Origin of the sequence: Nocardiopsis sp. NPDC057823 (assembly GCF_042797335.1) — a bacterium.
Classification (GTDB): domain Bacteria; phylum Actinomycetota; class Actinomycetes; order Streptosporangiales; family Streptosporangiaceae; genus Nocardiopsis; species Nocardiopsis changdeensis.
Genome location: NZ_JBHVLR010000031.1, coordinates 1 through 46,428, shown reverse-complemented (window position 1 = coordinate 46,428; position 46,428 = coordinate 1). Strand labels below are relative to the sequence as shown.

At 73.4% G+C, this 46,428-nt stretch carries 47 protein-coding genes; 23 read left to right on the top strand and 24 right to left on the bottom strand.

The features are described 5' to 3' along the window. Positions 1 to 1,008 (bottom strand): LysR family transcriptional regulator (locus ACFVNO_RS30400; protein ID WP_378897819.1); only part of this gene is annotated, 1,008 nt, incomplete at its 3' end. 59 nt (positions 1,009 to 1,067) lie between these two features. Here ACFVNO_RS30400 and ACFVNO_RS30395 point away from each other — a divergent pair. Continuing rightward, a complete protein-coding gene (locus tag ACFVNO_RS30395; protein ID WP_378897816.1) occupies positions 1,068 to 1,856 on the top strand; it encodes an NAD(P)-dependent oxidoreductase in 789 nt (262 codons plus the stop codon). 7 nt (positions 1,857 to 1,863) lie between these two features. Here the strand turns inward: ACFVNO_RS30395 and ACFVNO_RS30390 are convergent, their stop codons facing one another. From ACFVNO_RS30390 to ACFVNO_RS30370, 5 genes are all read right to left on the bottom strand, one after another. Next, positions 1,864 to 2,898, bottom strand: a complete 1,035-nt coding sequence (locus tag ACFVNO_RS30390) for a LacI family DNA-binding transcriptional regulator (RefSeq protein WP_220561278.1) — start codon at positions 2,896 to 2,898, stop codon at positions 1,864 to 1,866. Positions 2,899 to 2,980: 82 nt separating this feature from the next. Further along, positions 2,981 to 3,874, bottom strand: coding sequence for an NAD(P)-dependent oxidoreductase (locus tag ACFVNO_RS30385; protein WP_355264566.1), 894 nt, complete (start codon positions 3,872 to 3,874; stop codon positions 2,981 to 2,983). A 52-nt stretch (positions 3,875 to 3,926) separates the two neighbouring features. Then, complete coding sequence (locus ACFVNO_RS30380; RefSeq protein ID WP_378897811.1) at positions 3,927 to 4,769, bottom strand: PmoA family protein; 843 nt, start codon at positions 4,767 to 4,769, stop codon at positions 3,927 to 3,929. Then, positions 4,766 to 5,926, bottom strand: a complete 1,161-nt coding sequence (locus ACFVNO_RS30375; protein WP_378897808.1) for a Gfo/Idh/MocA family protein — start codon at positions 5,924 to 5,926, stop codon at positions 4,766 to 4,768. The genes ACFVNO_RS30380 and ACFVNO_RS30375 overlap by 4 nt, the downstream gene beginning before the upstream one ends. Continuing rightward, complete coding sequence (locus tag ACFVNO_RS30370) at positions 5,923 to 7,236, bottom strand: Gfo/Idh/MocA family oxidoreductase (protein WP_355264560.1); 1,314 nt, start codon at positions 7,234 to 7,236, stop codon at positions 5,923 to 5,925. The genes ACFVNO_RS30375 and ACFVNO_RS30370 overlap by 4 nt, the downstream gene beginning before the upstream one ends. A gap of 422 nt (positions 7,237 to 7,658) precedes the next feature. Between ACFVNO_RS30370 and ACFVNO_RS30365 the strand changes: the two genes are divergently transcribed. The 3 genes from ACFVNO_RS30365 to ACFVNO_RS30355 are packed head-to-tail and all read left to right on the top strand — an operon-like array spanning position 7,659 to position 10,828. After that, positions 7,659 to 8,627, top strand: coding sequence for a sugar ABC transporter permease (locus ACFVNO_RS30365; RefSeq protein WP_355264557.1), 969 nt, complete (start codon positions 7,659 to 7,661; stop codon positions 8,625 to 8,627). Continuing rightward, positions 8,617 to 9,495 carry a carbohydrate ABC transporter permease gene (locus ACFVNO_RS30360; protein WP_220561282.1) on the top strand — a complete coding sequence of 293 codons (879 nt, stop codon included), beginning with the start codon at positions 8,617 to 8,619 and terminating at the stop codon, positions 9,493 to 9,495. Before ACFVNO_RS30365 ends, ACFVNO_RS30360 begins: the two co-directional genes overlap by 11 nt. Positions 9,496 to 9,517: 22 nt before the next feature. After that, the gene (locus ACFVNO_RS30355; protein ID WP_355264553.1) at positions 9,518 to 10,828 is read left to right on the top strand and encodes an extracellular solute-binding protein; all 1,311 of its coding nucleotides are present in this window, start codon (positions 9,518 to 9,520) and stop codon (positions 10,826 to 10,828) included. Between the two features lie 238 nt (positions 10,829 to 11,066). On the opposite strand, the gene ACFVNO_RS30350 is transcribed toward ACFVNO_RS30355, so the two are convergent. The 4 genes from ACFVNO_RS30350 to ACFVNO_RS30335 form a co-directional block, all read right to left on the bottom strand. Next, a complete protein-coding gene (locus ACFVNO_RS30350) occupies positions 11,067 to 11,708 on the bottom strand; it encodes a response regulator (RefSeq protein ID WP_378897801.1) in 642 nt (213 codons plus the stop codon). Between the two features lie 28 nt (positions 11,709 to 11,736). Continuing rightward, the gene (locus ACFVNO_RS30345; protein ID WP_378897798.1) at positions 11,737 to 12,906 is read right to left on the bottom strand and encodes a sensor histidine kinase; all 1,170 of its coding nucleotides are present in this window, start codon (positions 12,904 to 12,906) and stop codon (positions 11,737 to 11,739) included. A gap of 22 nt (positions 12,907 to 12,928) precedes the next feature. Next, entirely contained in the window at positions 12,929 to 13,696 is a 768-nt protein-coding gene (locus ACFVNO_RS30340) for an ABC transporter permease (protein ID WP_355264544.1), read from the bottom strand. A 65-nt stretch (positions 13,697 to 13,761) separates the two neighbouring features. Continuing rightward, positions 13,762 to 14,679, bottom strand: coding sequence for an ABC transporter ATP-binding protein (locus tag ACFVNO_RS30335; protein ID WP_378897794.1), 918 nt, complete (start codon positions 14,677 to 14,679; stop codon positions 13,762 to 13,764). Between the two features lie 272 nt (positions 14,680 to 14,951). Between ACFVNO_RS30335 and thrS the strand changes: the two genes are divergently transcribed. Together thrS and ACFVNO_RS30325 are read left to right on the top strand one after the other, a co-directional pair. Further along, complete coding sequence (gene thrS, locus ACFVNO_RS30330; RefSeq protein WP_378897791.1) at positions 14,952 to 16,175, top strand: threonine--tRNA ligase; 1,224 nt, start codon at positions 14,952 to 14,954, stop codon at positions 16,173 to 16,175. A gap of 99 nt (positions 16,176 to 16,274) precedes the next feature. Continuing rightward, positions 16,275 to 17,237, top strand: a complete 963-nt coding sequence (locus tag ACFVNO_RS30325; RefSeq protein ID WP_378897788.1) for an exonuclease domain-containing protein — start codon at positions 16,275 to 16,277, stop codon at positions 17,235 to 17,237. A 63-nt stretch (positions 17,238 to 17,300) separates the two neighbouring features. Here ACFVNO_RS30325 and ACFVNO_RS30320 read toward each other — a convergent pair whose 3' ends face one another. After that, entirely contained in the window at positions 17,301 to 18,446 is a 1,146-nt protein-coding gene (locus tag ACFVNO_RS30320) for a hypothetical protein (protein WP_355264532.1), read from the bottom strand. A gap of 250 nt (positions 18,447 to 18,696) precedes the next feature. Here ACFVNO_RS30320 and ACFVNO_RS30315 point away from each other — a divergent pair, with 250 nt between their 5' ends. Then, positions 18,697 to 19,563, top strand: coding sequence for an AraC family transcriptional regulator (locus ACFVNO_RS30315; protein WP_355264529.1), 867 nt, complete (start codon positions 18,697 to 18,699; stop codon positions 19,561 to 19,563). On the opposite strand, the gene ACFVNO_RS30310 is transcribed toward ACFVNO_RS30315, so the two are convergent. Beyond that, positions 19,503 to 20,822, bottom strand: coding sequence for an MFS transporter (locus tag ACFVNO_RS30310; protein WP_378897784.1), 1,320 nt, complete (start codon positions 20,820 to 20,822; stop codon positions 19,503 to 19,505). The two genes, ACFVNO_RS30315 and ACFVNO_RS30310, sit on opposite strands and share 61 nt — an antisense overlap. A gap of 149 nt (positions 20,823 to 20,971) precedes the next feature. On the opposite strand from ACFVNO_RS30310, the gene ACFVNO_RS30305 reads away from it, so the two are divergent. Both ACFVNO_RS30305 and ACFVNO_RS30300 read left to right on the top strand, forming a co-directional pair. Then, entirely contained in the window at positions 20,972 to 21,550 is a 579-nt protein-coding gene (locus tag ACFVNO_RS30305; protein WP_378897781.1) for a TetR/AcrR family transcriptional regulator, read from the top strand. Beyond that, a complete protein-coding gene (locus ACFVNO_RS30300; RefSeq protein WP_378897778.1) occupies positions 21,547 to 23,073 on the top strand; it encodes an MFS transporter in 1,527 nt (508 codons plus the stop codon). Before ACFVNO_RS30305 ends, ACFVNO_RS30300 begins: the two co-directional genes overlap by 4 nt. A gap of 52 nt (positions 23,074 to 23,125) precedes the next feature. Here ACFVNO_RS30300 and ACFVNO_RS30295 read toward each other — a convergent pair whose 3' ends face one another. Then, positions 23,126 to 23,932, bottom strand: coding sequence for an alpha/beta fold hydrolase (locus tag ACFVNO_RS30295; protein WP_355264518.1), 807 nt, complete (start codon positions 23,930 to 23,932; stop codon positions 23,126 to 23,128). A gap of 326 nt (positions 23,933 to 24,258) precedes the next feature. Then, a complete protein-coding gene (locus ACFVNO_RS30290) occupies positions 24,259 to 25,569 on the bottom strand; it encodes an MFS transporter (RefSeq protein WP_378897775.1) in 1,311 nt (436 codons plus the stop codon). 424 nt (positions 25,570 to 25,993) lie between these two features. On the opposite strand from ACFVNO_RS30290, the gene ACFVNO_RS30285 reads away from it, so the two are divergent. Next, on the top strand, positions 25,994 to 27,541 hold the full coding sequence (locus ACFVNO_RS30285) for an alkaline phosphatase D family protein (RefSeq protein WP_378897772.1): 1,548 nt from the start codon (positions 25,994 to 25,996) through the stop codon (positions 27,539 to 27,541). 46 nt (positions 27,542 to 27,587) lie between these two features. Here ACFVNO_RS30285 and ACFVNO_RS30280 read toward each other — a convergent pair whose 3' ends face one another. The 3 genes from ACFVNO_RS30280 to ACFVNO_RS30270 all read right to left on the bottom strand — a co-directional run bounded on the left by ACFVNO_RS30280 (position 27,588) and on the right by ACFVNO_RS30270 (position 29,110). Then, the gene (locus tag ACFVNO_RS30280; protein ID WP_220561295.1) at positions 27,588 to 28,286 is read right to left on the bottom strand and encodes a metal-dependent transcriptional regulator; all 699 of its coding nucleotides are present in this window, start codon (positions 28,284 to 28,286) and stop codon (positions 27,588 to 27,590) included. A 64-nt stretch (positions 28,287 to 28,350) separates the two neighbouring features. Next, a complete protein-coding gene (locus tag ACFVNO_RS30275; protein ID WP_378897769.1) occupies positions 28,351 to 28,572 on the bottom strand; it encodes a hypothetical protein in 222 nt (73 codons plus the stop codon). A gap of 331 nt (positions 28,573 to 28,903) precedes the next feature. Then, complete coding sequence (locus tag ACFVNO_RS30270; protein WP_355264506.1) at positions 28,904 to 29,110, bottom strand: hypothetical protein; 207 nt, start codon at positions 29,108 to 29,110, stop codon at positions 28,904 to 28,906. Between the two features lie 108 nt (positions 29,111 to 29,218). Here ACFVNO_RS30270 and ACFVNO_RS30265 point away from each other — a divergent pair, with 108 nt between their 5' ends. The 3 genes from ACFVNO_RS30265 (at position 29,219) to ACFVNO_RS30255 (ending at position 31,163) form a co-directional block, all read left to right on the top strand. Continuing rightward, entirely contained in the window at positions 29,219 to 30,136 is a 918-nt protein-coding gene (locus ACFVNO_RS30265) for a LysR family transcriptional regulator (protein ID WP_355264503.1), read from the top strand. A gap of 57 nt (positions 30,137 to 30,193) precedes the next feature. Continuing rightward, positions 30,194 to 30,649: a GNAT family N-acetyltransferase gene (locus ACFVNO_RS30260; RefSeq protein ID WP_378897822.1), complete on the top strand. Its 456-nt coding sequence runs from the start codon at positions 30,194 to 30,196 to the stop codon at positions 30,647 to 30,649. Positions 30,650 to 30,743: 94 nt separating this feature from the next. Continuing rightward, positions 30,744 to 31,163, top strand: coding sequence for an SgcJ/EcaC family oxidoreductase (locus tag ACFVNO_RS30255; protein ID WP_378897764.1), 420 nt, complete (start codon positions 30,744 to 30,746; stop codon positions 31,161 to 31,163). Between the two features lie 54 nt (positions 31,164 to 31,217). Here the strand turns inward: ACFVNO_RS30255 and ACFVNO_RS30250 are convergent, their stop codons facing one another. After that, positions 31,218 to 32,228 (bottom strand): alpha/beta hydrolase, encoded by a 1,011-nt coding sequence (locus ACFVNO_RS30250; RefSeq protein WP_355264497.1) that lies wholly within the window; start codon positions 32,226 to 32,228, stop codon positions 31,218 to 31,220. A gap of 230 nt (positions 32,229 to 32,458) precedes the next feature. Here ACFVNO_RS30250 and ACFVNO_RS30245 point away from each other — a divergent pair, with 230 nt between their 5' ends. The 4 genes from ACFVNO_RS30245 to ACFVNO_RS30230 all read left to right on the top strand — a co-directional run bounded on the left by ACFVNO_RS30245 (position 32,459) and on the right by ACFVNO_RS30230 (position 34,375). After that, positions 32,459 to 33,058: a molybdopterin-dependent oxidoreductase gene (locus tag ACFVNO_RS30245; protein WP_378897760.1), complete on the top strand. Its 600-nt coding sequence runs from the start codon at positions 32,459 to 32,461 to the stop codon at positions 33,056 to 33,058. Between the two features lie 3 nt (positions 33,059 to 33,061). Next, the gene (locus ACFVNO_RS30240; protein WP_355264491.1) at positions 33,062 to 33,787 is read left to right on the top strand and encodes a ferredoxin reductase; all 726 of its coding nucleotides are present in this window, start codon (positions 33,062 to 33,064) and stop codon (positions 33,785 to 33,787) included. Further along, on the top strand, positions 33,784 to 34,062 hold the full coding sequence (locus tag ACFVNO_RS30235; protein WP_378897756.1) for a DUF6510 family protein: 279 nt from the start codon (positions 33,784 to 33,786) through the stop codon (positions 34,060 to 34,062). Before ACFVNO_RS30240 ends, ACFVNO_RS30235 begins: the two co-directional genes overlap by 4 nt. Positions 34,063 to 34,183: 121 nt before the next feature. After that, complete coding sequence (locus ACFVNO_RS30230; protein WP_355264486.1) at positions 34,184 to 34,375, top strand: hypothetical protein; 192 nt, start codon at positions 34,184 to 34,186, stop codon at positions 34,373 to 34,375. A 56-nt stretch (positions 34,376 to 34,431) separates the two neighbouring features. Here the strand turns inward: ACFVNO_RS30230 and ACFVNO_RS30225 are convergent, their stop codons facing one another. Continuing rightward, positions 34,432 to 35,454: an acyltransferase domain-containing protein gene (locus ACFVNO_RS30225; protein ID WP_220561304.1), complete on the bottom strand. Its 1,023-nt coding sequence runs from the start codon at positions 35,452 to 35,454 to the stop codon at positions 34,432 to 34,434. Positions 35,455 to 35,664: 210 nt separating this feature from the next. Between ACFVNO_RS30225 and ACFVNO_RS30220 the strand changes: the two genes are divergently transcribed. Next, positions 35,665 to 37,272: an AMP-binding protein gene (locus tag ACFVNO_RS30220; RefSeq protein WP_378897751.1), complete on the top strand. Its 1,608-nt coding sequence runs from the start codon at positions 35,665 to 35,667 to the stop codon at positions 37,270 to 37,272. 58 nt (positions 37,273 to 37,330) lie between these two features. On the opposite strand, the gene ACFVNO_RS30215 is transcribed toward ACFVNO_RS30220, so the two are convergent. Further along, positions 37,331 to 37,621, bottom strand: a complete 291-nt coding sequence (locus tag ACFVNO_RS30215) for a 4a-hydroxytetrahydrobiopterin dehydratase (RefSeq protein ID WP_378897748.1) — start codon at positions 37,619 to 37,621, stop codon at positions 37,331 to 37,333. 346 nt (positions 37,622 to 37,967) lie between these two features. On the opposite strand from ACFVNO_RS30215, the gene ACFVNO_RS30210 reads away from it, so the two are divergent. Genes ACFVNO_RS30210 through ACFVNO_RS30195 form a run of 4 tightly spaced genes read left to right on the top strand, consistent with a single transcriptional unit; the run spans position 37,968 to position 41,550 of the window. Then, complete coding sequence (locus ACFVNO_RS30210) at positions 37,968 to 40,181, top strand: ATP-binding protein (protein ID WP_355264481.1); 2,214 nt, start codon at positions 37,968 to 37,970, stop codon at positions 40,179 to 40,181. Between the two features lie 5 nt (positions 40,182 to 40,186). Continuing rightward, on the top strand, positions 40,187 to 40,603 hold the full coding sequence (locus ACFVNO_RS30205; protein ID WP_255646597.1) for a roadblock/LC7 domain-containing protein: 417 nt from the start codon (positions 40,187 to 40,189) through the stop codon (positions 40,601 to 40,603). After that, the gene (locus ACFVNO_RS30200; RefSeq protein ID WP_355264477.1) at positions 40,600 to 40,947 is read left to right on the top strand and encodes a DUF742 domain-containing protein; all 348 of its coding nucleotides are present in this window, start codon (positions 40,600 to 40,602) and stop codon (positions 40,945 to 40,947) included. Before ACFVNO_RS30205 ends, ACFVNO_RS30200 begins: the two co-directional genes overlap by 4 nt. A 24-nt stretch (positions 40,948 to 40,971) precedes the next feature. Further along, a complete protein-coding gene (locus tag ACFVNO_RS30195) occupies positions 40,972 to 41,550 on the top strand; it encodes an ATP/GTP-binding protein (protein WP_220561309.1) in 579 nt (192 codons plus the stop codon). 88 nt (positions 41,551 to 41,638) lie between these two features. On the opposite strand, the gene ACFVNO_RS30190 is transcribed toward ACFVNO_RS30195, so the two are convergent. From ACFVNO_RS30190 to ACFVNO_RS30180, 3 genes are read right to left on the bottom strand one after another with little or no spacing between them, the layout of a single operon-like run. Beyond that, on the bottom strand, positions 41,639 to 42,448 hold the full coding sequence (locus ACFVNO_RS30190; protein ID WP_355264473.1) for an ABC transporter ATP-binding protein: 810 nt from the start codon (positions 42,446 to 42,448) through the stop codon (positions 41,639 to 41,641). A gap of 39 nt (positions 42,449 to 42,487) precedes the next feature. Continuing rightward, positions 42,488 to 43,573 (bottom strand): FecCD family ABC transporter permease, encoded by a 1,086-nt coding sequence (locus tag ACFVNO_RS30185; protein ID WP_378897743.1) that lies wholly within the window; start codon positions 43,571 to 43,573, stop codon positions 42,488 to 42,490. Beyond that, complete coding sequence (locus ACFVNO_RS30180; RefSeq protein ID WP_355264470.1) at positions 43,570 to 44,604, bottom strand: iron chelate uptake ABC transporter family permease subunit; 1,035 nt, start codon at positions 44,602 to 44,604, stop codon at positions 43,570 to 43,572. The genes ACFVNO_RS30185 and ACFVNO_RS30180 overlap by 4 nt, the downstream gene beginning before the upstream one ends. Positions 44,605 to 44,842: 238 nt before the next feature. Here ACFVNO_RS30180 and ACFVNO_RS30175 point away from each other — a divergent pair, with 238 nt between their 5' ends. After that, positions 44,843 to 45,784 carry an ABC transporter substrate-binding protein gene (locus tag ACFVNO_RS30175; protein WP_378897740.1) on the top strand — a complete coding sequence of 314 codons (942 nt, stop codon included), beginning with the start codon at positions 44,843 to 44,845 and terminating at the stop codon, positions 45,782 to 45,784. Between the two features lie 57 nt (positions 45,785 to 45,841). Here ACFVNO_RS30175 and ACFVNO_RS30170 read toward each other — a convergent pair whose 3' ends face one another. After that, the gene (locus ACFVNO_RS30170) at positions 45,842 to 46,105 is read right to left on the bottom strand and encodes a LapA family protein (RefSeq protein WP_220561314.1); all 264 of its coding nucleotides are present in this window, start codon (positions 46,103 to 46,105) and stop codon (positions 45,842 to 45,844) included. Positions 46,106 to 46,428: the final 323 nt, after the last annotated feature.

The window sequence follows — 46,428 nt, the reverse complement described above, 5'->3', positions numbered from 1 at the left end:
GGGTGGGGGCGGCCCCCCCGGGGCGGGCTGGGGGGGGGTTCGCCCCCCCACCCACCACCCCCCCCCCCAGCCCCGCGGGGGGGGTGGGGGGGCCGCCCCCCCCCCCCCCCCCCCGACACCCGGGACCAGGGCGACCGCCCGCCCCAACTGCTCCCCGAACACCCCCGCGGCCGCGGCCCGCGCCCGCCCCCGCGGCAGCGCCACGCACACCGGCCGCGGCGGCAGCTCCCCCGGGGCCAGGGCCGCCAGCGCCACATCGGGACGCAGCGACGCCGCCGCCAGCGCCGGCAGCACCGTCACCCCCAGCCCCGCCGCCACGAACCCCTGCTTGGCCGCCCACTCACGCACCACATGGGCGATCCGCGGACGAAAACCCCGCTCCACGGCCGGACCGAGCAGGGTCTCCCCCGCCCGCTCCCGCCCCGCGATCCACGCCTCCCCCGCCAACTCCTCCAGCCGCACCCCCGCACGCCCGGCCAGCCGGTGCCCCGCCGGCAACGCCACCAGCAACGGCTCCTCCAACAGCGGGAGCAGCTCCACCCGCACCGGACCGGCCGGGGCGACCACCACCGCCGCGTCCAGCGCCCCCTCCTCCACCCGCCCCACCAGATCCGCGGTCAACGCCTCCACATGCGTCACCTCCACCCCCGGGTGCAGGCGCCGCAACCCCGCCAGCGCCCGCGGCACCAGGGTCACCCCCGCACTGGAGAAGGAGCCCACCCGCAACCGCCCCCCGTCCAGGCGGCGCAGCGCCGCCAGCTCCGCCCGCGCCGCCGCCAGGTGCCCCACCGCGGCACGGGCGTGCGGCACCAGGGCCCGCCCGGCCCCGGTGAGCGCCACACCCCGCGGCAGGCGGTCGAACAGCACCGCCCCCAGCTCCTGCTCCAGGGCCTGCACCTGACGGGACACCGCCGACTGGGTGTACCCCAGCACCCGGGCCGCCGCCGTGAACGACCCCGTCTCGGCCACCGTCAGGAAGACCTCGTACAACCCATGACGTTCCAGCATGCCTCCCATGCTGGACATTCGCTTGTGGCATGTCCAGTCGCGGGCCTACCGTCGAGGCCATGCAAGAGATCACCTTCATCGGCCTGGGACACATGGGCCTGCCCATGGCCCGCCGACTGCTGGCCGCCGGACACCCGCTCACCGTCTGGAACCGCACCGCCGCCAAGGCCGACCCCCTGGTACGGGAAGGCGCCACCGCCGCCCCCTCGGCCGCCGCCGCGGCCGCCGCCTCCCCGGTCCTCATCACCATGCTCGCCGACCCCGACGCCCTGGACGCCGTCGCCGCACAGATCCTCCCCCACCTGGCCCCCGGCACCCTGTGGATGGAGATGTCCTCGGTCGGACCGCGCGCCATCGCCGACCTGGCCGCCCGCCTGCCCGCAGGGACCACCCTCGTGGACGCCCCCGTCCTGGGCAGCGTCGGCCCGGCCGCCGCCGGAGAACTCACCATCCTCGCCGGCGGCGACACCACCCCCGCGGCGAAGATCCTCGACGTCCTGGGCCGCACCGTGCCCTGCGGCCCCCTCGGCTCGGGCGCCGCCCTCAAACTCGTCCTCATCGACGCCCTCATCGGCGGCGTCGCCGTCATCTCCGAGGCGATGCGCCTGGCCGCCGCCCTGGGCGTCCCCGAACAGGCTGTCCGGGACGGACTGCTCGCCGGCCCCATGGCCGGCGCCGCCGCACGGGCCTTCGCCCAGGACGCCCTCTACCCCGTCCGGCTGGCCGCCAAGGACATCGCCCTGGCCACCACCACCGCCGACCTGCCCGTCCTCACCCGGGTGCACGCACTCCTGACCGCACACCCCGGCCTCGCCGACCGGGACCTGTCCGCCGTCCTCACCGGCTGACCACCCCTCAGGGGGCGGTGGGCGGCGCGGTGCTCTCCCGCGCCACCACCTCCCCCGGCACGGTCACCACCCGGAACTCCCCCTCATGGTCGGCGTCCAGGGCCAGCTCCGCGGCCTTCTCCCCCATCTCCTCCAACGGCAGCCGCACCGTGGTCAGCGCCGGCGTCAGATCACGCAGGGTCGGGATGTCGTCGAACCCCGCCACCGACAGGTCCTCGGGCACCTTCATCCCCAGATCCCGCAGAGCCGCCATCGCCCCCGTCGCCATCACGTCGTTCACCGCGAACAGACACGTCGCGTCCGTACCCAGCGTCATCAGCCGCCGCGTGGACTCATACCCCCCGTCCCGCGTGAACGCCCCGTGCATCACGTTGTTGTGGTCCAGCGCGATCCCCGCCGCCGACAACGCCCCGTGGAACCCGTCCAACCGCTCCCGCGCCGTACGCAGATCACTGGGCCCGGCCAGGATCGCGAACCGGCGGTGCCCCAACCCCACCAGGTGCCGGGCCAGGGCCGCGGCCCCCGACGCGTTGTCGGGACTGACCGTGTCCGCCGGCAGCCCCGGCTGGGACACGCACGCCACCCGCCCGCCCTGACGCCGGAACGCCTCGATCTCCCGGGCCAGCCGGGCGTTGCTCTCCTCATCGGTGGAACGCGACCCCACCAGGATCACCGCCTTGGCCCGGTGCGAACGCAGCGCCGCCAGCACCCGCCCCTCCTTCTGCACCGACCGGCCCGTGGTGCCCAGCACCAGCACCAGCCCCTGCTCCTCGGTGCACCGCGTCACCCCCGCCGCGATCGACGAGAAATAGGGGTCGGAGATGTCGTGCACCAGCAACCCCACCAGGGAACTGCTGTTGCGCGCCAACGTCTGGGCCGAGGCGTTGGCCAGGTACCCCAACTGCTGCGCACTGGCCGTGACACGGTCCCGCAGCCGCTGGCTGACCTGCCGGGTACTGCCGTTGATGACCCTGGAGGCGGTCGCCAGGGAGACCCCGGCGTGCTCGGCCACCTGCTCCAGCGTTACGTAACCCGAGTCCACGCCCCTGGCCCTTCTCGTCCCACGTCCTGGAAAACTCTTTCCCAGCGTAGCCGAGCGGGCGGCGCCCCGACGCTGCACCGCCTCACCCCGCCCGGTCGACGCGCAACCGGTCACGCCAGGTCGCACGGGGCTCCCACCCCAGGTCCCGGCGGGCCTTGTCACTGGAGAACACCGCACGCCCGTCCGCCAGCGCACCGGCCACCGGCGCCGACCCCGGGTGCAGACGCGCCATCAACCCGTCCACCGGCCCCTCCGCCAGCGGATCGGCCGCCACCGCGTTGTACACCCCGCCGTGCTCGACCCGCTCCGGGGCCTCCACCACACGCGCGAACAACTCCGCCGCATCGGCCGCGTCCACATAGTTGAACAGCGACACCCCCGCCAGCTCCGGATCCGCCACCCGCTCGGCCATCGTGTGCCCCAACTGGGTGGGCGCCCCCTCCCACTCCTGCGGCGCCACCACGTACCCCGGCCGCACCGCGCACAGCACACAGTCCCCCGAGGTCCGCGCCAGCGCCCGCACCGCCTCCTCCACGATGAGCTTGCTCAGCCCGTAGGCGTGCCAGGGCGCCACCGGGTGCTCCTCGTCCAACGGCAGGTACCGGGGCCGCCACCCCGGGGTGTTGTAGCCGTACACCGTCGGACTGGAGGCGGCCACCGCCACCCGGGCACCGTGCTCCACCGCCGCACCCAGCACCGCCCAGGCCAGACCCGTGTTGACCTGGAGCGTCTCCACGTCCGGACGCGCGAACGGCACCGCGATCCCGGCCAGGTGCACCACCGCCTCAGGACGCACCTCGGCGAACACCCCCGACCGCGCATCCGCGTCCAACAGGTCCGCCACCAGCCCCCGCACCCCCGGGGGCCCCTCGGCCGGCGCCACGTCCACCGAGGCCACCTCGTGGCCCCGGGCGGCCAGACCGGCCACGACACTGCGGCCCAGCCGCCCCGAACCTCCGGTGACGAGCACACGCATGCGGGTCTTCCCTCTCTCGTTCTTCGATTCCGCGTACATCCCGACGCACGGCTCAGGGCAGGGCGGCGACGGCCGCCGCCAGGGCGTCCAGATCCCCGGGGTGCCCGTCCACGACGGCCGTGCGCAGACACCTGGTCAGCTCCCGCCCCGCCGGGAGCGGCAACCGCTCCTCCCAGGCCAGCGCCGGACCCACCCCCGGATACTCCCGCGCACGCACGAACCAGGGATCGGTGTGCCCGCCCGGCTGGTGGAACAGCAGCGTCCACGGCCCGCCCGCGTCCCCCTCCAGGGCCAGCCACCGCGCACGCGACCCGTGCAGCCCCTCCTCGCCCCGCACACCGTCCGGCCCCAGGACCCGGGGCGCCGAAGGGCCGATCGGGGCCCGCCAGAACAGCCCCCCGTACCCCGCGCCGGGACGGCCGTTGGTGGCCGGGCTGCCGATCGACAGGTCACGGCCGCCGGTGTTGCGCAGCGTGCACTCCAGGTCCAGCACCCACGCCGACCCGTCCAGGCCGCGGGCCCGCCACCGGCGCTCCTCGCGCAGCAGCTCACCCCGCCCCGGACCGGTCCAGGACACCTCCTCCACCCACACGCCCCCCGGCCGGGCCACCGGGCCCCGCGAGCTCTGGCGCCCGTGGTTGTCCAACATCACCGACCCCCGGTCCGGGGTGAAGGTGCGCCCGCCCCAGAACGACGTACCCGACACGTCCGGCACCGCCACCCCCACACCCAGGTGGTGGCGGTGGTCCTCGGGCACCACCTCGGTCACCACCACCCCGGCCCGGGTGCGCACCGGGTGCAGGTACGGGCGCGGCGACAGCCGCGGCTCCACATCCGCCCCGCCGTTCCACACCGCCACCGCCGCACCGGCCCCGCCGGGCGCCATCCTCGTCATGAGACCGCCTCCGAATCCATCCGCGCCCAGGGAACATCCAGCTCGCGGAACAGGGACAGGGACTCCGCGGCACGCGACACCAGGTCGGTGACACCGTCCACGGTCCGGTGGACCACCCCGCCCTCCTCCCACACCCGCTGGTGCTCCGGGCCGATCGGCACCGGATCGGGCCCGGTCCGCACCGCCTCCAACACGTGCATGAACCCCCGCGTCGCCCCCGGCGGCACCAGCAGCGGCGTCCCGTGCCGCAGGTGGTCCACCAGGTCCGCCACCAGGTGGCGGCGCGGATGGGTCGCCGTCACCGGCGCCCGGCCCGGCCGGTGCACGCTCACCCGGTCCAGCGTGTACTCCAGCTCGATCCGCCCCCGCTCCCCGTGCACCAGCAGCCGCGGCGGGACCTCCGTCGGCGCGCACAGGCTCGTCGCCAGCACCACCGGCACCCCGCCGGCCGTGCGCAAACGCAGCGCCGAGGTGTCATCGCTCTCGATGGGATGCGCCCGGTACAGGTCCAGCTCGATGTCCGAGGGCGCGTGGGCGCCCTCGCCCACCAGCGCCAGCGCGGTGGCCGTCGCGTGCGCGAACGGGTTGGTGATCGCCCCGTCCACCACCTCGCGCCCGTCCAGGCGCCGCCGCCCCGCCCACGGCGCACGCCCGTAGTAGGCCGAGGTGCGCACCCACGCGGCCCAGCCGCCGATACCGCGCACCCGCCCCACCGCCCCCTCGGCGATCAGGGCCCGCACCGCGTCCACCGCCGCCGACCCCAGGCTCTGGAACCCCACCTGGCAGGCCAGCCCGGAGGCGTCGACCGCCTCCACCAACCGGTCCAGCTCGGCCAGGGTCGCCGTGGTGGGCTTCTCCAACAGCACGTGCGAGCCGTGCTCCAAAGCGGTCAGGGCCAACGGAAGGTGCGTGTGGATGGGGGTCACCAGCACGGTGACGCGCGCACCGGTCCGCTCCAGGGCGGTGGCCAGGTCGTCGAAGAAGGGCACCGCACCGTGCCCCTCCAGGTCGTCGCCCGCCGCCGGCGCGACCCGGTCGCACACCCCCGCCAGCCGCACCGTCCCGGCCTTGACCAGCGGCAGCAGCGAACGCAGGTGGGAGCGGCCGTGGCCGTGCAGGCCCACCAGCAGCAGCGGCACCGGGCCCGCGGCGCTCACGCGTCCTTCCCCGCGACCAGGTCGGCGACGCGCACCGGCGCCCCCGAGGCCATGGAGGCGTTGGCGGCCAGCCCCGTCAGCAGCGCGTTGCCGCCGTCGGCGTGGTCGGGGCGGATGCCGTCGTCCAGCCGGCCCAGCAGCGCGTCGAGCATCGCGGTGTCGCCGCCGCCGTGGCCGCCGGTCCCCACCTCCACCGGGACCTCCTCGGGCCCGCTCCAGTGGCGGCGCAGCACCAGCCGCGAGACCGTGTCCTCCTTGGGGGCGGGCATGCCCCGCACCGGGTTGTCCTCGGTACGGCCCGCCACCGTGCGGTCGAACTCCACCATGTCCAGCTCCAGGCGGCCGCGGCTGCCGGTCACGGCCAGCCGGTACCCCTCCCAGGGGGCGTACGCGGTGAGGTGGTAGGTCAGGCGGGCCCCGGTGTCGTAGCGCACCAGGACCGACATGTCGTCCTCGATGGTGATGCCGGGACCGAACACGTTGAGGTCGCGGCGGTAGCCGTCCTCGTGCTCGGCCTCCAGGTACAGGGCGCTCAGGTCGGGGCTGTCGGCCAGGTGCAGGGCGAAGGGGTCGGCGTCGGCGGCCGCCGAGCCGTGGCCGCGCTCGTAGTCGGCGGCCAGCCCGTGCCGGCGCCCGTTCTCCTCCCCGTAGAAGAACAGCCGCCCGGAGGCGAACACCTCCTCCGGACGCGCGGAGATCCACCAGTTCACCAGGTCGAAGTGGTGGCTGGCCTTGTGCACCAGCAGGCCCCCGGAGTTGGCCTTGTCGCGGTGCCAGCGGCGGAAGTAGTCGGCGCCGTGGCGCAGGTCCAGCATCCACTCGAAGTGGACCGAGCCGACCTCGCCGATCGCGCCCTGGGCGATGAGCTCGCGGACACGGCGGTGCACGGGGTTGTAGCGGTAGTTGAAGCCGACCGTGACCCGGCCGCCGGTGCGCTCGCGCGCCTCCTCGATGCGGCGCAGCCCCTCCAGGTCGGTGGTCATGGGCTTCTCGGTGATGACGTCGGCGCCGTGCTCCAGGGCGGCGACGATGTAGTCGGCGTGGGTGTGGTCGACGGTGCACACGATCACCTCGTCCACGGCCTGCTCGGCGAGCATGCGGGAGAAGGCGTCCGCGGCGTAGGCGGGCACGGGGTCCAGGCCCGCCTCGGCGACGATCCGGTTGTGCACGGCCATGCGGGTGGCGTTGGTGTCGCACAGGGCGACGAGGGCTCCGTGGCGGCGGTGGGTGGAGGCCAGGGCCCGGGTGTACATCCGGGCCCGGGAACCCGTGCCGACGATCGCGTACCTGCGTTGCGTGGTGTGGTTCACACCAGGATGGTAAACGCTTTCCCATTGGAACCACAATGCCCGGGAGCGATCCCATGACCGAAACGGGTGGGGCGCACGGGGCGAACAAGGGGATGAAACGGGCACAAGGGGGCAGGAAGTTCCGGCCGAAACCCCAGCCCGGCGGGCGAACCGGAAGGTAACGATCCGGGCGGCGCTTGCCCCGCAAGGGGAAACCGGGCGTTGACACCCTTGTAACCCGGTGCTAGAAACTGAGCATCCTAATAGCTGGATAGCGCTTACCAACCCATAACCTGCGCTTTTCCGCAGTGTTCTCGGACACAGGGGCCATCGGCCCCGGTCCGCGCCCCTCCCCGATCAGATTGGCGGTCCGTGACCATGCACCCTGGTACGCGCGTCTCCACCTCACGGTCGGAGACCGCCCCCACAGGAGGCGGATCCCTGTGAGCGCGCTCCTCCAGCGCGGCACCCGCCCGGCGGCGGCACCTCCGGCCCCCGCCGGCAGCGGCCGACGCGCCCCCAAAGGCGGCACCGGCCGCCGCAAGCGCGAGAACCTCGCCGCCTACGGCTTCCTCGCCCCCTGGTTCGTGGGCCTGGCCCTCATCACCGCCGGCCCCCTGCTGGCCTCGCTCTACTTCTCCTTCACCGACTACAACCTCATCGGCGACTACGAGTTCGTGGGCTGGGCCAACTACGAGCGGATGCTCGAGGACGCCCGCCTGCACAGCGCCCTGCGGGTCACCTTCGTCTACGTGTTCGTGTCGGTGCCCCTGCAGCTCGCACTCGCCCTCGCCCTGGCGATGGTCCTGGACCGCGGCGTACGCGGCCTGGCCCTGTACCGGTCGGTGTACTACCTGCCCTCCCTGCTGGGCGGCAGCGTCGCCGTCGCCATCCTGTGGCGCCAGGTGTTCGGAGCCGAGGGCCTGGTCAACCAGGTACTGGCGTTCTTCGGCATCCAGGGCGAGGGCTGGGTCTCCCACCCCGACCACGCCCTGAGCACCCTCATCGTGCTGAACGTGTGGACGTTCGGCGCACCCATGGTCATCTTCCTGGCCGGGCTGCGCCAGATCCCCGCCATGTACTACGAGGCCGCCGCGGTGGACGGGGCCGGCAGACTGCACCGCTTCTGGCACATCACGGTCCCCATGCTCACCCCCATCATCTTCTTCAACCTGGTGCTGCAGATCATCAACGCCTTCCAGACCTTCACCCAGGCGTTCATCGTCAGCGGCGGCACCGGCGGCCCCTCCGACTCCACCCTCTTCTACACGCTCTACCTCTACCAACGGGGGTTCGGCGCGTTCGACATGGGCTACGCCTCGGCGATGGCCTGGCTCCTGCTGATGATCATCGGGGGATTCACCGCGGTGAACTTCCTCGCCTCCAAGTTCTGGGTCTTCTATGGCGACTGACACACGGCTCCCCGCCCGCCCCCGCGGCACCCGCGACCGCAACGACCGCATCCGGCGCCTGCTCACCCACATCGGCCTGATCGGCTTCGGCCTGATCATGCTCTACCCGCTGCTGTGGATGCTGTCGAGCTCCTTCAAACCCACCGCCGAGATCTTCCGGGAACCGGGCCTGATCCCCTGGAACTTCACCCCGGAGAACTACAGCGAGGGCTGGAACGCCCTGCAGTACCCCTTCCACCACTACCTGCTGAACTCAGCGATCGTGGTGGGCGGCTCCATCGTCGGCAACCTCATCGGCTGCTCCATGGCCGCCTACGCCTTCGCCCGCCTGGAGTTCCGCGGCAAGCGGCTCTTCTTCGCGATCATGCTGGCCACGATCATGCTGCCGATCCACGTCGTGATCGTCCCCCAGTACATCCTGTTCGCGGAACTGGACTGGATCAACACCTTCTACCCCGTCATCGTCCCCAAGCTGCTGGCCACCGACGGATTCTTCATCTTCCTCATGGTCCAGTTCATCCGCGGCCTGCCCCGCGACCTGGACGAGGCCGCCCGCATCGACGGCTGCGGACACGTGCGCATCTTCCTGCGCATCATCCTGCCCCTGTCGATGCCCGCCCTGGCCACCACTGCCATCTTCACCTTCATCTGGACCTGGAACGACTTCTTCAGCCAGCTGATCTTCCTCACCCGGCCCGACATGTACACGGTCCCGGTGGCGCTGCGCACCTTCGTCGACTCCAGCTCCCAGACCTCCTGGGGTCCCCTGTTCGCCATGTCCGTGGTGGCCCTGGGACCCGTGTTCGGATTCTTCCTCGCCGGCCAGCGCTACCTCGTCAAGGGCATCGCGACCACCGGCATCAAGTAGATATCGAGAGGACCCACCCCCTATGTCCCCCGTGAACAAGCGCCGCGCCCGCCGGCCACTGGCCCTGGCCGCCACCATGACAGCACTGGCCCTGGCCGCCACCGCCTGCGGAGGCGGCGGCTCCGAATCCGAGGACGGCGTCGTCGAACTGCGCTACTCCTGGTGGGGCGCCGACGACCGCCACTCCACCCTCCAGCAGGTCATCGACATCTTCGAGGCCCAGAACCCCGACATCCGGATCGTCGCGGACTACACCGACTGGGGCTCCTACTGGGACAAGCTCGCCACCGCCACCGCCGCCAACGACGCCCCCGACATCATGATGCAGGAGGAGCGCTACCTGCGCGAATACGGCGACCGCGGCGCCCTGGCCGACCTGTCGCAGATGGAGGGCCTGGACCTGTCCAAGATCGACCCGCTGGTCGCCGAGAGCGGCGACCTGGACGGCGCCACCTACGGCATCGCCAGCGGCGTCAACGCCTACACCATCCTGGCCGACCCCGAGGCGTTCGAGGCCGCCGGCGTGGAGATGCCCGACGACACCTCCTGGACCTGGGAGGACTACATCGAACTGTCCGCCGAGATCACCGAGGCCTCCGGCGGCGACATCGTCGGCACCCAGAGCATGGGCTACAACGAGCAGGGCTTCCAGATCTTCGCCCGCCAGCGCGGCGAACGCCTCTACAACGAGGACGGCACCCTGGGCTTCTCCGAGCAGACCCTCGTCGAATGGTTCGAGCTCAACCAGGAACTCCTGGAGACCGGCGGCCAGCCCGAGGCGGCCCAGAGCGTGGAGATCGAGGCCGGCGGCCCCGACCAGTCCGTGCTCTCCACCGGCACCGGCGCCATGGCCCACTTCTGGACCAACCAGCTGGGCGGCATCACCGAGTCCTCCGGCAACGAGATCGAACTCCTGCGCTACCCCGGCGAGTCCACCGGCGAGCGCACCGGCATGTTCTTCAAGCCCGCCATGTTCTACTCCATCTCCGCCGGCTCCGAGCACCCCGAGGAGGCCGCCCGCTTCGTCGACTTCATGCTCAACAGCACCGACGCCGCCGAACTGATCCTGGCCGACCTGGGCCTGCCCGCCAACGTCGACGTCCGCGGCAGCATCCTCAGCTCCCTGCCCCCCGCCGACGAACGCAGCGCCGTGTTCATGTCCGAGATCGAGGACGGCATCGTCGACGGCAACCCGCCGCCGCCCATCGGCGCCGGCCAGGTCGTGGAGATCACCAAGCGCGTCACCGACTCCCTCGCCTTCGGCGAACTCACCCCCGAGGAGGCCGCCCAGCAGTGGATCTCCGAGGTGGAGGCCGCCATCGGCGCCCAGTGACCCCCTGACCCCCCACCGCGGGGCCGCCCCCCCGGCCGGGTGGGGCCCCCCCCCCCGTACCCCCCCCGGCCCCCCCCCCCCCCCCAAAAGCACGCCCTTCGCCCCCCCGCCTCCGGCGCCCTCCGCGGCATCATCCTCTGGTCCCGGCCCCCCGGCGCCGAACGCCCCGCCGAGCCCCCCCCCGGGGGCCCCCCCGGGGGGGGGGGCGCCCCCCCGCCGCCGTACCCGCCCCGGCCCCTCACGCCCCCAGATAACGCAGCACCGCCCGCACCCGGCGGCTGTGCCCCGTCCCGTGGTCCAGGTCCAACTTGTCGAAGATCGCGTTGACGTGCTTTTCCACCGCACTCAACGACACGTGCAACCGCTCCGCGATCGCCGGATTGTTCCACCCCTGCGCCATCTGCTCCAGCACATCGCGCTCACGCGGCGTCAACCGGGCCAGCGGATCGGGCCGCGCGTGCGCCAACAGCCGCCGCACCACCTCCGGGTCGAACGCCGCCCCGCCCGCCGCCACCCGGTCCAGCGCCGCCAGGAACTCCCCCACATCCGCCACCCGGTCCTTGAGCAGATACCCCACCCCGCCCGGCGACCCCGTCAACAGCTCGGTCGCATAACGCCGCTCCACGTACTGCGACAGCACCAGCACCGCCACACCCGGATGCCCCGCACGGATCTCCAGCGCCGCCCGCAACCCCTCATCGGTGTGCGTGGGCGGCATCCGCACATCCACCACCGCCGCATCCGGCGCGTGCCGCACCACCTCGGCCACCAGCGCCCCGGCATCCCCGACCGCCGCCACCACCTCGTGCCCCTCCTCCTCCAAAAGGCGCACCAGACCCTCCCGCAACAGGACCGAGTCATCGGCGATCACCAGACGCATGAACCCTCCACCCTCCTCGAAACGCCCCTCACCCCGGCAGCACCGCGCACACCGTCGTCGGCCCGCCCACCGGACTGTCCACCGACAGTGTGCCGTCCAAAGCAGCCACCCGCCGCGCCAGCCCCGTCAACCCGCCCCCCGCCGGATCCGCCCCGCCCCGGCCGTCGTCCCACACCCGCAGCTCCCAACCACCGCTCCCACCCGTCAGATGCACCGCCACCTGACCGGCCCCCGCGTGCTTGACCGCGTTCGTGATGGCCTCCCGGGCCACGAAGTACAACGCCGTCGCCGGCACCCCCACCGGCACCGGATCGGCCGCCACCCGCACCGCCACCGGCAGCGGACACCGGTCGGCCACCTCCGTCAACGCCGCCTCCAACCCCAACGTGTCCAACGCGTTGGGGTACACCCGCCAGGCCACGTCCCGCAACTCCTCCAACAGCACCAGCGCCTCGGCGTGGGCGTCGCGCACCAGCCCCGCCGCCCGCTCCGCGTCCCCACCGCGCCGCGCCCGCCCCAACAGCATCGACAACGCCACCACCCGCTGCTGTACCCCGTCGTGCAGGTCCCGCTCGATACGGCGCCGCTCCTCGTCCACCGCCCGCACCACCTCCGACCGCGTACGGGTCAGCTCATCGATGCGCCGCACCATCAGATCCCGGGTGCTGGGCCCCACCAGGCGCCGCGCCAACAGCGCCTCCACCGCACCCACCGCCTCGGTGCCCGCCCACAAGAGCCCGGCGGTGCCCAGGCCGAAGATCGCCCCCAACGACAACGAGGACACGTGCATCCGCACCCCCGTCATCCGGATGTCCACCGCGGAGGCGCCCCCGGTCAACGCGTCCCACACCAGACCGACCCCGAACAGCACCGCCAACCCGCCCAGCACGAACAGCAGCAGCGACGCCACCAACGCCACCGGCAACCGCGCCAACAGGTACAGCACCCGCGCACGCACCCCCGGATCGGGGTGCACCACCCGCCCGTACCAGCGCCCCAACCGCCCCAGGTCCCACTCGGCAACCCGCACCGCCCACCCCGCCACCGCGGGCCGCAACGGCGGCCACAGCGCCGCCGGCGCCGCCACCACCCACAGCACCGTCACGGCCGCCGTCACCTGCCCCGCCCACGCCCCCGCCAGGGACCGGGCGAACCGCCCCGCCACCGCCGCGACCGGCTCCCACCAACGACCCGCCACCGCGGCCCTACCCCCGCTCACCTCAGGCGTCGCGGCGGGCGAGCACCACCGCACCCGCCGCCAGCGCCACCGCCGACCAGCACAGGAGTACCACGCCCGCCGCGAACGGTCCGATCCCCACCGGCCCCAACGCCAGATCGGTGTCCATGAACCCCGCACCGGCCACGAACAGCGTCCGCTCGCCCAGCACCACCGACAGCTCGCCGCCCATCATCAACAGCATCACCGGCAACCCCACGATCAGCAGGAACAGCGTGGTCAGCGCCCCGGCCACCGACCGCAGCGCCGCACCCGCCCCCAGCGCCGTCACCGCGACCAGCGCCAGGTACACACCCTGGCGCAGCACGGACACGACCGCCTCGCCCGCCTCCAGCGTCCCGTACCCCGCCAGGTAGGGGTGGGACATCACCGCGAACGACAGCACCGTCCCGACCGCCGCGGCCACCACACCCAACACGAACACGAACCCCGCCGCCACGACGGCCTTGGCCGCCAGCAGCCGCCACCGCACCGGCACCGCCTGCAACGACGCGTGCAACGACCGGGAGGAGTACTCGGTGGTGATGACCGGCAGCACCAGGCCGACCACCACGAACTGCACCACCCACAAAGTGGCGTAGGCCGCCATCTCCGGGGCGGGCACCTCCGCCACCGGCACCGACCCGTTCTGGGCGTTGGACACGGTGGAGACCGCCACCGACGGCGCCACCGCGCACATCAGCACCAGCGCCACCGCGGCGCCCCACCAGGTGGTGCGCACCGACCGCAACCGCACCCACTCCGCGGACACCGCCGCACCCAGGTCCGACAGGGCACGGCGCGCACCGGCCGGCCTTTCCACAACGGCGACCGGCATCATCGCTCTCCCCCGTTCCGGGCGGTGTACTGCACCGCGTTCTCGGTCAACTCCCGGTAGGCCTGCTCCAGCGAGGCGTCGCGGGTGCGCAGCTCGTGCACCACCACCCCGGCCCGGTGGGCCAGCTCCCCCACCCGCTCCATCCCCAGGCCGGTGACCACCAGTTCGGTGGGGCCGGGCCGCTCCACCGTGGCCCCCTCGGCCGCCAGCGCGGCCACGAGGTCCTCGGGGTGGGGGCTGCGCACCACCACCGCCGTCCACGCGCTGTGCGCCAGCACCTCGGCCAGCGGCGCGTCGGTGATCAGCCGGCCCCGCCCGATCACCACCAGGTGGTCGGCGGTCAGCTGCATCTCGCTCATCAGGTGGCTGGAGACGAACACGGTGCGCCCCTGCCCGGCCAGCTCCCGCATCAGCTCGCGGATCCACCGCACCCCGTCGGGGTCCAGCCCGTTCACGGGCTCGTCGAACAACAGCACCCCCGGATCCCCCAACAAAGCCGCGGCGATCCCCAACCGCTGGCTCATCCCCAGCGAGAACGTCCCCGCCCGCCGCCGGGCCGCACCCTCCAGCCCCACCCGCTCCAGCACCTCGTCCACCCGCCGGTCGGGGATGCGGTGGGTGCGCGCCAGCGCCAACAGGTGGGCGCGGCCGCTGCGCCCCGGGTGCACGGCACGGGCGTCCAGCACCGCACCCACATGGTGCAGCGGCCTATCCAGCTCCCGGTAGGGGCACCCGCCCACCAGCGCCCGCCCCGACGTGGGGTGGTCCAGCCCCAGCACCATGCGCATCGTGGTGCTCTTGCCCGCACCGTTGGGCCCCAGGAACCCGGTGACCCGCCCCGGGCGCACCTGAAGGTCCAACGAGTCCACCGCCAACACGTCGCCGTAGCGCTTGGTCAATCCCCGCAGGGTGATCATCGGCTCTCCCGTCCTCGCTTCCCGACGGTGCCCATGCTGGCCGCCGCGCCCCGGCCCCGGCCATGGTGCCGCCCGCCGAAGAGGGGTGCGGTTTACCGCAGGACACCCCGCCGCGACCTCTGGTACGGTCACACCATGCAGCGCGCCCACAGCACGACGACGCCGGAGATGCCACCGGCGCGCTGACTCTTGCACTCAACGAAGCCCCGGGGCGCACCTCCCCGGGGCTTCGCGCATCCGGTGGTCCGCCCCCGCACCCTCGGGAGGAACCCGTGACCACCGCCGACCACCGCCGCCTGGGCCGCGACCTGGACCTGTTCGACACCGACCCCCTCATCGGCGCCGGACTGCCGTTCTGGCTCCCCGACGGCGCCACCGTCCGCCACACCCTGGAGGAGTACGTGCGCGGCCTGGAACGCGAGGCCGGGTACGTGCACGTGTACTCCCCCGCCCTGGGCAAACGCGCCCTGTACGAGAAGTCCGGCCACTGGGCCCACTACCGCGACGGCATGTTCCCGCCCCTGGACGACGGCGGCGACCAACTGGTGCTGCGCCCCAGCCTGTGCCCCCACCACGCCCTGCTGTACCGCTCCCGCGGCCGCAGCCACCGCGAACTGCCCCTGCGCGTCGCCGAACTCGGCGACATGTACCGCCAGGAGCCCTCCGGGTCCCTGGGCGGCCTCACCCGCGTACGCGCCATCCGCCTCAACGACGCCCACATCTTCTGCACCCCCGACCAGGTCGTCGACGAGACCGCCAACGCACTGGACCTCATCGGCCGCGCCCACCGCGCCCTGGGCATCACCCCCCTGCGCCACCGGCTGTCCCTGCCCGGCCCCGGCGGCAAGTACGCGGGCGAGGCGGCCACCTGGCAGCGCGCCACCGGACTGCTGGTGGCCGCCCTGGAGCAGGCCGGCCTGGACTGGGAGGAGGGCCCCGGCGAGGCCGCGTTCTACGGACCCAAGATCGACGTGCAGATCGCCGACCCCGCCGGACGCGAGTCCACCCTGTCCACCGTCCAGGTCGACCTGCACCAGCCCGAACGCTTCGACCTGCACTACACCGGCCCCGACGGCGCCCGCCACCGGCCCGTCATGGTCCACCGCAGCGTCATCGGCAGCATCGAACGGGTGGTCGCCCACCTCACCGAGGTCCACCAGGGCGCCTTCCCCGCCTGGCTGGCACCCCTCCAAGCGGTGGCCCTGCCCGTGACCCCCGACCAGGAGGCGGCCGCCGCCCACCTGGCCGACCGGGCCCGGCGGCGCGGACTGCGCGCCGACACCGCCCCCGCCGACACCGGCGCCCTGGGCGCCCGCATCCGCACCCACCGCCTGGTGCCCTACCAGGCCGTCATCGGCGCCCGCGAGGCCGCCCAGGGCACCGTGGCGGTACGCCTGCGCGACGGCCGCCGCCTCCCCGCCCTGCCGGCCGAGGAGTTCCTGGACCGGGCCGCCGCCCTGGCCGCCGCCCACACCACCGACCTGTGGGACGAATAAAACCCCCGGTACCGGGGGCCGGCCGACCCGACCGCGCCCCCGGCACCGGAATACGACGGTAGCCTCAACGCGTCAACACAGTGCGGGGAGGAGAACAGGGTGTCGGACAGCTGGACCGCGATCGACTTCGAGACCGCCAACCAGGACCGGGGCAGCGCCTGCGCCGTCGGCCTGGTCAAGGTGCGCGACGGAATCATCGCCGACCGCCACACCACCCTGATCCGCCCGCCCGCCGGAATCGACTTCTTCTCCCGCCACAACATCGCCGTCCACGGCATCACCCCCGACGACGTCGCCGACGCCCCCACCTGGCAGAGTGTCCACGCCCGCATCGTGGAGTTCGCCGACGGCGACCCCCTGGTCGCCCACAACGCCCCCTTCGACATGGGCGTCATCACCCAGGCCTGCGCCCGCACCGGCCTGGCCACCCCCGCCTGGGACTACGCCTGCACCCTGGCCCTGTCCCGCCGCACCTGGGCCGAACTGCCCGACCACCGGCTGCCCACCGTCAGCGCCCACATCGGCCACCGCGTCACCCACCACCACCGGGCCGACGCCGACGCCGAGGCCGCCGCCCGCATCGCCATCGCCGCCATGGAACGCCACGGCACCACCTCCCTGGCCGACCTGGCCCGCGCCGCCGGCAGCACCCTGCGCCGCCTGACCCCCGCGGCCCCGGCGGCCCCCGCACCGGCCCCGGCGCCCCAGGCCTCCGGCGAGGACCGGTTCGCCCGCTGGCAGCGCGCCGCCCGCACCGACCTGCCCGCCCCCTCCCCCGACGCCGACCCCTCCGGCCCCCTGTACGGCAAGGTCGTGTGCGTCTCCGGCGACCTGGAGTCCATGGACAAGCCCGAGGTGTGGCGGCGCATCGCCGAGGCCGGCGGCACCCCCGCCAAGAACGTCACCAAGAAGACCGACATCCTGGTCATCGGAGGCCACGACGGCCCCGGCAAGACCTCCAAGCACCGCCAGGCCGAGACCTACGCCGAACGCGGCCAGGCCATCGCCTTCCTCACCGAGGCCGACCTGCTCCTCCACCTGGGCATGACCACCGGCGCCTGACCACAGGACACGAAAAAAAGGGGGCCGCCCGCACCGCGGACGGCCCCCCTCGACCCCGACCCGTCACCGCTCCGCGCGCTGGCGCGGGAACCGCAGGATCGCACCGCTGCCCGCGGCGGGCTCACCGTCGTCCAGCACCTCGCTGAACCCCGCATCCGCCATCACCGCCGACCGCAGCATCAGCGCACTGGCCGGGGCCCGGAACGCCGTATCCGGATCGTCCAACCCCTCTGGCTTGGCCGCCACCAGGATCGGCGCGCTGGACGACCCCCACAGCTCCGGCTCACCGTCGCGCTCGGCACCCAGCAGCAGCGTGCGCACCCGCGCCTCCGACAGCATCGGCAGCGTCGACTCGGTACCCCGCACCGCCTGGTCCTGGGCGAGCTTTTGCTCGAACTCCTCCAACGCCCCCTTCTGGGAGTCGGCCACGAACGCGCGCAACGCCTGCGCCGCGGCCTGGTGCAGGCGCTGCTCCGCATCGGGCCCGCCGCGACCGCCCGGCACCACCTCGATCGGGATGGAGAGCCTGCGCTCATGGATGTTGTCGCGCAGATACGAGATCGCCTCGTCGTCCCCGCCCACGATGATGATCCGGGCATCGACCTCCGCCACCGCCTCACGCACCAGCTCGGCCAGCCTCGCGGTGTTCTCCCGCCAGGTCTCCAAGTGGTACTGCTTGCGGACGTAGTCGCCGTTGTACCCGCCCAGGCTCCCCGGCCCCCCGCGCCCCATCGTGTCGATGTTGTGCAGGTCCGCACCGGTGAAGTCCCTCTCCGACACCGGCCTGGGATCGGGATCGCCCGCGTAGGCGAACACCTTCGCCTTGACCCGGTCCAGGGCCACCAGCGCGTACGGCAGGTGCCGGCCCCGGTCCACCACCACCGGCAGCGCGTCGGGGACCGGCGCCCACAGCGCCCGGTCCCGCGCCGGCGGCTCACCCAGCGTGTACTCGCCCAGCAGCCGCCCGCCCGACGCGAACAACGCCTGGCCGTGGTCGCCGTAGGCCCGGGAGGAACCCTCCCCGACCGCCTCCTCCAGCACGTCCAAGGTCGCCTCATCGGCCCCCTGGGCGCTCAACCGCTCGCGCAGGTGCCGCCAGCGCAGCTCGATCTTCTTGTCCGCGTCGGTGGTGTCACGGCTGGTGTCCAGATGCACCGAGGCCACCGGGGCGTCGTTGTCGTACAGCGGTCGCAGAAAACCAAGGTCCATGTATCCGCGGGGCGCGATCCGGGCCTCGCCCCGCCCACCTCCTTCTCGGGGTCGGCCTGTCGGGCCATCCTCAGCTGAGGGTGCTGCCACCGTAACCGCCCACGTCGGGGGCGACGCAAGTCCTTGCCCAACGATTCCCCGACCTTGCCCGAAGCCGGAGCGTACGACCCGACACAACACGCACACCCACGGTCGGGTACGCACACCCCCGCACCCCCTAGCGTCGAAGACCGAAGAAAGGAGCACGACCGTGCTGGAGGCACTGAACCGGGCACTGGACCTGGTGGAGGAGGACACCTCCCGGCCGGTGGACGTGGCACGGATGGCGCGCGCGGCGCTCACCTCCGAACACCACCTGCGCCGCATGTTCACCTCCCTGGCCGGGATGCCCCTGTCGGAGTACGTGCGCCGCCGCCGGCTGACCCTGGCCGCGGTGGAGGTCGCCCAGGGCGACGCCACCCTGCTGGACATCGCCGTCCGCTACGGCTACGGGTCCGCCGAGGCGTTCGCCCGCGCCTTCCGCGCCCTGCACGGGGTCGGCCCCGGCCAGGCCCGGCGCACCGGCGCGGTCCTGACCTCCCAACCGCGCATGACATTCCGACTGACCGTGGAAGGAGGTACCGCCGTGCGGTACCGGATCGTGGAAAAAGAGGCGTTCCGCCTCGTGGGGTACCGGGCACGCGTGCCCCTGGTGCACGAAGGCGTCAACCCGGACATGGACGCGTTCGTCCGCGGCCTGGGCGAGGCCGCCTGGGAGCGCCTGGCCGCCCTGTCCGACGGCGAACCCGGCGGAGTCGTCTCGGCCGTGGACGACATCGAACCCGAACGGGCCGAGGGCAGCCTGCTGGACTACTACCAGGCGGCGGTGAGCACCGCCCCCGCCCCCGAGGGGATGGACGTCCTGGAGGTCGCGGCGGGCACCTGGGTGGTGTTCCCCTTCGAGGACGTGCCCTTCCCCGAGGGCATCCAACGGGTGTGGGTCGACGCCTACGGCCAGTGGTTCCCCTCCCACCCCACCCACCGCACCGCCCCGGGCCCCGAACTCGTCACCGCCGACTACGGCGAGGACGGGTCCACCGCCTCCGGAGAGGTCTGGGTGCCCGTCGAACGCGTGTGAGACCCGGCCCCCGCCTCGGCCGCGCGCACCGCCCGCGTGGTCAGGCGGGCCGCCGACACCGCCACCAGGGCCGCACTGAGCACCCCCGCCACCAGGAACGGGGCCGACAGCGCCCACACCCGCCCCACCACCGGCTCCAAGGCGGCGGCCAGACCCCCCGCGGCCAGCGCCCCCACCGGCGCGGTCCCCCACCCCACCGTGCGGTAGGCCGCCAGCACCCGCGACAGCAGGTGCCCGGGAACGATGCGCTGGCGCAGCGACACCGTCACCACGTTCCACCACATGGTGAAGAACCCCACCGCCACGAAGCACACCGCGAACACCCACACACGGTGCACCGACCCCACCAGGAGGTAGCCGACCGCCTGCACCGCCAGGGCGGCGGCCAGCGCCACCCCCGGCGCCACGAGCGGCACCAGCCGGTGCACCACCTGCGCCCCCAGCACCATCCCCGCCGACACCGCCGTCAACAGCAGCCCGAACCCGGCCGCCCCCACCCCCAGCACGTCCCGGGCGAACAGCACCAGGACCGCGGCGTTCATCGACGCCGCCAGATTGGACAGACCCAGCACCACCGCCAGGGTGCGCAGCAGCCGGTGCCCCCACAGCCACCGCACCCCCTCGCCCACCAGGACCCGCAACGGCACCGCCGCCCCCGCCCCGGCCGCCGGCGTGAAATCCCCGCGCAGGGCCAGCAGCGCCCCCACCGCCCCCGCCGCCAACAGGGCCTGCGCCCCGAACGCCGCCGCCGCGGACACCGCCACCAGCACCCCCGCCAGCGGGGCGCCCGCGAACCGGCCCGCGACCTCCTCCACACTCCACAGCATCCCGTTGGCGCGCTCCAGGCGCTCGCGCGGCACCACCATCGGCATCAGGGACTGGGCGGTGTTGTCGAAGAACACCTCGCACACCCCCACCAGCAGCGCCGCGGCGACCACCACCGGCACCGGCGCCGCCCCCACCGCCGCCAAAGCGGCCAGCACCACCAGGACCAGCGCCTTGCCCGCCCCCGCCCGCACCATCAGGCGGCGCCGGTCCATCCGGTCGCCCACCGCCCCGGCCACCAGCGCCCCCAGCCAGGGCAGCCGCCCCGCGGCCGCCACCGCCGCCACCGCGACCGGGTCACCGGTCAACGTGGCGGTGTACCAGGGCAGCGCCACCAGGGCGATGCCGTCCCCCAGGTTGCCCAGCGCCCCGGCGGCCAGCAGCCGCCGATAGCCCGGGCCCAGCGGCGGGAGCGTACTGCCAGGGGCCGCCATGGGGCCTCGCCTCCTCGGTCCGGGAACGGTGCGCGCCATCCTGGCACACCCCGCCGCCCCGCAGGGGCCGCTCTGCGCACCGCAGAACCCGAACCCCCACATGTACACTTGTACATGTACGTTTGTTCCAGAAACCGTGGAGCGCCCCCGTGACCGACACCGACCGCGGCTCACCCCGCCCCCGCGACCCCCGACGCCGCCGCCGCGCCATCATCGAGGCCGCCGCCGACCTCATCGTCGGCGAAGGCGCCGCCCACCTCACCCACCGCCGCGTCGCCGCCCGCGCCCAGGTCCCCCTCGGCTCCACCACCTACTACTTCTCCTCCCTCACCGAACTCAAGACCGCCGCCCTGGAACACCTCACCCGCGAAAGCGACACCTGGCTGGAACAGGTACGCACCACCCTGGCCGACCACCACGGCGACCCCCGCGGCCTGTGCGACCTCATCGCCCACTACCTCGCCGACCGCGGCCAGGTCGCCACCGATTTCGCCCTCGCCGCCGCAGCAGCCGACGACCCCGCCCTCCGCCCCCTGGCCCTGACCTGGTTCAACGGCCTCGTCGACGCCCTGACCGCCTACACCGACCCCCACACCGCCCACGCCGTCGCCGTCTTCACCGACGGCGCCCTCATCCACGCCCTCCTGCACGACACCCCCCTGGACACCGACACCCTCTACCGCTCCATCACCGCCCTCCTGCACACCGCCCACCCGAGGACCCCATGACCGCCCACCCCCCGCCCACCACCACCCCGACCCGGCGCCGCCGCTGGGCCGGCCTGGCCGTCCTGTCCGCCGGCCTCCTCGTGGTCGCCATGGACATGACCGTCCTCAACGTCGCCCTCCCCGACCTGGCCGCCCACCTGCGCCCCACCGCCGCCCAACAGCTGTGGATCATCGACATCTACTCCCTGGTCCTGGCCGGCCTGCTCGTCCCCATGAGCGCCCTGGCCGACCGGTGGGGCCGCCGCCTCCTCCTGCTCACCGGATTCACCGTGTTCGGCGGCGCCTCCCTCCTGGTCCTGCTCGCCGACACCCCCGCCGCCGTCATCGCCGTACGCTCCCTCCTGGGCGCCGGCGGCGCCATGATCATGCCCACCACCCTGTCCATGATCCGCAGCCTCTTCCCCGACCCGCGCGAACGCGCCACCGCCCTGGGCGTCTGGGCCGCCACCTCCTCCCTGGGCATGGCCGTGGGCCCCATCCTGGGCGGACTGCTCCTGGAACACTTCACCTGGCACGCCGCGTTCCTGGTCAACGTGCCCGTCATGGCCGCCGCCCTGGCCGCCGGCCTGCTCCTGCTCCCCGAGGCCCGCGACCCCGCCCCCGGCACCTGGGACGCCACCGCCACCGTGCAGGCCATCGTCGGCATGGTCGCCCTGGTCTGGGCCATCAAACACTTCGCCAAGGCCGGCCCCGGCGACCCCGCCGCCTGGGCCGCCCTCGCCGCCGCCCTGGCCGTGCTCACCTGGTTCGTCCTGCGCTGCCTGCGCCGCCCCGACCCCCTGCTGGACGTGCGCCTGTTCGCCCGCCCCCAGTTCACCGCCGGGGTCCTGGCCGCACTCACCTCCATGCTGGCCATGGCGGCCCTGCTGCTCCTGGTCGCCCAATGGCTCCAACTGGTCCTGATGCTGTCGCCGTTCATGGCCGGGATCCACCTCACCCCCATGGCCGCGGGCGCCGTGATCGCCTCACCCCTGGCACCCCGGGTGGCCGACCTCATCGGGGCGCGCGCCGCCCTGTCCGGCGGACTGGCCGTGGCCGGAGCGGGCCTGGCCCTGCTCCACCTGGCCCCGCCCCTGGTCCCCGTCGTCCTGACCGCACTGCTGCTCATCGGCTGCGGCGCCGGCGCCCTCACCATCGCCTCGGCCATCATCATGTCCGGCACCCCCGCCGCCAAGGCCGGCAACGCCGCAGCCATCGAAGAGACCGCCTACGACCTGGGCAACGTCCTGGGAGTGGCCGTCCTGGGCTCCATCGCCGCCGCCCTCTACCGCGCCCGCCTGGACACCGCCGGCATCACCGGCCCCACCACCATCGAACTGGCCCACGCCCGCGAATCCCTGGGCGCCGCCCTGGAGATCGCCGAACACACCGGCACCGCCGAACTGGCCGCCCGCGCCGGCACCGCGTTCACCGACTCCCTGTCCCTGACCGGCCTCATCGGCGCGCTCGTGATGCTCACCGCCGCCGCCGCGGTCTTCGCCCTGGTCCCCCGCCGACTGGACCTGCACACCCAGCACCACTGACGCGCACCGCCCCCGCCCCCCGAAAAACGGGGACGGGGGCGGGGGCGGCGGGTCAGATACCGGTCCGGCTCAACCGCGTACGCGAACGCTCCAGGAACCGGCGCAGCACCTCGTTGAACCGCTCGGGCCGCTCCAGATTGGGCAGGTGCCCCGCCCCCTCGATGATCTCCACCACCGAATCGGGGATGCGCACATGCATCGCCTCGGTGAACTCCGGCGGCGTGAACCCGTCCTCCTGCCCCGCCACCAACAGCGTCGGCGCCGAGATACGCCGCAGCAACGGCAGGTGGTCGGTCCGCTCGGCCCGGCCCAGCAGCGCCGCAGCCGCACCCTCCGGCGGCGCCGCGTACATCATCGCGCGCACATGGTCGGCCACCGCGGGCAGCGCCCGCACATTGGCCTCGGTCATCATGCCCACCAGCATCTCGTCGGTGTAGCCCACCATCCCCTCGGCCCGCAGCCGCGCCGCCACCGCCCGCCGCGACGCCCGCCCCTGCTCGGTCTCGGCATAGGGGTTGGTGGCCGCCAGCGTCAGGGAGTCCACCCGGTCCGGGAAGAGCCGGCACAGCTCCAGGGCGATCTGGCCGCCCATCGACAACCCCACCACCCCCACCGAGTCCAACCCCACATGCTCCAGCAGGGCCGCCAGGTCACGGGCGAAAACATCCATGGTGGTGACCCCCGGGACGACCGTCGTACGGCCGTACCCGCGCAGATCCGGCACGACCACCCGGAAACCGCGCCCGGCCAGCGCCCGGACCTGCGGCTCCCACAAGGTGTGGTCGAAGGGGTGCCCGTGCACGAACAGCAGCGGATAGCCCACGCCGCGGTCCACATAGTGGACGTCGATACCGCGCACGCGGGCTGTACCCGTTCCGTCACCGTTCACCGGGTTCGTCTGATGTGCCACAAGAAACGATGCTATTCACGCGCGCAAGAGCATCGATCCGTGGGGTACCGCACACCAACGGGGAAGGGCCGTAGGCGGTCCCTCGACACCTACGGCCCCCGCGCATCGCGACCTCCGTCCTCGGCCACGGCGCCCGCGTGGCGAACACCACGCCCCCCTCGGGGTCCAGGACACCCGATCACAGGAGGAGACGCCCCGGGCACCGGTCGGGTTCGGCCCCCGCGGCGACTTCATCGCAGGAATCATCCCCCCGCGACCCGACCGGCGAAACTTTCCTACCCGCCCGAACGCCCCCTGCGCCCCAGCACCCACGCCGCCACCAGATAGGGCGCCGCGAACACCGCGAACGCCCACCCGTGACCGGTCAGCGCGAACACCACCGCGTACAACGGATACGCCGCCGTCGTCACCAGATCCGTGCCCAGCCCCGCCACCGACGTCACCGTGGCCCGGCTCGACCCCGTGATCCGCTCCTGCAACCGGGCATCGGCCACCACACAGGCCGCCTGGCACACACCGAACCCCGCACCCAGCAGCACCCACCCCACGGCACCGCCCACCAGGGCCCCCGACGCCACGGCCACCGCCGCCGCACCCAGCAGCACCGCGAACACACCGGCCGGCAGACGCGAGACCGGGCCGGCCAGCAGACCGCCCACCGTCACCCCCGCCCACACCACCGCCAGCACCGCGGGCACCCCCGCGGCCGCCACCCCGTGGCCCGACACCAGCAACGGCACGTACTCGTCCAGCATCCCCCAGAAGGAGGTCACCACCACCAGCAGCACGACGGCGCCCCGCACCCGCCGGTCCCGGCGCACCTGCACCAGCCCGGCGCGCAGGACCGCACCGTACTCCCGCAACGTGGCGGGCTCGGGGTCCTCATCCCCGTCCCCACCGGCCTCCGCGGCGGACGGGACGGCCGGGGCGGAGGGGTGGTGGGGCCGGTGCGGACCCGCCCCCACCACACCCGGCGCCCCCAAGGCGCCCCCCGGGCCCGGACGGTACTCGGGCAGCACCAGACCGGCCAGCGCGCACACCCCGCACACCGCCACACTGGCCGCACCCACCGCCGCGTACCCGCCCCAGGCCATCACCGGCACCGCGACCAGGGTGGCCGCACCCACCGCCGCCACCCCCAGCGCCCGGGCCACACCCATCACCCGCGCGTAACGGCCCACCGCACCACGGCGGGCCAGCTCGTCGTGGACCAACGCCTCAAGGCAGCCCGAGGACAGGGAACCCCCCACCCCCCACAGCACGAACCCCGCAGCGAACACACCATAGCCCGGCGCCAGCAGCCACAGGGCGAAACCGGCGGCCGTGAACACCGGGGCCGCCGCCAACAGGTACCGGCGCGGGACGACGTCGGCCAGAGCCCCGGCCGGCACCGAGAACACCAGCCCCACCCCGGACCAGAGCATGAAAAGGGAACCGATCTGCGCCACCGACAGGCCGTGGTCGGCGAACAGCAGGGCGTACACCGGATACAGGAGGACGAACTCCTCCGCCGCCGCGTACACGTACAGCGGCCCGGTCAGCCGGAACACGCGCGCGCCCGGGGCGCGCACGGACTTGACAATCATGGATGAGGTCTTTCGGTCGAACGTGCAGGGACACCAAAGAGCGGTGCCCCCGGGCGGGGCCCGGGCACGGACCGAAGACCGTCGTAGGACTTAATGTCGCTTGCGCATGCCGCCAGCATACGCCGCCCCCGCCCCCAGCGCAGGGGCAGGGGCGGCGCACACCCGAAGGGACCGGAACCGGGACCGGGACCGGGACCGGGGGATGGTGCGCCCTCGCATCACGACCGGTGAACACACCGATCATGCACACCCCGCCCCCGCGACGGCAAAAGGTTCCCCCGAACCGTCGCGCACCGCCACCGATTCGTCACCCCATGTCAGAAGATGTTCACTCCGGCAAGACCGGAGAGTTCGCCCCCCTGTGACCGGATGGAACACGGCCCCGCCACCCCCGGCGGGCACCGACCCGCACCGAGGAGAACCCATGCCGGACACCCCCATCACCCGCCGCCGCGTCCTGGCCGGCGGCGCGGCCCTGGGCGCCGCCGCCCTGGCCGGCGCCGCCCCCTGGAACACCCCCGCCGCCGCGGCCGCCCCCCGCCCGGCCCCGCGCACCGACCCCTTCACCCTCGGCGTCGCCTCCGGCGACCCCGACCACACCAGCGTCGTCCTGTGGACCCGCCTGGCCCCCGACCCCCTCGCCCCCGACGGCCGCGGCGGCATGCCCGACCGGACCGTCGACGTCCACTGGCAGATCGCCGAAGACGAACACTTCACCCGCCCCACCGCCTCGGGCACCGCCACCACCGGCCCCGACGACGCCCACACCGTCCACATCGAGGCCCGCGGCCTGCGCCCCGGCGCCCACTACCACTACCGCTTCCGCACCGGCACCCACATCAGCCCCGTCGGACGCACCCGCACCACCCCCGCCCCCGGCGCCCGCACCGACCGCTTCGCCTTCGCGTTCGCCAGCTGCCAGAGCTTCACCCACGGCCACTACACCGCCCAACGCCACCTCGCCGACGAGGACCTCGACCTCGTCGCGTTCCTGGGCGACTACATCTACGAGACCGGCGAGACCGGAACGGCCGGCCGCCCCCACATCCCCGCCCATGAAGTCCACGACCTGCCCGGCTACCGCATCCGCCACGCCCAGTACAAGACCGACACCGACCTCCAGGCCGCCCACGCCGCCTTCCCCTGGGCCGTCGTCTTCGACGACCACGAACTGGAGAACAACTGGGCCGACGACCACCCCCACGGCGGACAGCCCTCACCCGAGTTCACCCGCCGCCGCGCCGCCGCCCTCAAGGCCTACTACGAACACATGCCCCTACGGCCCGCCCAACGCCCCCACGGCCCCGACCTGCACCTGTACCGCACCCTGACCTTCGGACGCCTGGCCCGCCTGCACCTGCTCGACACCCGCCAGTACCGCGACGTACAGTCCACCCCCGACCGCGAGGACCCCGACCGCACCCTCCTGGGCGCCGAACAGAAAAACTGGCTGCTGGACGCACTGGCCACCACCCCCGCCCAGTGGAACATCCTCGCCCAGCAGGTGTTCTTCTCCCAGCGCGACTTCGCCGCCGGCACCCCCCGCAGCTTCAGCGACGACGCCTGGGACAACTACAAGGCCGAACGCGACCAGGTCCGCGACCACCTGGCCGGCGTGCGCAACCCCGTGGTCATCACCGGCGACGTGCACGCCAACTACGTCGTCGACATCAAGGCCGACTTCGACGACCCCGCCTCCGCCACCGTCGCCACCGAACTCGTCGGCACCTCCTTCACCAGCGGCGGCGACGGCACCCACCACAACCCCGGCGACGCCGTCCAGCTCGCCGAGAACCCCCACATCAAGTTCATCGACCGCACCCGCGGCTACGTCCGCAACACCCTCACACCCACCCACTGGCAGGCCGACTACCGCACCGTGGAACGCGTCTCCACACCCGGGGCGCCCATCACCGACCTGGCCCGGTTCACCATCGCCGACGGCACCCCCGGAGCGGTCCCCCAGGCATGACACACCCCTTGTGGGGCCCGCCCCCAGGGCGGGCCCCACAAGGGGGTCAGGACTCCGCCGGCGCGATCCACAGGGCCTCGGCGGCCACCAGCCCCAACGACCGGTCCCGCCCCCGGCCCCCCGGACCCGAACGCACCGTGATGCGCAACGACCCCGCGAAGGGCAACCGCTCCTCGACCCGCACCGTCATCCCGATCCCGATCTCGATATCGGCCAGGTACCGCAACAGGTCGGGGTCGGTGTCGTTGACCCGCACCACCGTGCCCTCCACACCCTCCTCGGCCTCCGACAGCAGCACCGAGGGCCGCTCCACCACACGCCCGTCACTCGTGGGGATCGGATCACCGTGCGGATCGACCACCGGATCGCCCAGATACGACGCGATACGGTCCACGAACTTGTCCGACACCACGTGCTCCAGGATCTCGGCCTCGTCGTGCACCTCGTCCCAGGAATAGCCCAGCGCCGCCACCAGGTACGTCTCCAGCAGACGGTGGCGGCGCAGCACCGACAGCGCCGCCTTGGTCCCCTCCTCGGTCAGGCGCACCGACCCGTACCGGCGGTGGTCCACCAACCCCAGATCGCCCAGCTTGCGCAGCATCCCCGACACCGAGGAGTTGGAGACCGACAACCGCTCCGCCATCCCGGAGATGGTCACCGGACCGGTACCGCGCTCCTGCAGGTCGTAGATGACCTTCACGTAGTCCTCAACCGACGTGGACGGTCGTGTCGGGGTGTCGTTCATGGTCGTAACCGTATCGCGGACCACCCCCGCGCCACGATTTCCGCACCACCCCCCACCACGGCCCTCACCGGCCGGGGGAGGCGAAGGACAGGCCCCGGGCGGCCAACTCCTCCTCCAGGATCCGCACCGCCTTGGGGCCCACCCCGTGGATCTTCAGCAGATCCGCCGCCCTCACCCGCGTCAGGTGCTCGAACCGGGTGTAGCCGTGCAGCGCCAGCTCACGCGGCGCCACCTTGCCCATCCGCCGGGGGAACTCGGTCGCAGGCACCCCCTCCTGCCCGTCCATGGCGACCCTCCCGCCGCATCGACGACACGTCCGGGACGAGCCTAGAGCCTGCTTCGGACGCTCTCCCGTGCGGAACACCCGGCGGGGTTCTCCAGGCCCCGCGGGAGCGGTCCCCGAGCAAGGCCTGCGGCCGTCGAGGGGGCGGCGGGTGACGGGCGGGCGAGGACCGCGACGGAGGTTCCGGAGACCCCGCCCTCGGGCGTACCGGGTACGGTGGCCGGGCCGCGGCCGCAGGCCGCCCGTTGAGGACCTCTGAGGACCTCCTGCCACCCGACGGGCGGGCCGCAGCGCAACAGGGGTCGAAGCACGGCCCGGACGCCGACACCGGCCCTCAGGCCGGGCAGCCGTCACCGCCCGGCACCAGGTCCGGACGCCCCCGCGAGACCACGCGCACCCCCGCCACACCCACCTCGCGGACCTGCAGGGAACCGCACGCACAGCGCACCCACACCGTCGACCCGGCCGCCGTGGCATGCCGGGACACCACACGGAAGGGCTGGGAGTCGGGCCAGCCGCAGTGCGGGCAGGTGCTCGTCATCGTCGTCCTCGATTCCTTCTCCTCGGAGACCGGACCCCTCCAGCCTCCCTCTCCACACCATCAATGTCCACGTTGAATTTCTGGACAAGACCATGAAGCATGGACTACATGATCGACCTACGGCGCCTGCGCGTCCTACGCGCCGTCGCCCACTACGGAACCGTCACCGCCGCAGCCGAAGCCCTCCACATGACCACCTCGGCCGCCTCCCAACAGATCCGCCTGCTCGCCGGAGAACTCGGCGTCCCCCTGCTCGAACCCCGCGGCCGCGGCGTACGGCTCACCCCCGCCGCCCACGACCTGCTCACCCACGCCGACGACATCACCGCCCGCTGGGAACAGGCCGAGATCCAGATCCGCGGCCTGGGCACCGAACCCGCCGGACTCCTGCGCGTCGCCTGCTTCCCCGTCGTGATGTCCCGCCTACTGGCCCCCATGGCCGCCCGCCTCTCAGCCGACCACCCCCGACTGGACGTACGCCTCACCGAGACCGAACCCGGACCCGCCCTGGACCTGCTCTTCCAGGGCGAGGTCGAACTCGCCGTCATCGAAGCCGCCCCCGGCGTCCCCCCGCCCACCGACACCCGCTTCGACCAGACACCCCTCCTGGACGACGTCCTGGACCTCGTGGTCCCCCACGGCCACCCCCTGGCCGACCTCACCGAGGTACCCCTGGCACAGGCCGCCGACCAGACCTGGGTCCTACCGCCCCCCGACACCACCTGCCACGCACACGCCATGTCCGCCTGCGGCGCCGCCGGCTTCACCCCCCACGGCCCCCACCGGGCCCGCGAGTGGAGCGCGGTCGCCGCCCTGGTCGCCCACGGCCTGGGAGTCGCACTCATCCCCCGCCTGGCCGACCTGCCCGCCCTGCCCATCACACGCGTCCCCCTGAAGGGTAAGCCGTCCCCCGCGCGCAAAATCCTCACCTGCACCCGCCGCGGCTCGCGCACCCACCCCGCCGTCACCGCCGCCCTGACCCTCCTGACCGGCCTGGCCGCCGACCTCGCCCGCCCCCGCCCCTGAACCGCACCCCCGCCCCCCGCACCGCAGTGCGCACCATCACACCCGAAAGGCACCGCCATCACCCACACCATCACCCCGGGCACCACCGCCGACCACCCCGCCTGCGCCGACCTGTGGACCGCCGCCCTCGCCCACCGCGACGGCACCGCACCCGACCCACAGGCCCGCGCCCGCGCCCACCGCGCGCTCCGGCACACCCCCAGCCTGCTCCTGCATGCCCCCGGCCATTCCCCGGGCGGCTACACCCTCACCCACCTGCCCACCGGCACCGACCGCACCGCCCACCTGGCCTACCTCGCCATCGCCCCCGCCCTCCAGGGCGGCGGCCGCGGACGCCTCCTGCTGGACACCACCCTGGAACACCTGGCCCGGACCGCCGACGCCGTCACCCTGCAGGTCGCGCCCGCCAACACCGCCGCCCGCGCCCTGTACGAATCCACCGGCTGGCAGCCCCTGGGCCCGGACCGCTTCGACTCCGGCCGCCCCGCCCTGCGCTACCGCAAGACCCTGTGACCCCACCCCTTGACTTCAACATTGGTCAAGGTTGTCGAATGGTCGGCGACACCCCGCCCCCACGGGCCCCACCCGACCACCACCGGAGCACCCCATGACCACCATGACCGTCGGCCCCATCACCGACACCGACCGCACCGACGCCACCGCCACAATCCACGCCCTACAGGACGCCTTCAACACCAACGACCCCCACGCCCTGGGCGCCCTCTACACCGACCACGCCTCCTGGACCAACGCCGCCGGCACACGCCTGGACGGCCGCACCCAGATCACCGCCTTCGCCGAAAAAGCCATGACCGGCCCCCTCGCCGACTCCCGCGCCCGCTACGACGTCGTCAAACTCCTGGCCCTGTCCCCCGACCTCATCGCCGCCAACGTCCACCAGACCCCCGTCGACACCACCGGACACCCCGCCCCCGGCCCTCACGGACGCGCCCTGTACATCCTCGCCCGCACCCCCCACGGATGGCGCATCGCCGCAGGCCAGAACACCGCCATCGACCCCACCTGAACCACACACCAAAGGCGGGGCCCCACCGGGCCCCGCCCCCGCACACCACGACCGTCAGCGCACCGCCGCCCCCGTCCGCCCCGCCTGCTGACGCGGCACCGACGGCCGGACCCCCAGCACCCCCGCCAGGAAATCCGACACCAACAGCAGCGCCGCCCGGTTCGCATGCGTATCACGCATGCTGTCCACCATCATGAAATCGTGGATCATCCCCTGGAAGCGCACCGCCGTCACCGGCACCCCCGCCTCCCGCAACCGGCGCGCGTACGCCTCACCCTCATCACGCAGCACATCCGCCTCACCATTGAGCACCATCGCCGGCGGCAGACCCCGCAACTCCTCCAACGACGCCCGCAACGGCGAGGCATAGATCTGCGCCCGCTCCTGCGGATCGGTCGTGTACTGGTCCCAGAACCAGATCATCCCGTCCCGGTTCAAGAAATACCCCGTCGCGAACTCGTGGTACGAACCGGTGTCGAAATCCGCGTCGGTCACCGGGTACAGCAGCGCCTGCCCCTTGAGCTCCACACCCCCGCGGTCCTTGCACATCAGCGCCAGCACCGCCGACATGTTCCCGCCCACCGAGTCCCCGCACACCGCCATACGCGACCCGTCCAGGCCCCTGCCCGCCCCGTGCTCCACCACCCACCGCGCCGCCGCGTAGTTCTGCTCGATCGCCGTCGGGTACTTCGCCTCCGGCGCCCGGTCGTACTCGGGGAAGACCACCGCCGCCCCCGTCCGCACCGCCAGCTCCCGCACCAGCCGGTCATGGGTGTTCGCACTGCCGAACACCCAGCCCGCCCCGTGGATGTAGAAGACCACCGGCAAAGTCCCGGTCGCCCCCGCCGGGCGCACGATCCGCACCGGCACCTGCCCCGTCGGACCGCCCTCCACCGTGACCCACTCGTCGGCGACCTCCGGCTTGGGCACCCCCTCACCGCTCTGCACACCCTCCAGGACCTCCCGGCCCTGCTCCGGCGGCAGCTCATAGATGAACGGCGGATTCGCGTTGGCGTCGGCGAACTCCTGGGCGGCCTGTTCCAGGACCACCTTCTTCTCGGACATCCATCCCCCCATGGAAGAACCCCGGACCGCGCTCCCGCGGCCCGGGGCCACCCTTTTCCACCGCACCGCCCCCGCAAACGGCCGATTCCCCCACCCTGACCAGGCCATCACCCACCCATGCCCCACCGCCCCCGCACCCGCCCATCCCTTTACCCCCACCCGCCCCTGACCAGGCACACCCCCGGGTACGACGCCCGGGACGACACCACCACCGGCGAGGGACCACGCACATGAACCTCATCACCAGGGGCTTCCACGGACGACGCGGCGGCGACCCCGACCGCATCCCGCCCGGCCAGTACCAGACCCACGACTTCCCCGTCCTCACCGTGGGCCCCACACCCCGCGTCGACACCGACACCTGGACCCTCACCATCACCACCGAGACCGGCACCCGCCACACCTGGACCTGGCGGCAGCTCCTGGACCTGCCCCAGGAGAACCCCCACACCGACATCCACTGCGTCACCCGCTGGACCAAACTCGACACCGACTGGACCGGCGTCAGCCTCGACACCCTCCTCCACGACGTCGAGACCACCGCCGACTACGCCCTGGCCCACTCCCACGGCGACTACACCACCAACCTCCCCCTCCAAGACCTCACCGACGGCCAGGCCTGGATCGCCCACACCTTCGACGGCCGCCCCCTCACCCCCGAACACGGCGGCCCCGCCCGCCTCCTCGTCCCCCACCTGTACTTCTGGAAATCCGCCAAATGGATCAGCGGCCTCACCCTCCACCACGAAGACGAACCCGGCTTCTGGGAACAGGCCGGCTACCACGACTACGGCGACCCCTGGCGCGAACAGCGCTACCAGGGGGACTGACCCATGGCCCCCTGGACCCCGGCCACCCTGGAAACCGACCGGTGGGAGACCCCCACCGCCCGCACCCTGGTCCTCTCCGTCCCCGGCTGGACCGGCCACCGCCCCGGACAACACGTCGACCTGCGCCTGCGCGCCCCCGACGGCTACACCGCCGAACGCTCCTACTCCATCGCCTCCGCCTCCGGCCCCGACCGCCTGGAGATCACCGTCCAACTCGACCCCGACGGAGAGGTCTCCCCCTACCTCGTCCACGACTTCACCCCAGGCGACCAGGTCGAACTGCGCGGCCCCCTCGGCGGCTGGTTCGTCTGGGACACCACCTCACCCGACCCCGTCGTCCTCATCGGCGGCGGCTCCGGCATCGTCCCCCTGGCCGGCATGGTCCGCGAACGCCGCCGCACCGGAAACAGAGCCCTCTTCCGCCTCCTGTACTCCCTGCGCACCCCCGACGACCGCTACTACCGCACCGAACTGGGACCCGCCGCCGGACCCGGCGTCGACGTCTTCCTCGCCTACACCCGCACCGCACCCCCCGGATCGGCCCGCGGACCCAAACGACTCAGCATCGCCGACCTCAACACCCACGGCCTCCCCGCCGAACTCACCCCCGTGTGCTTCGTGTGCGGACCCACCCCCTTCGTCGAGACCGTCGCCGACGGCCTCCTCGCCCTGGGCCACGACCCGCACCGGATCCGAACCGAACGCTACGGCAGCGGAGGCGGACGATGAACCCACCCACCACCCGCACCCACCTGGACGCCAACGTCCTCGCCGGCCCCCTCTCCGAGGTCTTCGCCGTCGACATCACCGCCGCCGAACGCCTCTGCGCCCACTGCGGCGACCGCGGCGCCTTCGCCCGCCTGCACGTCTACACCGACGGCCCCGGCCTCATCGCCTGCTGCCCCGCCTGCCAGACCCTGGTCCTGCGCCTGGTCCGCACCCACCGCGGACTCGTCCTGGACCTGGGCGGCACCGGCTGCATCACCCTGCCCGCCCACGACTGAACCACCCACCCGACCGGCCCACAGCGCCCCGCCGCACCCCCAGGACGACCACACCCGAAACAGGGACAAAGACCCCGTGTCATCCCCGCACCCACCACCACCGGGAACCTATCCTGCGCCCATGCACATCCGCATCCTGTGCCGCACCTGCATAGGCACCGGCCGCCGCACCCTCATCACCGCACGCCTCGAAGACGACCACACCCTCACCCCCACCCTCCTCACCCACCCCTGCACCGACTGCGACAGCCACGGCCACACCACCCAGACCGCCACCGTCCACCCCGACACCACCCACCCACCCCCCACATGACCCCACCCCACAAAAAAAAAGGGGGCGCCGACCACACCGCCGACACCCCCGCACACTCACCCCGCCAACGGCAACCACCCCGTCCGCACCTGCCAGCCCCCACCCGCCTCCAAACGCTCCACCACCGCACGCTCCAAACGCGTCCTCCGCGACGCCCGCGCCACATCCACCTCAGGCAACCCGAACACGAACCGGAACACATCCGACTCCCCCGGCACACCCCCACCCACCAACGTGAACCGCCGCTGGAACCCCACGATGTTCGACCCCTCCCCCAACACCTCACCCCACCGCGGATCCAACAACCACGACGTACACGTCGCCACCACCGGATCCATCCCCAAATGCGCCCGCGCGAAAGGCCGCGCCCGCCCCAACGCATCCGACACCGACACCGGATCCAACCCACCCGACGGAATGTGCAACCGCAACACCGGATCCCCCACCCCGAAACCGGGACCCAACCCCGCCGCCTCCTCCCGCGAATACCACTCCACCCCGCCCTGAGGCCCCAACACCGCAGGCTCCAACTGCAACCCGCCCACCCAGAACAACCGCCCACGGAACTGCGCCGCCACCCACGACGCCGTCTCCACACCCACCCGACCGAACATCCGCCGCGAACGCCCCACCTGCACACCCACATCCGCCAGCGTCGCCCGCGTCACCGCAGGATCCACACCCAACGCACCATGAGCCGCATACTGCGCCGGCACCCGCGCCGCAAAAGCCACCAACGACGCCACCCGCACCCGCACATCGTCATAACCCACCAACGACGGCCAATCCACCCACGTCCCCACAGGCAACCCCGCATCCGCCGCCAAACGCCGGTACATACCCACCACCAGCGCCCACGCCTCCGCAGACCACCCCTCACCCGACGGCCCCGGCCACACCGCCGCCACATCCGCCCGATCCAACGGCTCCAGACCGAACTCGTCCCACACCCGCTCCGCATCCGCCCCCTGCGGCACCCGCAACGGCTCCAACGGCTCCGGCAACCCCCGCGCCGCGATCAACCAACGACGGTCATCCTCCGCCAGACCCAACCGGTCGGCCACCATGTCAGCGTTCATCCGCACATCATGGCCGAACACCCACCCCCGACGCGAGTGCCCGGAAAACCCACCACGAACACAACGACCACAAACGAACCCGAACCCCCACACCACGCGTCCCACCCAGGGAAAACCCCCTTCACCCCCACAAGAAGGTCTGGACAGTGGGCATAGTGTTGACATGTCCCGCCCCTAGCACCGCACCCACCGAGACGAGGACGACCTCCGATGCCCCACCCGGCACACCGTGTACGTGAGTGGCTCACCGCCTACGACTCCCCGACCACCTCGGTACCCCACGTGCTGTGCGACCGCCACCACCCCGACCGCACCGCCATCACCCAGATCGGCCCCGACCTCACCCCCACCACCCTCACCTACGGCCAACTCCGCGAACGCTCCCAAGCCCTCGCCAACGGACTCGCCGCCCACGGCATCCGCCCCGGCGACCGCATCGCCACCCTCATCCCCAAAGGCATCGACCTCGCCGTCACCGCCCTCGCCACCTGGCGCCTGGGCGCCGTCCTCGTCCCCCTCTTCACCTCCTTCGCCCCCTCCGCCATCCGCGAACGCCTCACCTCCTCCCACACCCGCCTCGTCATCGTCGACGACCACCACCGCACCAAACTCGACACCGACGACACACCCCCCTGGACCATCGCCACCACCGGCACCCACCCCCTCCGCGACGGCGACACCACCCTCACCGCCCTCTCCACCACCGACGCACCCCCCACCCCCGACACCGCCGTCGGCGGCGACGGCCTCCTCGCCATCGTCTACGTCTCCGGACTCGTCGGCCCACCCCGCGGCGTCCCCGTACCCGTCCGCGCCCTCGCCGCCATGCACGCCTACCACCACTACGGCCTCGGCGTCGACGACCACGACACCTACTGGAACACCGCCGACCCCGGCTCCGCCTTCGGCCTCTACCACGGCCTCATCTCACCCCTGCTCGCCGGACACGCCTCCATCGCCCTCCGAGCCGGATTCTTCGACCCCGAACTCACCCTCGACGTCCTGGGCATGTACGAGGTCACCAACCTCGCCGCCGACCCCACCACCTACCGCACCCTGCGCGCCGCCACCAAGACCCTGCCCCCCGAGATCGTCGTCCAACGCCTCACCAGCTTCGGCGAACCCCTCGCCCCCGACGTCATCGACTGGGTCACCGACCTCTTCGGCATCCCCGTACGCGACCACTTCGGCCAGACCGAACTCGGCTGGTGCGTCGGCATCCCCAACGGCGACACCGGCCAGGACACCGGCGACGCCACCCCCGGCGCCATCGGCCCCGCCCTGCCCGGCTGGAAGGTCACCGTCCTGGAGGCCATCTCCGACGAACCCGCCCCCCTGGGCGCCTACGGCCGCATCGCCGTCGACCTCGAACACAGCCCCCTGGCCTGGTTCACCGGCTACCTCGACAACGACGCCGCCTCCCAGGTCCGCTTCACCCCCGACAAGGCCTTCTACCTCACCGGCGACACCGGCATCCTGGACCGCCGCGAATGGCTGTTCTTCTCCACCCGCGACGACGGCGCCATCCTCAGCCGCGGCTACCGGATCGGCCCCACCGAAGTGGAGGCCGTCCTCAACGAGCACCCCGCGGTGGACGAGTGCGGCGTGTACTCCATCCCCGACGAACTCGCCGGACAGCTGATCGGCGCCCGCGTCGTGCTCGCCCCGGGCACCGGGGCCTCCGAGGAGCTGGCCGCCGAACTCAAGGACTGGGTGGGCACCCGGTTCGCCACCCACGCCGCACCGGACGTGGTGGACTTCGTGCCCGAGCTGCCGCGCACCGCCTCGGGCAAGATGCGCCGGTCCCGGCTGCGCTGACCGGACCGGGGTCCCCGGACCCCGGGGACCCGCCGGGGCGGAGCCGGCGCTCCGCCCCTCAGCCCTGCGGCACCAGCTCGTCGATGCGCGCGGCCAGCGCCATGTCCTTGTCGGTGATCGCCCCGACCGAGTGGGTGGACAGGGCCAGGTGCAGGGTGTCGTAACGGATGTCCATGTCGGGGTGGTGGCCGGCCTGCTCCGCCGCCTGCGCGATGGTGTTCACCAAAGACACGACGGCCGGGAAGTCCGCCAGACGCAGGGTGCGCCGCAGCACCGGCCCCTGCGAATCCAGCTGCCAGCCGTCCAGGCGCTCCAGGCCGTCGCGGATCTGTTCCTCGGTGAGCTTCACGGTGACCCTCCCCGGTAGGCGTCCGGTGTGCACGCCGCACCTACCCGCCCCGGACCGGCTCCAACCAGGCTGTTCACCAGGAGAGGGGTGCGGCGGAGCCGCACGCCTTCTTATTGTTGTGGGCTTTTGGTCAAAAGAACCCCCGCCTTTACGACGTAGATTTTTCAGGGGAGCACAGCGTTCCCACTGCTCCGTTACCAACCTGAGCCCCTGCCCCTGACCAGGCACGACGCCCCTCCCCGCCCCCGCGCGCCCCGCCCGCCCCTTGCACTCTCCCCTGGTGACCGGCTTCACTCGGGTGGATCCGGTACCCCCTACCCCCCGACACCGGCCCGGAAGCGAGCCCATGCCCCCCACGAAGCGCCGGTCGCTCCGCGCCCGCATGATCACCCTGGTGCTCCTGCCCAGCACCGTCCTCCTCCTGGTGTGGTCGCTCTTCACCGCCCTGCTCGTGGGCGACATCCGCGCGCTGCGCACCGAGACCGCCCTCACCCGCGAGGCGGGCACCGCCGTCTCGGCGGTGATCGGCGCCCTCCAGGACGAACGCCTGGCCACCGCCGCCTCCGCGAACGGCGCCCAGAGCAGCCTGCTGGCCCTGGAGGACTCCCGCGCCGCCACCGACGCCGCCGTCGACGAACTGGCCGGGGTCCTGCGCGGCTTCGACGCCGACGTGCTGCCCGTCCAGGCCCTGCACCTGCAACGGGACCTGGGGGGACTGGCCCACCACCGCGACATCGTCGACGCGCTGCCGCCCTACCGCCGCGAACTCGTGCAGACCGCCGCCGCCTACCACGACCTGGTCGAGCAGGGCCTGCGCTTCTGGGACTCCCGCGTCGAGCACGCCGAACCCGCGCAGATCCCCCGCCTGCGCTCCCTGACCTCCCTGATGCGCGCCCGCGAACTGCTGGCCCGCCAGAACACCGTGTTCACCCACGCCGTGGCCACCGACACCTTCACCCCCGGCGCCCACACCGAGTTCGTCGCCGCCGCCGGCGCCCAGCGCCACACCTGGGACCGCATCGGCGCCGAACTCGCCCCCGAGGACGCCCGCACCTACCGGCTCCTGGAGACCTACGACTCCCTCCGGCGCGTGCGCGACCTGCAGAACGAGGTCATCGCCGCACCCCAGCACACCCGCCCGCCGGTCAACGCCTCCGCCTGGCAGGGCGCCGCCGAGGCCTCCGACCAGCGCATGCGCTCCGTCGAACGCGGCCAGCTCCGCCTGCTGGCCGACTACGGCGACGCCCGCTCCGCCGACCTCGCCCGCACCGCCCTGCTGACCAGCCTCCCGATCCTGGCCGTCGCCCTGGCCTCGGCGGCCGTCGCGATCACCGGCGCCGTCCGCATGGGCCGCCGCCTGCACCGCCTGCGCACCACCACCCTGGAGTACGCCCGCGTCCACCTGCCCCGCCTCACCGCCCGCCTGCGCGCCGGGGAGGAGGTCGGACCCGAGCCAGCCCCGGTGCCGCGCACCCGGGGCGACGAGATCACCGACGTCGCCGACGCCTTCGACGACGCCCGCCGCGCCGCCGTGGCCGCCGCCGTCCAGGAGGCGCGGCTGCGGGCCGGGGTGAGCGCCATGTTCGGCACCATCGCCCGCCGCACCCAGTCGCTGGTCCACCGCCAGCTGGCCGTCCTGGACCGGCTGGAACGCGACGAGACCGACCCCGACGCCCTGGCTGCGCTGTTCCGCGTCGACCACTTCAGCGCCCGGCTGCGCCGCAACGCCGAGAACCTCATGCTGCTCAGCGGCGGCGCCCCCACCCGGCGCCCCCGCGCCCCGATGCGGCTGCACGAGGTGGTGCGGGCCGCCGCCGGGGAGATCGAGGACTACACCCGAGTCCAGCCGCGCGGCCTGCCCCCGGTGGCGCTGCGCGGCGACACCGCCGCCGACACCGCGCGGCTGCTGGCCGAGCTGCTGGAGAACGCCACGGCGTTCTCCCCGCCCGACACCGAGGTCGAGGTCGGCGCGGTCCTGGGCGACGGCTGCCGCATCGAGGTGACCGACCGGGGGCTGGGCATGGGGGAGGCCGCCCTGGAGGAGTGCAACGCCCTGCTGGCGGACCCGCCCCGGTTCGACGTCGCCGGTCTGGTGGAGGACTCGCCGCTGGGCCTGTTCGTGGTCGCCACCCTGGCCGCCCGCCACGGGCTGCGGGTGGAGCTGTCCGCCGCACCGGGCGGCAGCGGCGTGCGCGCGACCGTGCACGTGCCCGCCGACGCCCTGGTCGAGCCCGGCCCCGCGCCCGCTCCCCCGCCGCCCGCCGCCGTCACCGCTCCCCCGTCACCGGAGGACACGGCGCCCGGCGGCACGGTGTCCGAGAGCACGGTGCACGCGCCCCCCGCGAACGGGGACGGCCCGCACGGGGGCACCGACGCCGACCACTACATGGGGCTCCCCCGCCGCCGGCGGCGCGCCGTCGACCCGGCACCCGGACCCGCGACCACCACCGATGACGACGACCGCTCCCCCGAGCGGGTCCGTTCGCTGATGAGCGCCTTCCAGGCCGGAACCCGGCGCGCCCGCGCCGCCGGACCGGACGGCGACACCGAGGAAGGATGAGGATGATGTCCGCCCAAGCCGAGGAGAACGGGACCGGCACCCTGGACTGGCTGCTGGCCGACCTGGTCGAGAGGATCGCGCATTCGCGCAGCGCACTGCTGCTGTCGGCCGACGGGCTGCCGCTGGCGGCCTCCCCGGGCATCGACCGCGAACACGGCGAGCGCCTGGCCGCCATCGCCTCGGGGTTCGCGTCCCTGGCCCGGGGCGCCCGCGCACCCCTGGGGGCGTCCAAGGTGCACCAGACCGTGGTCGAACTGGACACCGTGTTCTTCTTCGTGGTCGACGCCGGGCAGGGCGCCTCCCTGGCGCTGGCCGCCGGAACCGACTGCGACATGGGCCAGGCCGCCTTCGAGATCAACCGGCTGGTGCGCCGGGTCGGCCCCCACCTGGCCGCGCTCCCGCGCCGGGGCGGACGCGGGTGATCCCCGACCACGGCGAGGGGCCGGACCTGATCCGCCCCTACGCGCTGACCGGGGGCCGGACCCGCCCCTCCCGGTCGGACCTGACCCTGACCACCTCCGTGGTGGCGGTGTCCGAGGTGGTCGAGGACGATCCGGAGTCCCGGCGGATCCACGCCCTGTGCGGCCGGCCGGCGACGGTGGCCGAGGTCGCCTCCCGGTCGGGGCTGCCGCTGGGCGTGGTCCGGGTGCTGCTGGCGGACCTGGTGGACCGGGGATACGTGCTGGCCCGCTCCCCCGCACGGGGGCGGGACCGGCCCGACGAGGCGACACTGCGCGCGGTACTGGCGCGCATCAAGGAACTCTGAGGCGCATTGAACGGAACGACGACGATGGACGCACCGGGAGTGTTCGGGCAGGCGCCCGACACGCTCAAGATCGTGGTGGCCGGCGGTTTCGGCGCGGGCAAGACCACGCTGGTGTCGGCGCTGAGCGAGGTCGAGGCGCTGCACACCGAGGAGGAGATGACCGTCGCCGGGACCGGCGTGGACGATCTGGAGGGGGTGGAGGCCAAGACCACCACGACGGTCGCCCTCGACTTCGGCCGCATCACCCTGGACCCCGCCACCGTGGTGTACCTGTTCGGTACACCGGGGCAGCGGCGTTTCTCGCACATGTGGGAGGAACTGGTGGAGGGGGCGCTGGGCGCGGTGGTGCTCGCCGACACCCGCCGCCTCACGGACTGCTTCGACGTCATCGACTTCTTCGAGGCGCGGCGGGTCCCGTTCGTGGTGGCGGTGAACTGCTTCGACGGACAGCGCTCGCACCGCGCCGAGGACGTGCGCGTGGCACTGGACGTGGCCGACCCGGTCCCGGTCATGCTCTGCGACGCCCGCGACCGCTCCTCCGTCAAGGAGGTGGTGGTGGAGCTGGTCGAGCTGGTGCTGCGCCTGGAGCTGTCGGGCGCCTGACCGGCGGGGCCCGCGGGCCCGGCCCCGGGGGACCCGGAGGGGGCGGGCGGGAGCGCTGCGGCGCCCCCGCCCGCCGTGCCGCGCGGGGTCAGCCGCCGTTGCGGCGCCGGTCCACCGGCACGATCAGCGGGGTGTGCGTCTCGGGGTCGGGGATGATCCGCACGGGCAGCCCGAACACGTGCTCCACCAGCTCGGCGGTCACGATCCGGGAGGGCTCCCCCTCGGCGACGATCTCCCCGTCCTTCATCACGATCAGGTGGGAGGCGTACCGGCAGGCGTGGTTGAGGTCGTGCAGGACCGCCACCAGGGTGTGCCCGCCCTGGGCGTGCAGCCGCGCGCACAGGTCCAGCATGTCCATCTGGTGGGCGATGTCGAGGTAGGTGGTGGGCTCGTCCAGCAGCAGCAGCGGCGTCTGCTGGGCCAGCACCATCGCCAGCCACACCCGCTGGCGCTGCCCGCCCGACAGCTCGTCCACCGACCGGTCGGCCAGCTCGGCGACGCCGGTGGCCTCCATCGCCTCCGCCACCACCCTCTCGTCGTCCTTGGACCACTGGCGCAGGAACCCCTGGTGGGGGAAGCGGCCGCGGGCCACCAGGTCGGCCACGCCGATCCCGTCGGGGGCGATGGAGGTCTGCGGCAGCAGCCCCAGGCGCCGCGCCACCTCCTTGGCCGGGTAGGACGAGATCGCCTGCCCGTCCAGCAGCACCCGCCCCTGGGCGGGCTTGAGGGTGCGCGACAGCGCGCGCAGCAGCGTGGACTTGCCGCAGGCGTTGGGCCCCACGATGACGGTGAACGAGTTGTCGGGGATGGTGACGGCGAGGTCCCGGGAGATGACGCGCTGGTCGTAGGCGAGCGTCAGCTCCTGGCCGCTGAGGCGGTCGATGTGGTGGACGGTCATGTTCTTCCTCGTGGGGATGGGTGCGCGGGTCGGGCGGGCTCAGGCGCGGCCGCGCCGCCACTCGGTGTACAGAAGCCAGATCAGGTAGCCGCCGCCGATGACGGCGGTGACCACGCCGACCGGCAGCTGCGTGGGGGCCAGGGCGCGCAGCGCCACCAGGTCGGCCACCGCCAGCAGGGCGGCGCCCATGAGCGCCGCGCCGACGAAGGTGGTCCCGCCGGTGCGGGTGAGGCGGCGGGCCAGCTGCGGGGCGGCCAGGGCCACGAACCCGATGGGGCCCGAGACGGCGATCGCCGCGCCGGTCAGCGCGCTGGCGGCGGCCAGCGCCGCCATCTGCGTGGCCTGGGTGTTCACGCCCAGGGCGCGCGCGGTGTCGTCGCCCAGCTCCATGAACCTCAGCCGGCCGCCGAGGTACACCAGGACCGGGCCCAGCAGCGCCAGGCTCGCCCACACGGCGGTCACCTCGCTCCAGCCGCGGGCGTTGAGGCTGCCGATCATCCAGATCTGGGCGCTCATGGCGTCGGTGAGCTCGGCGCGGGTCAGCAGGTAGTCGCGGACCGCGGTCAGCATCGCCGAGATGCCGATGCCGACCAGCACCAGCCGGTACCCCTGGACCCCGTTCCTCATGGCCAGCAGGTACACGACGGCGCCCGTGAGCAGGCCGCCGGCGACGGCCCCCGCGGACACCATGATCCGGCCGCCGCCCACCAGCAGGATCACCGCGACGGCGCCGGTGGCGGCGCCGCTGGTGAACCCGATGATGTCGGGGCTGCCCAGGGCGTTGCGGGACAGGCTCTGGAAGACCGCACCGGCCAGGCCCAGGGCGGCGCCCACCCCCAGGGCGGTCAGCGCCCGGGGCAGGCGCACGCCCTGGACGAAGAACACGTCCAGGCGCTCGCCGACGCCGGCGATGGCGGCGGGCACCGCGGCGATGGGAATCTCGTAGTCGCCCACCGACACCGACACGACCAGGGCGGCCGCGGCGGCCGCGACCAGGACCAGCGCCACGACGAGCGTGCGCGGGCGCACCAGGAGCGAGACGCGGTCGCCGAAGCGCAGGGCGAAGGAGCCGCGCGGGGTGAGCCGGCCCCCGGTGCGGGGGCGCGGCGGGGTCAGGGTGCTCACAGGGCTGCCATCTTTCTGCTGCGGACCAGGGCGATGAACAGGGGGGCTCCGACGAACGCGGTGATGATGCCGACCTCCAGCTCGGCACCGGGGACGACGACCCGGCCCAGGGTGTCGGCGGCGGTGAGCAGGATCGCGCCGAACACCGCCGAGTAGGGCAGCAGCCACCGCTGGTCGGGGCCGGTGACCAGGCGGGCCACGTGCGGGATGATCAGCCCCACGAACCAGATGGGCCCGGCCGAGGCGGTCGCCGACCCGCACAGCAGGATCACGGCGATCGCGGTCAGGGTGCGGATCGTCGGGATGCGCGCGCCCAGGGAGGCCGCCAGGTCGTCGCCCAGGGCCACGGCGTTGAGGGAGGGGCCCAGCAGCAGGGTCAGCGCCACGCCCCCGATGAGGAACGGGGCGACCTGCCAGAAGATCTCCAGGTCGCGGCCGACCAGGGAACCCACCTGCCAGAACCGGATGCGGTCGAACACGAAGTCGTTGAGGACGATCACGCCGAAGATCAGGCCCTGCAGGACCGCGGCCACGGCGGTGCCCGCCAGCGCCAGCCGCACCGGGGTGGCGCTGGCCGGTCCGCGCGAGCCCAGCATGTAGACGGCGACCGAGGCCAGTGCGGCGCCCAGGAAGGCGGGCCAGATCAGCGCCGACCCGGCGGCCCCGAACGCGAACACCGCGACGACCACCGCGGCGGCGGCCCCGGAGTTGACCCCCAGGATGCCCGGCTCGGCCAGGGGGTTGCGGGTGAGCGCCTGCATGAGCGCCCCGGCCAGGCCCAGCGCCGCCCCCACGAACACGCCGATGACGGTGCGCGGTACGCGCAGGGTGCGGATGACGTTGTGGTCGTAGGTCCCGTCGTAGGCGGTCAGCGCGGCCCAGACGTCGGCGGCGGGGATGGGCTTGGCGCCGACGGTGATGCTGAGCAGGACGCACACCGCCAGGGCTCCCAGGGCCGCGAGCAGGCCGACGGGCCGGACGATACGCCGGGTCAGGGTGGGGGGTGCGAGGGTGGGCGCGCGCAGGGCCACGGCTTCCCCGTTCGTCGTGTAGGTGATCGTGGGCGTCGTCCGGGGGCGTCCCGGCGTGGACCGTTCCCACCACCGCGGATCGACCAGGACAGGTTAGCCTTACCTGGGTCGTCCTCGCACGGAAGGGTCCCCCATGTACTTCTCCCGCAGCCTCCGCCCCGGCCGCCGGACACCCTCGGCGCGCCCGTCCGGAACAACGGTCACCCTAGCGGCATCGGCGCTGGTCCTCGTCCTGGGGGTGACCGGTTGCACCGGCGCCGGGCCCGCTCCGGCCCCCGAGGGGGCCGGGACCCGGACGGTGGAGGGCGCCGACGGGACCGTCGAGGTGCCCGCGGACCCGCAGCGGATCGCCGTCCTGTGGCGTCCGACACTGGCCGCCGTGACCCTGCTGGGCCACCACCCGGTGGCCACCATGGGCACCCCCGGCGCCCCCGGACAGGGTCTGGCCCCCTTCCTGCCCGAGGACGTCGGGGGCGACACGATGAACCTGGTCACCAACTCCCCCGCCGAGGACGACGTCAACCTGGAGGCGCTGGCCCTGGCCGGACCCGACCTCATCATCGGGGTGTCCACACAGGTCGGCGCGCAGGACGGGATCGAGGAGGAGCTGTCGGCGATCGCGCCCACCGTCCTGCTGGAGTGGGAGGGCACCGGGTCCTGGCGCACCCACCTGCACGACGTGGCCGCCGTCCTGGGCCGGGAGGCCGAGGCCGAGCGGGCCGACGCCGCCTACGACGCGGCGGTGGAGGAGGCCAGGACCGCGATCGGGGAGGCGGGGGTGGACCCGGCCACCGAGGTGTCCCTGGTCCGGCTGCAGAGCGACACGGAGGTCCGCCTGGAGACCGCCGCGTCCTTCCCCGGACAGGTCATCGGCGACCTGGGACTGGCCCGGCCCGAGGGGCAGGCCGAGCCCGAGGGCGGGACCGACTTCGTCCCGCTGTCGTACGAGAACCTGGACCGGGGCGACGGCGATGTGGTCTTCGTGCTGGCCGGGTCCGGGTTCCCCGACGCCCCCGACACGTTCTCCGACGGGGTGTGGGCCGGCCTGGAGGCGGTGCGCGGCGGCCGGGTGTACCGGTTCGACTACGACGTGTGGGGCGCCGCCAACCTGCACGCCGCCCACCGCATCGTCGAGGAGGCCACCGCGGCGCTCACCGGCCGGACCGAGCCCGCCCTGTAGGCGCCCGCGGGCCCCGGGGTCCTCCTCCGGGGCCCGCCGCGTCGGCGTCCGGCGCCGTCAGCGGCCCCTGCGGGCGGCCCGGCCGGTGCGGGTGCTCCCCGAGGGGCGCAGCAGCCAGCCGATGAGCCCGCCCACCACCACGGCCGCCGTCAGGGTCACCCACAGCGGGGAGGTCACGGAGACGAGCAGCAGCCTGATCTCGGTGGGCTCCCGGTTCTGCACGATGAACACCACGACCCCGACCAGCAGGACCAGGGCCACCCACAGCTTCGGCGAGGCCAGCGGCCCCCGCCCGTTCTCCACCGTCGTCGGATCGGTCATGGCGTCCCCCTTCGTCCGCGGCCGGCCCGGCCGCGTCTGAGCCCGGCCCCGCCCGGCTCCCGGCCGCCCGCGTCCGCCGGGGGCCCGCCGGGCACGGACGGCCGGACCCGCGCGGGGCCTCCCCTGCCACGTCACCGGCGGCGGGCGCGAACAAACCCCGCGGAAGGTGAGCAGTTCTTTACCCTCCGTGCCCCCGGCGGGCGCGCCGCGGTCCGGGCGGGGCGGGCGCCCCCCCCGGCCCCCGGGGGGCAGGTGGCGCCGCGCGGGGGGGCGGTGTCGCCGCGGGCGGAGGGGGTGGGGCGGGAGTCGGCCGGTCTGTTTTT

What these genes read in the sequence shown, in the direction of transcription:
- ACFVNO_RS30220 (WP_378897751.1), top strand. Translation starts at nt 35,665, where the DNA reads ATGCCCCACCCGGCACACCGTGTACGTGAGTGGCTCACCGCCTACGAC.
- ACFVNO_RS30205 (WP_255646597.1), top strand. Translation starts at nt 40,187, where the DNA reads ATGTCCGCCCAAGCCGAGGAGAACGGGACCGGCACCCTGGACTGGCTG.
- ACFVNO_RS30250 (WP_355264497.1), bottom strand. Translation starts at nt 32,228, where the DNA reads ATGTCCGAGAAGAAGGTGGTCCTGGAACAGGCCGCCCAGGAGTTCGCC.
- ACFVNO_RS30275 (WP_378897769.1), bottom strand. Translation starts at nt 28,572, where the DNA reads ATGGACGGGCAGGAGGGGGTGCCTGCGACCGAGTTCCCCCGGCGGATG.
- ACFVNO_RS30230 (WP_355264486.1), top strand. Translation starts at nt 34,184, where the DNA reads ATGCACATCCGCATCCTGTGCCGCACCTGCATAGGCACCGGCCGCCGC.
- ACFVNO_RS30310 (WP_378897784.1), bottom strand. Translation starts at nt 20,822, where the DNA reads ATGGCGGCCCCTGGCAGTACGCTCCCGCCGCTGGGCCCGGGCTATCGG.
- ACFVNO_RS30360 (WP_220561282.1), top strand. Translation starts at nt 8,617, where the DNA reads ATGGCGACTGACACACGGCTCCCCGCCCGCCCCCGCGGCACCCGCGAC.
- ACFVNO_RS30245 (WP_378897760.1), top strand. Translation starts at nt 32,459, where the DNA reads ATGAACCTCATCACCAGGGGCTTCCACGGACGACGCGGCGGCGACCCC.
- ACFVNO_RS30355 (WP_355264553.1), top strand. Translation starts at nt 9,518, where the DNA reads ATGTCCCCCGTGAACAAGCGCCGCGCCCGCCGGCCACTGGCCCTGGCC.
- ACFVNO_RS30280 (WP_220561295.1), bottom strand. Translation starts at nt 28,286, where the DNA reads ATGAACGACACCCCGACACGACCGTCCACGTCGGTTGAGGACTACGTG.
- ACFVNO_RS30335 (WP_378897794.1), bottom strand. Translation starts at nt 14,679, where the DNA reads ATGATCACCCTGCGGGGATTGACCAAGCGCTACGGCGACGTGTTGGCG.
- ACFVNO_RS30265 (WP_355264503.1), top strand. Translation starts at nt 29,219, where the DNA reads ATGATCGACCTACGGCGCCTGCGCGTCCTACGCGCCGTCGCCCACTAC.
- ACFVNO_RS30380 (WP_378897811.1), bottom strand. Translation starts at nt 4,769, where the DNA reads ATGACGAGGATGGCGCCCGGCGGGGCCGGTGCGGCGGTGGCGGTGTGG.
- ACFVNO_RS30255 (WP_378897764.1), top strand. Translation starts at nt 30,744, where the DNA reads ATGACCACCATGACCGTCGGCCCCATCACCGACACCGACCGCACCGAC.
- ACFVNO_RS30225 (WP_220561304.1), bottom strand. Translation starts at nt 35,454, where the DNA reads ATGAACGCTGACATGGTGGCCGACCGGTTGGGTCTGGCGGAGGATGAC.
- ACFVNO_RS30395 (WP_378897816.1), top strand. Translation starts at nt 1,068, where the DNA reads ATGCAAGAGATCACCTTCATCGGCCTGGGACACATGGGCCTGCCCATG.
- ACFVNO_RS30210 (WP_355264481.1), top strand. Translation starts at nt 37,968, where the DNA reads ATGCCCCCCACGAAGCGCCGGTCGCTCCGCGCCCGCATGATCACCCTG.
- ACFVNO_RS30195 (WP_220561309.1), top strand. Translation starts at nt 40,972, where the DNA reads ATGGACGCACCGGGAGTGTTCGGGCAGGCGCCCGACACGCTCAAGATC.
- ACFVNO_RS30300 (WP_378897778.1), top strand. Translation starts at nt 21,547, where the DNA reads ATGACCGCCCACCCCCCGCCCACCACCACCCCGACCCGGCGCCGCCGC.
- ACFVNO_RS30190 (WP_355264473.1), bottom strand. Translation starts at nt 42,448, where the DNA reads ATGACCGTCCACCACATCGACCGCCTCAGCGGCCAGGAGCTGACGCTC.
- ACFVNO_RS30170 (WP_220561314.1), bottom strand. Translation starts at nt 46,105, where the DNA reads ATGACCGATCCGACGACGGTGGAGAACGGGCGGGGGCCGCTGGCCTCG.
- ACFVNO_RS30290 (WP_378897775.1), bottom strand. Translation starts at nt 25,569, where the DNA reads ATGATTGTCAAGTCCGTGCGCGCCCCGGGCGCGCGCGTGTTCCGGCTG.
- ACFVNO_RS30240 (WP_355264491.1), top strand. Translation starts at nt 33,062, where the DNA reads ATGGCCCCCTGGACCCCGGCCACCCTGGAAACCGACCGGTGGGAGACC.
- ACFVNO_RS30235 (WP_378897756.1), top strand. Translation starts at nt 33,784, where the DNA reads ATGAACCCACCCACCACCCGCACCCACCTGGACGCCAACGTCCTCGCC.
- ACFVNO_RS30320 (WP_355264532.1), bottom strand. Translation starts at nt 18,446, where the DNA reads ATGGACCTTGGTTTTCTGCGACCGCTGTACGACAACGACGCCCCGGTG.
- ACFVNO_RS30270 (WP_355264506.1), bottom strand. Translation starts at nt 29,110, where the DNA reads ATGACGAGCACCTGCCCGCACTGCGGCTGGCCCGACTCCCAGCCCTTC.
- ACFVNO_RS30385 (WP_355264566.1), bottom strand. Translation starts at nt 3,874, where the DNA reads ATGCGTGTGCTCGTCACCGGAGGTTCGGGGCGGCTGGGCCGCAGTGTC.
- ACFVNO_RS30350 (WP_378897801.1), bottom strand. Translation starts at nt 11,708, where the DNA reads ATGCGTCTGGTGATCGCCGATGACTCGGTCCTGTTGCGGGAGGGTCTG.
- ACFVNO_RS30285 (WP_378897772.1), top strand. Translation starts at nt 25,994, where the DNA reads ATGCCGGACACCCCCATCACCCGCCGCCGCGTCCTGGCCGGCGGCGCG.